The following is a 57,460-nucleotide window of genomic DNA, read 5'->3' as shown; positions in this document are numbered from 1 at the left end:
TTCGACTTGGGACATGAGTGATGCAACGGTGTCTGGCATGCCTGCGTCCAGCACGTCTTGGTTAAACAGAGGTAGAGTGCCCGGATTGGGCAGGGCCACCGCCTGCGCGCCATCCGGCAACAGGCTTGCCGTTGCCCGTGCTGCTGCGCGGGATAGGGATGCACTCCGCAAGGAGCCTTCTAAGATGCCGATTTTCAACATGAAACGTCTCTCCTTTTTAGACCGTAGGTGCCGACCAAGGGAAATGATGCTCACGCCACGGCAGCGGTGCAGGTTCCCCCCAGACATTCATCACACGGACATTTTCGGGTCGCTTGAGAGCGGTGATAATGTTCGGCTCATAGCGGTCGTCATCATTGATCAGAGCCATGTTTCCGGCGAGTTCAACCATCGCACCACAGGTGTCGATGTAATATGCAAACGTATTGTCACCGGGCCGGTGCCGCCCTGGGCCCCAGATGAAATTCTTGCCAATCGTGTCGAGGCGGTCGCCCAAGTGGCAGTAGCTCGAGAATTCGGCCACTTCCCAAGAATAGTGATGAAGACCAATGTCTCCCTTAACAATGCCAAGGATGTGGTGCAGTCGGTTCGCGGCGCGCATCCAGTTCAGGCCATCATCGACCATCCGCTCGGACAGACGCATGCCAAATATCTTCTCCATCTGGCCCCGAGTTTCCGCAGGCTCCGGAGAGAGAATGTTAACATGGTCCAACCGCAAGGGCGCCATGCCCGGGGTCGGGTGGCGGTTGCCATAGATTTCTGTCTCGACAGGACTGTGAAGCTCGAACGTGTGGCCTTGCGGAGTGACGAACTGCATGCCCGCGACACAACAATCCAAGCTTGGCTCGTTAGAGATCAGCTTACAACCGGCCTCCTCGACACGGCTGGCCGCCTCTGCCACAGCGGCCTCCGAGACCGCCTCAAACCCGAGAGACCGCATCGCATTCTCGCCAGACTTATGCAGCACCAACTCTGCCTTGCGCCCATTTGAGGACAACCAGACGCAGTCTGTTTCTTCCCGCGTCACGCGCAATCCGAGAACATCGCACGATTCTCGAACCAAAGCTTCAATATCAACGACGTTCAGTTGAACGTGCCCCATCGAGTTCACCAGATAGCCCATGGCTACACTCCTCCAACACTTGTTAACAAATGGGTAACATACATTTTCGGATATGCAAGATATTTTCGAAACTTTTACAATTGTAGAATAATATCTGACCGCGACGAGGTCTGCTGCGCGTTAGATCACGCCGAGCTTTCGGCCTCGACGGCGTTAGAAAGCACGCCGATTCCCTCAATCTCCACGTCCACCACGTCCCCCGGCGCCAAAAACTCCTTGGGATCGCGGGTGATACCGAAGCCAGTGCAGGTGCCGGTGACGATCACGTCTCCGGCCTGCAACGGCGCGAAAGTCGAGATGTAGGAAATTAAATAAGGGATATCGAAGATCATCCGCGAAGTATCGGTGCGTTGCTTTTCCACGCCATTCACACGGGTCGTGAGGGCCAAGCCCTTTTCAAGGCCTGACAGATCCGCCGGCTGCACCATCCAAGGGCCAAACGCGCCGGTTCCGACAAAGTTCTTGCCGGGTGTGAATTGATGAGAATGCTTTTGCCAATCCCGAACGCTGGCATCGTTGTAAATGGAATAGCCTGCCACGTGACCCATGGCGTGTTCCGGACTGATGTGTCGTCCTCCCTCGCCAATAATCACAGCCAACTCACCTTCGAAATCCAGCTTTTGCGAAGACCTTGGTTGGATCAGGGGCGCGCCGTGGCCGATCTGTGAAGATGGAAGGCGCAAGAACAGCACAGGATAGTCTGGGACCTTGTCCGGATCAGTATTGTCCTCCCAATAGTTGATCGCGGCCAGTACAATCTTGTCGGGATTCGGAATCACCGGTTCCAGCTCTACATCCGCAAGAGCAAAGTCAGCGCCACCAAGATCCGCAAGGTCATCGCGCGGCATGCCGGCTGAAATATAAGATTTAAGATCAGGGAATTGGCCGCCCAAGCGTGCGCCCAGATCATACAGATCCTGTTTTCTAACACACCCCCATGAGGGCGTTCCGTTGTGTGAGAAAGAGACAAACTTCATCGATTACCCTTCTTCAATTCATCACCTACGACTACATTGAAGTTATCTGAAATACACCTATAATTTCGAAAGTTGTGGTCAGTGTCGAATTTTTGGGATATTCGAAAGCTTGTAGTGAAGGTCGGTCGGGGCATAGGATGCACGCTACCTAAATGTTTGATTAAGATAGGAGAGCCATGTGCCGCCAAACAGTTTGGATCCGACAATTAGCCAATCCTTGACCCGAGACAGGGCCGAGAACCGCGATGTCCTGACCCGCTTACGCACAGACATCGTCAGCAGTGAGTTCGCACCCGAAGCACGGCTGAAATTTGCAGAGATGACAAAGCGCTACGACGTTGGCGTCGGGACCCTGCGCGAGGCTCTCTCGCAGTTATCCTCCGAGGGATTCGTAACCGTGGAGGCAGGCAAAGGCTTTAGGGTTGCGCCGGTCTCTGCGGAAGAGCTGCTCGAGATAACCGACCATTTTATCAACTTTGAAAAGCGTGCCGTGCGCGAGGCTATTGAGCATGGCGGTGAAGATTGGGAAACCAACATCGTGGCCGTCCACCATCGTCTCAGCCTGATCGAAGGGCTGCCGTGGGAACGCCGGATGGAACGTCATTCAGAATGGGTAGAGCGCCACCGAGAATTTCATGAAGCTCTCGTTAGTGCCTGCCAAGGACAATGGCTGTTCCGCCTGCGTTCGATCATGTTTGACCAACTCGACCGATACAGATTTGTGACCAAACGCACGCCTGAGGGTATGGGCGGCCGCAAGTTCGAAGAACATCGCGACATTATGACGGCAACGCTCGCGCGGGATGCCGATCTTGCGTCAAGCTTGATCGAACAACATATCCGCGACACCTCTGAGCGTGCGATAAAACTGCTATGACGGATACCTTGGGGCGATTGCCCGCCGCGTTGTCACCAAACTCGGTTTTAATTGGTAAGGATATGGCCCCTACCTGACCGACTGGTTGGGTGAACTTAAAGGCGAAGCACTTGCCGCGCTCTTCTCGGGGAGTCGGGCGGCGATTCTGGATAGATCCATTGTCGGCGCAGCAGGCCTGCAAGCAAGCTGCGTACGTCTGAACGATAGGACATCGTCCCCACCCAGTTCCGTGTGATCGTTACACGCCGCCCAAAGTATGCCTGCCGGCCATGCACGAATGGGGTTGTTCAAGCATCAGCCCTCGCCCAGCTTAAACATACTTACTGTTGGGATTAATGTCGTCCTCAGTCAGTTTAGGTACCTTTGTCGCCAGCAAAGATGGTAAGGCTGGCCGTCTAATTGCGCTCGTTAACGAGACGCGGGTAGAGGCCAGCTGCAGTTTTCACCGTTCTATATTTTAAACTGCAAAAGCACGCGCGATTTGAACAGTATCATATCCCGCACCGAGGCAAGCAGACAGCAAAAGGCGCGCTTTCACTGCGGAAAGATCGCCCGCCAATATAGCCCCCTTGTCCACAAGAGATACTCCGCCGCTATCATTACCATAAACCGCGCGCGTGCGACCTTCAAAGCAACGGGATGCAACCACGACATGTATGCCCATTTGTGTAAGGCGCTCTGTTTCATTTGCAAAACCATCGGGTGCGTTACCGCGGCCAAACGCGGATAAAATGATCCCGCTTGCGCCATGATCACCCGCAAGAGCCATGAGTTTTGGCGTTGCTCCCAGACCAAGCGCGATCAGTTCCACATTCGGATCAAGCGCTTGGGCCGCAACCTGCGGGCGTGTATGTACAGGGCGCTGATAGAGATGCACTTCACCAAAATCGACTTCACCAAGTTTGCCCAACCCTACCGAGCGAAACGTATCAACCCGTGATGTATGCGTTTTGCAGCCATAGCGCGCACCGTGAATATCGCCCTCAAAAAGAATAACAGGCCCGATTCCGAACAGATCATCACTGGCCGCAGCGCTTAGTGCATCGCCAATGTTACGCGGACCGTCCGTATCCGACAGGCCCGCATGACGTTGGGCACCCGTGAACACCACAGGCTTTTCTGAGCGCACCAAAAGCCACGCAACAAAGGCGCTTTCTTCCATCGTATCTGTCCCGTGCGTTACGACGACACCATCTACGTCGGGAGCATCAAGCAAGGTATTAATGCGTGAGCATAAACGAAACACCGTTTCAAGATTTAGGGCATAGCTGCCGCAAGACTCAAAGTTTTCGACCTGCACCTCAAGACCTTTAGGTATTTCAGGAAGGCTTTGTAGTAAGGTTTCAGCATTAATGCCCGCGGTGACGGCGGCGGAGCTCTTGCTTTTAGCAGAGGCAATAGTTCCCCCCGTAGCAAGAAGCGTGATCTGTTTCATAGATAAAAACCTTTAGCTGGCACGTTTTGTTGAGCGATACTTTTGAGCTGCGAAAGCGACCAATTCATTCCAACGTCGCACAACATAATTGTGTTCATCCATTGTTGAATTCCAAATCGCGATGTGTTGTCCCCGCTCGCGCCAGGACCCACCAGTTCGAACTTGCCCTGCCCTTATCGCAACTCGACCCGCGACATCTTCTAGGTCCTGCGTGGCGGGCAACCCTTCATACCAATAATCCCAATAGGCCTTCGGCATATGGTCTTTCACAGGCTCAGGTACGGACATGTAATAACCTTGCTTGGCGACAACAGCGCCAGCATACCCACCAAGATACCAATTCAGCCAAGCGTAAGCGCGATCTAACGCCTCGCCGTCCAGTTGGCGCGACAAGCACATACCGCCATGCCACGCGCGGTAGCCTTCTTTTGGGCGCACTTGACGCGCCTGAATACCTTTACGGCGCATTTCAACAATCGTTGGTGACCACATGGAAGCGAGCTTTAGCTCACCATTTTGAAACCGCTCAACAGGCTCATCAGCGCGCAACCAAAAGGGGCGAAAATGCCCAGACGCGACCAATCTCTTGGCCTCATCAATCAATAGATCAATTTCAGGCACGCTCATGTTGCCCATGTCTTCAAAAGACATGATCCCTGCCGAAGATAGCGCCATCGCTAAATCAAACAGGCCGATCGCAGGCTCATCAACCAAAGCGACCCGTCCTGACCATTGTGGGTCAACCAAAGCCGACCAGCTTTGAGCGTCTTCAGCAAGAGATAGACCTGTCGTTTCAACCCCAAAACTATCGAAATTATAAAAGGTGGGGAGCATAGAAATCTGCGCACTTGGTTTGTCTGAAAGTGTCATATCATCTTGAACGAAAAGCCGTGAGGCAGGCACATCACCAAGCGCTTTTGTACCCTGCGCAGGAGAGACCCGTGCGAGTTCATCGAGTTGATCCCAATGAGTGATGCGCGCCGTATCGATTGCCTGCACAGCACGCCAATACCAAACAATATCAAGGTTGTGGAAACATTGATCATAGATATCAAAGCTTGCAGGTTCGAAAGCCGCCGTGCGCTGTGCGCTGTTGAAATCTTTCTCGATAAATTCCAAGGGAAAGCCTAAATCTGCCTCTGCGCGGTCTTTAAGATAGCGCCAAGGCTGGATTTCAGTCGTGAGAATACGAAGGGGTTTCGTCATCGGGCTGCTGCCTTCACAGTGTCGACATTCATGAATGCGTGAAAGGAACGGCGGATTTTTTCAGGCTCAATGTCTTCCAGAATAAAGATAAGATGCGAGCTTTTTGACCCGCTTTGATCCATCCCTTTAGGCCAATGATCCATATGCGTTGGGGCATGTATTAAATGCTGAACCCCATGAATCGCGATTGGTAATGCCTCGCCTTCGATGGCTAAAATGCCCTTCACCCTGAAAATCCTATCTCCGTACTTATGGAGCAAAAGCGTAAGCCATGTTCCAAACATTGTCCAATCTATACCCCCCTCAATTTCAAGGGAAAAGCTTGTGACACCAAAGGTTTCGTCGTGATGGCGATGTTGATCGGTGAGGCTGTCGCATTTGGTTGGGGCATCATGCCCGCACCCCGGTCCGCAGATGTGGTTCTGAGTGGCGCTCTTGCTTGACGTGAAAAAGGACAATGGGCCAAAGTCAGCTAAAATCGTTTCAACAGACGACATGCTCGTGATAATATTCGCCGCAGGATTGACGCGTAAAAGCCGTTGGCGCAAGGCTTCTTCCTCTTGTGGAGCGGCAAGATCGGTTTTCGTTAAAACGATACGATCAGCCGCTGCAATCTGGCGCACAGCTTCGGCGCGGTGCGTGACTTGGATATCCGCGTTGACCGTATCCACAGTCGTCAACACACCGCCATTGCTGAAATGCGAGCGCAGGACAGGATGCGCAGTGAGCGTTTGCAAAACGGGATAAGGGTCGGCCAATCCTGTCGTTTCGATCACGACGCGCTCAAAACTAATTTCACCCCGCGTGCGCATCGAATGCAAATTGGCCAGCGCGTCGGCAACTTCGCCGCGCACGGTGCAACAAATACACCCCGATTTCAGTAAAACAACATTCTCATCAATCTGATCCAGCAAATGATGATCCAGCCCCACTTCACCAAACTCATTCACAAGCACCGCTGTCCCTTCCATCGAAGGGTGACGCAACAAGCGTTGCAGCAGTGTTGTTTTTCCAGAGCCTAAAAAACCTGTGAGTAAAATAACGGGTGTCATGACAGCGCCTGCCCTTCCATCCATTCAATAAAGGTATCATCTAACGGGTCGAATTCGCGACCTGCAAGAGCTTCGGCTTCGGGCCAAAGATGCGAAAGAGCTTCGAACACGCTTGAGGCCCCCGTTGGCGAGGCGACCACATAAGAGCGCCCTTGCCAGACATCCAACTTAAGGCGACGAAAGGACAAGACAGCATTGGCAGATTTCAATCGACGCGCTGTTTCTGTACGCCGCGCCAAGGTGTCGTGATTACGCGTATAAACGCCCGGGCGGACCACTGCATTTGTCCAGTGATCATCACATCCCAAAATACCACACAGAGAACACATGCTATCGTCCCTTTTACCTTAGCTGTTCAAAGGCGATGCCCCTTTAAAATGGGACCGCCTCAAAAAGAGTGGCGTGGGCAGCGCACCGCCCACGTCTGCCTTGAAAAGCAGTGCTTAACTGCGAGGAAACTTTTTATCGTAGTTATCCGCCATCTCATCCATGGTGACGAATTTGACGCCTTCATGAGATGCGATGTGTTTGAACAACCGCTCAAGCATCAATAAAACCTGTGGACGCCCTGAGACATCGGGGTGAATGGTGATCGGAAACACAGCGTAATCCATGTTTTCGTAGACCCAATCAAACTGGTCTTTCCACATTTGTTCGATGTCACGTGGGTTCACAAAGCCATGGGAGTTTGGCGATTTTTTGATGAACATCATGGGCGGCAGATCGTCGAGATACCAGTTGGCTGGGATTTCAATCAGATCGGTTTCTTCGCCGCGCTCCAGCGGTTTCATCCAATCCTCTGGCTTGCCTGCATAATCGATCTTGGTCCATTTGTCGCCAACCCGCACGCGGTAGGGTTCAAAGTCTTTATGCATCAATGAGTGATCGTATTTGATGCCTTTTTTCAAAAGCAACTCATTGGACACATTTGAAAATTCCCACCAAGGCGCCACATAACCTGTTGGACGTTTGCCAGACAAATCGGTGATCAGATCGATACACTTATCAAGAACAGCTTCTTCTTGCTCAGGTGTCATGGCGATTGGGTTTTCATGGCTGTACCCGTGAATGCCAATTTCATGACCGCGCTTGGCAACTTCGGCCATTTGCTCTGGAAATGTTTCCGCAGAGTGGCCTGGAATGAACCAAGTGGTTTTGATGTCCAGTTTATCGAACAGGTCGAGCAAGCGCATTGACCCAACTTCGCCTGCGAACATGCCGCGCGAAATATCATCCGGGCTATCTTCGCCGCCGTATGAGCCGAGCCAGCCAGCTACAGCATCCACATCAACCCCGAAACCAACGAGAATTTCTTTTGCCATTGTAAAGGCCTCCTTTTAAGTCATTAAGTGTGAATTAGAGTGATAGAAGTCGGGTCGACCCCAAGGGTCACAGGTGCGCCGGGCACAAGCGCGCGCACATCATCACGGTCCGCGCTGATTTCGACGGACACATCATCGCCACCCTGATCAAGGCGCACTTTGAGATGCCCGACTGACCCAATCAATTGACGACTGCTGAGTGTCCCGCTGAGACTGATTTCATCAGGCGTGCCTTGAGGGGAAATCCGAAACGCTTCAGCAGGTACAACGGCCATCGTTTCATCGCCTTTGCCAACCCCTTTGAGAACACCGTAAGGTGTGTCAATCAAACCAAAACCTGCGCTTGACGCGCCTTTGGGCGTGCCTTCGATTAACGTATTCGAGCCAATGAAATCCGCCACAAAAGGTGTATTTGGGCGACGGTATAGGTCTTTTGGCGAAGATACCTGTTCCACCACCCCATTTGACATCACAACCACGCGGTCTGACAATCCAAGCGCTTCGGACTGGGCGTGGGTAACAAAGATAAAGGTGATCCCAAGCTCGCGTTGAAGCAGCTTCAATTCGTTTTGGATGATGCGACGCAGGTTAGCGTCCAGCGCCCCGAGCGGTTCATCCAGCAATAGGATTTCTGGTTCAACAACCAGTCCGCGTGCCAAAGCAATGCGTTGGCGTTGCCCACCAGACAGCATATCGGCCTTGCGGTCGGCAAACTGTTCGAGGTCGAACATATCAAGAATGCGATCGACCTTCCGGTTTTTTTCAACCTTGGGCATACCTTTAACATCAAGACCAAAGGCCACGTTTTCACGCACCGACATATGCGGGAACAACGCGTAGTTTTGGAAAATCATAGACGTCGGGCGTTTCTCAGGCGGCAAGTGGGTTACGTTTTGTCCCATCATCATGACATCACCGTTGGTGATATCCTCAAAGCCTGCGATCATGCGCAGCGTTGTGGATTTCCCACAGCCACTTGGCCCTAAAAAGGCAACGAATTCCCCCTTTTCAACCTGTAGGTCGAAATCGGATACGGCAACAGTGCCATCAGGATATGTTTTGCCGACAGAATTCAGCTCGAGATCATAGACCATAACGATCAGCTTTCATTTAAAAGTGACATGTGAGAGGCGCACGGCGGGGAGGATCATCCGCACGCCCCTCGCTTGCTTTATGCGTTTAGGAATTCATCCCAACGCTGGATCAGGTGATCGTATTCATCTGGCCACTGGTGCCAGTAAGCGACGTTAGAAGAACGCTCAGCAAGTGAGCCACCATCACGCAGATCGCCCGGATTGATGCCACGCTCAGCTGGGCCAGTCCAAGGCGCACCTTCGTACCAAAATGCGTATTTCTCAGGATCCATAACATCTTTGATATTTTTGGACGGTGAGTAATAGCCTTGCTCGGTGACTGCGATGCCAGGTTCACCTGACAACCAGAAATCTGCATAGGCGATCACAGCTTCGCGGTTTGGCGACCCTTTAAGCATCGATGGACCAATCGCCCAGCCACGGTAGCCCTCTTTCGGGTTGGCGTATTTGGCTGGTTTGCCCTGTGCCTTGACCGCCATGACAGCAGGCTGCCACGCGTCACACACAACCATCTCGCCAGAAGCCATCAAGTTTACAAGCTCGCCAAAGTCACCCCAAAGCGCACGGAATTGACCCGCTTTCTTTTTGGAAATCAAGAATTTCGCGGCTTCATCAATTTCAGATTTTGTCGGGTTCCCTGGGTTTTTCGCTTCAAGCAAACCTAAGGAATTCATCGCCAAAACAGCTTGACCGATTGCGATTAGCGGATCGACGTTAAGGCCAGATTTGCCTTTCCATTTCTCGTCGAAAAGCGCTGTCCAAGTGTTGGCTTCTTCTTCGCTCAAAACGTCAGGATTGTAGCCGATAGAGTCGAAGTTATAGACGGCAGGCACCATGTAGAGTTCGCTTTGCGCATCGTCAGCCCAGATTTGACCAGAGATTTGTGCGCTTGGAGCCCATTTAGGATCAACCGTGGTAAAGGTATCGCGGATACTCGACCAATTGCTAATCTCGCTGGCAGGAATGGTTTCGACGTTATCTGTCGCGATCAAGGCAGGCAGACGCTCGGCGATGATTTCCCACACGTCATAGTCTGAAGACCCAGACAAGATTTTGGTTTGCGCATCAGGATAGGTTGACGGCGTCCCTGATGTAGCACTGACACCTGAGGCAGATTTAAACATTTCAAGAATGCGATCTTGAACCGTCGTAGACAGACCCGTCGTGCGCAATTCTTGCTCAGAAAGGTTGGCAGCATAGGCCATGCGCGCCCAAGGATGCATCCCTGTTCCAAGGGCTGCGGCCCCCGCAGCAGCGGCCCCGTATTTCAAAAAGCTTCGACGATTTGAGTTCTGTGTCATGGGTATTTTCCCTGATTGTAAAAGTGTTGAAAAAGATAAAGGGCGTTGGCCGCCTCTTTTTGTTCGAGACCTAGTACCGACCGGGGGTCAGCCCACCATCAACGGTGACGACTTGCCCTGTCAGGTAAGACGCATCTGTTGAGGCAAGAAATTTGATCACATTGGCAATTTCAGAAGGATCCCCAAGGCGCTGCATCGGGATGTAAGGCGAGGCAATATCTGCCGCCTCAGGCCCAAGGCTATGACCGGGGTTCAGCAACTGAGCGGTGCGGATATAGCCGGGTGCAACACCGTTTACGCGAATGCCTTTTGCTGCATATTCAACCGCCAATGCCCGCACGAAACCAATAGCGCCAGCTTTCGCCGTCGAGTAATGCACATGTTCGTCCCAGCCATAATGCGACCCCATAATCGAGCTAAGGCAAACAATCGACGCCCCTTCTTTCATGGTAGGCAAAGCGGGGCGAATAACGCGCATCATGCCGTATAGATCGATGTCGATGGTATTGTGCCATTTCTCATCGGTCATTTCAGACATCGGCACCCGCAAGGCAACGCCCGCGTTTGCGACGATCACATCAAGACCGCCAAAGCGCGCATTCAGATCAGAAACCAGCGCGTCAGCTTGTTCGGTTGAACGCACATCTAGCGGGTGAAATTCAGCACTGCCGCCTTGCGCTTCGATTTCAGCAACGACAGCTTTGCCCTCATCCGCCAAAACATCTGTCACGATAATGTGGTCGCCAAGGCTGGCAAAACACAGAGCGCTTGCGCGGCCAATGCCGATCCCTGCGCCCGTGATCAATACAACTCGTTTATCCATTTTTTCGTCCTCTATTTGGCGCATATTTCACAGCATCACATCGCCAGAATTTGGCCCAAGCGTTTGACCGACAAAAAGCGCGGCATCATCAGAAACAAGAAAGGACACGACCCCGCCCACTTCCGATGGCACCCCAAAGCGTCCCAAGGGCAACTCGGCCTGTTTTGCGGCCTTCCAATCCTCAGAAAGCGCCTCGACCAGTGGTGTGTTGATTGGTCCGGGGGCCACAGCATTGACGCGGACGCCCCGTGCAGAGACTTCGCGGGCCAAGGATTTTGTCATGCCGATCACAGCAGCTTTTGCGCCCGCATAATGGGTCAGTTCAACACCACCGACTTGCCCAAGTTGCGAGGCAATATTGATGATATGGCCGTGCTTTTTTTCAAGCATCGCGGGCAGGAATGCCTGCGTACACAAGAAGTTCCCGCGCACATGCACCGCAAAGATTTTATCGAACATCTCAAGTGAAATATCGCCAAACAGCGCTTGATGACCAAAGCCTGCGTTATTGACCAGAATGTCGGGCATCCCCAACTCTTGCGCAATATTTGCGGCCATCAAAGCCACCGCATCCGCATCGCTCACATCCGCAGCATAGGCACGCGCATCGCCGCCTGCGGCTTTGATCTGTTCGACCGTTGTTTGCGCGCCCTCTACCGTCAAATCGTTGACGGCGACGACATGGCCATCTTGGGCAAGGCGCATCGCGATTGCGGCCCCGATGCCTGATCCCGCACCTGTGATAAGAGCAATCATGCCGCATCCTCCTGCCCGCTAAAGCGCGATGCCTTGGCTGTAAACCGCTTCATCAAGAGGCCGTAGATGACCAAAAGCGTAAAGCTGAACAGCGTTGTCAGTACGCCAAAGGCAAAGAGGTTCGGATAGATTTCGACTGAGAATGTGCCGTAGATCGACAGGGGCAAAGTCAGATCACGCCCCGCCGTAAACAGCGTGCGGGCAAATTCATCGTAGCTCAGCGTAAAGCTAAACAGCATGGCTGACAGAACACCGGGAAAGATGATCGGAAAGGTCACACGACGAAAGGTTTGCGCAGGCGTCACACCCAAGGAAAGTGAGGCTTCCTCGACCGTACGATCGAAGCGGTTGAAGATCGCCAGCATGATGAGAAACGCGAATGGGTAGGTGTAGACCACATGCAGTACGAAAGAAGTGCTCCACCATGCGCGGCCAATGCCTAGCGTATTCGACAAAAGCGCCATCCCAAGGCCGACCAGAACACCCGGCACCATCATGCCAAGAATGATCAGGTAAAAGGCAGGGCCTGACCCTTTAAATTTTGTGCGAAACGCCTCAGCACTCATCACGCCCAATATTGTCGAGACAACAGTCGTCATAAAGGCCAGCATCATAGATCGCACAAGGCTTTCACCAACGGGCAATTGTGACACGCGTGAACTTTCCGCCAGTCCTAAAAGATGCTGATACCAATATGTCGACCAATCACGGATCGGGAATTGTGGCCCCCCATCAATACTTTGAAAGGACAGGATCGCCAGAACGATCATCGGACCATAAAGAAACAACAAGAACAGGGCAGTATAGGTTGCTAGAGCGGGGCGTAAGATACCAGATTGCATGGCTCACATTTCCTTTCGCAAATCGACAAGGCGCAGCGCCAAGGCGATCACAGCGGTGATGATGATGGTCAAGACGACCCCTGCAACAGCGGCAAAGGCCCATTTCAGCGAACCCACTTGGCTCACGATGATATTGCCCAAAAGGTTGACTTTTCTGCCTGACAAAGACGCGGCAGTGGCAAATTCACCCAGCACCATGACAGAGACAAAGATCGAACCGACCATGACGCCTGGCAATGAAAGTGGCAGGATGATGCGGCGGAACACGGTGCCAAAGGAGGCACCAAGATCACGTGCAGCTTCGATGACTGAAATGTCGATCCGTCCCAGCATAAAGGTGATCGGCCCCACCATGAACACGCAGTAAATCTGGGTCATACCAACAAGAACGGAGAACTCAGAGAACAGCAGAAAGGTCAGCGGTTCGGAAATGACGCCAAGCTTAAGCAAGATCGTATTGATCGCGCCCTCTGTGCCCAACATCGGACGCCACGCAATCACGCGGATCAAAAAGGACGTCCAAAACGGGATGACACAGGCCACCAAAAGTGCTGTTTGAATGGTCTTATTCCGGACGAAAAGCCCGATAAACAAAGCTACGGGATAGCCCACCAAAATGGTCAAAACCAAAACGATAAGCCAGATGCGCAGCGTCGTCCAAATCGCACTTAAATAGGTCGGCGAGCTTAAAAAGCGTTCCCAGCTTGCGGTGGTTAGCTCGGAATTTACCGCAAAAGTTGTTTGCGTCCAGAATGATACATAGACAACCATAACCATGGGCAAGACCATGAACAGGGCCATCCAAATCAAACCGGGTGTCAGCAACCCAAGTGCACGGCGGCGATCTTTGCGTTCGCGTATCAACGCAGGCGATTCAGCGGTCTGTGCTGAGGTGGCAAGGGTGTCAGTCGAAAATGCAGACATCAGACAGCTCCATGAAATTGGCGCAAGGCATTGGAAGGAAAGTGCAGATCATAGTGCTGCCCTTCGATGAGATCCGGCAGGCGTGGCTGGCTCAGATGGTCGATAATTTGTAAAAGCGTGCCATCTGCGGCCCGAAAGAATGACAAAGCAGTCGGGCCGTTAAATTCGCCCGTCAAATATTGCGCGTGCACCCTAAGGTGATCTTTCGGCGCCCTACCCTGCGCACTGACATCCATCTGGTCAAAGCGCACAGCGATTTCACCCTTCACAGACATGCCGTCGCATAACGTCCCATCAAAGGTGTTCCATGCATTCATATGGCGCGCGGCTTCGGCCGTGCGCGGCTGGCTGAAAAGTGTATCAGGCGTATCAGACTGCGTGATCCGACCATTGGCCAGAACTGCGACTTCATCGCCCATGGTCAACGCTTCGGTTTCTGATCCAGTCACGTGCAAAAAACTCACGCCAAGACGTTGGCGGATTGCACGCAATTCATCACACATGCGTGCGCGCAAGTTCGCATCAAGCGCCCCGAGCGGTTCATCCAAAAGCACAATACGCGGTTCACAAACCAATGTACGTGCAAGCGCGACCCTTTGACGCTGGCCGCCCGAAATCGCACTGACCCCGCGATGCCCAAAGCCGTCTAGACCCACGAGTACCAAGGCCTCTTGGGTACGATCCTTGATTTCAGTGTCGTTGTTCAGCGCCTTATTCGCGCGATACCGCAAACCAAAGGCGACATTGTCAGCAACACTCAAATGCGGAAACAGCGCAAAATTCTGAAAGACAAATCCAATATCCCGCAGATGTGGCGCTTGCCCATCGATGCGCGTTTGATGGATCGAAATCTCACCGTGATCTGGTTCTTCAAACCCTGCGATCAAACGCAAAAGCGTCGTCTTACCAGACCCAGACGCGCCCAAAAGGGACATATAGGTATCGTCTGGCACGACGAAATCAACACCATCTAAAGCGACAGTGTCGCCGTAAGAGCGACTAATTCGGCTTAACGTCAGCACAATATTTTCCCCGTTGGCAATTATGATTTTTATAATACAAACATCATTTGTGACGGATTCGTAAAGTGAATAATGATTTTTTCTTAGTGAACAACAAATTTATCCCTAAAAATTTGCATCTAAATTACACTTAATGAATTGAAAATAATAAACTAAATAAGGAAGCACAAAAAATAATCATTATTGATTTTTGCATGCAAAAATTAAACACTTTTCAGAAAAGCAACCGTGACGTATGTTCTAAACTGGCATTGAAGAGGCAGAAATGGTCATCTCAGAGACACAGAAAATTGAAAAACACACCCCCGAAAAGCGCATGCCGCTCTTTGAGGTTGCTTCAAATTTCATTCGAAATAACATTGAGCTCGGTCACCTCTACCCTGGTCTGGTCCTTCAAGAGGGAGCGCTGGCGGATCGACTAGACATGTCGCGCGCCACCATCAAACGAGCGCTAGAAATTATCGAAACAGAAACCTTGATCGAACGTTTTGCAGGGCGTGGGTTCTTAGTCTCTGGTGGAGATACATCTCCAAAACGCGCCAACTTACGCGAAATAACTTTGGTACATAGCAACGCGCAGGAAGAGTCAGGCAAACCTAGCTGGCTTAGAGTGTACGATGATGTGGCGTTTCATGTGACGCGCAGTCCAGTGTTTGGCCGCTGCCGCATCTTTGAAACTTTGATGGCCGAGGAATATCATGTTTCACGCACCATCGTTCGCGATGTCTTGGCGCGCCTACAAGAGCGCGGGTTAGTTCAAAAAAACCGCACCTCGCGTTGGGTCGTCGAACCGCTTTCGTCCAAGAAAATCAGAGACAAATACGAACTGCGCAAGATTTTGGAAGTTGCTGCCCTTGCCTCGTCCAAACTGCCTCACCGACATTTGCAAGACCTTGCACAAGAAATCGGAGCATTGCCTCGGGGAGAACCGATAACCTCTGAGAAATGGACCGCAATCGACAAACAATTTTTCGACATGGTGATTTTGTCCACGTCGAATGAAGACCTCGCGACGGTGGCTAGCAACAACAAATTAGCGTTGGAAGCCTGCCAATCCGCCCTGTTTTCTCTTGGCCTACCGCCAGACACGCAGTCCATCATGGAACTCGGTCACGTGATTGAACTCGCGCTTTCAGGCTCAACATCAACGGCCTCCGACATGCTAGCACAACACCTCGAAAAAGCCTGCAATCGCACGATCGCGCAATTGAAAATTACCGCAATAATCGCCCCCCCCACAGACTTCCCTTCTTATTTGCAATTTTCGCAAAGCTAGTCTCAGAACCTATTAACTTCATTGCGTAAACGATGGACCGCTTGGCGAGGTATCCGCGCTGCTCCCTCTAATTCTGCTTGCGCGGGCTCACAAGCAATCCCGACTATGATATCTAGGGCGGCTGCGCATCGCAGTCGTAGCGGAGTAAAAATCCGCCAATTTGTGTCCTTCGTTATCCCATCCCATCGCCGTAAACTTCGCGACCACGGCGCGCTTTGCGTGAGTGCGCCATCAGCTCCCCACGGTCATCCATTTCATAGCCCGCACGTTTCATGCCGCCTTCCCAACTGTGCCGTGCGCCGCCAATCGTGACGCCCTCAGGCAACAAACCATTGCTGCGCAAATACTTGTTCACCGCTGCGCTGTAGTGACGTAAGGGAAGCACGGGTCTAGGGTTAAAAACCTTCCGGACTTTTGACCCTCCCCCCCCTTTGTGGAAATGCAGCTCTATTTTCTTGCGGTCGATGCGCCCTATACGCCGTAGCCCTGCATGCGGTCCAGAGCATCCCGCAGGGCCGCTCGCAGCGCGGCGCTGTTGCGTGAGCTCCGTCCACTCATATTTGCGCAGCACTTCACTCATTGACAGGCCCAGCAAGCACACGGCCCGCACCGCGTCCAAGTCCGAGATCATCTTGCACACGCGCCCTGCCCCGCGTTTTGACGGGCGGACCTTGCGCATCGGCATTGCCACGCCGCGACCGACTTTGCGTTCAAACGCCTCAAACTCTTGACGTGCTGCCAGTCGCAGAACAACGGCATCCACGCCGCTCGAAAAAGACGACATGGGCGAATTTATTGAGACGCAGGCCAAGAACATCATGGATCCGACACCCGCGATCCTTGCCGGCGTACAGGACGACAACAACGACGATTGGGAAAACCGCCTGATTGAAACGGCCTGCAAGATTGAAGGGCGATACGGCCAGCTCACGCAGCTTCTGCAAATGTCCAAACAGTTCCTCGTCAATGAAACCAGTGATCTAAAACTAACCACCAACCGCGATACGGGCGAAGCGGGAATGAAGTTCATCAATGAGCACAAAGGCCTCAATGGTCAGCCGCTGAACCTGCCAAACCTAATCATCATTGCAATCCCGGTGTTTTTGAACGGCCCGCTGTACCGCATGCCCGTGCGCTTTCGCTACCGCAAGTCCGGCGGTCAGGTGAAGTTCATCCTGTCGATCGACAACCCCGAGAAAGCGTTCGAGGCGTCCTTCGATGAGTCCCTCGACCTCGCCGTCGCGCATACAGATCTGACGCTATTCAAAGGCACGCCAGAAGCGTGACGCATTGGTGTGGGCCGTGCTCTGCGGCCTCATCCCATGCGGCATGACCGTCTATAAATCAAAATGAAAGGGGATCGACATGGGGCAAGCTTTACCAATCGCCGTGGCAGAAAAAAATGCAGCAAGGCTGTTGGACATGCCGACATCAGTGTTCCTTGATCTCGTCAACAAAGTGGCCCTGCCAAGGCCTATGCAAACGCAACGGCTGGCTCACCGGACGAACAGGACGTTTTCATGCGGGGAAAGTATCTTGGAACAAAGGTAAGAAAATTGGCGCGCATCCAAACAGTGCAGCCACGCAATTTCAAAAAGGACAAACCCCACCCAACCGCGTCCCGTCGTGGACATCTCAAAATTATCTGGCGGCTCGTATGAAGCATGGCCAGACGTAAAGCTCCTTGCCTTTGAGCGCTCCTGTTTGACCAACGATCTAACAACTGCGCTCACGGCATTTGAGGTGGCTATCGGCACAGGTCAACGCATCGGCGATTGTGCGAAGATGGCTTGGGATGATTTTGACGGCGAATTCATGAATGTTATCCAGGATAAGACGAAGGCCAAGCTACGCGTTTATTGCCCAGAACGCCTGCAACAATATCTTGGATCACTCCCCCGAAAAGGGCGCCATATCTTCCCAAAAAACCTTACGCAGCCCATTGGTAAGCGCCAAATTCAAAAATCAGTGGAAGACGTGCGGGGTGCCATCGGAATCATGGGTGGCAAAGATCGCCTTGTGCCTCATGGCTGGCGCGACACAGCAGCCAAACTACTTGCTGAGGCCGGATGCTCCGACAGCGAAATCCAAGCAGTAACGGGGCACAAAACTCTGACAATGGTTCAAAAATACCGTACTCAAGCCGACCAAGAAACGTCATCTAAACGTGCGCAACAACGCAGAGAACAAAACAAGACTGTCCGTTAAATTTAACCACTACAGGGCCGCGCAATATCAAGTGCAGTTAGCTGCCATTAATCCACGCAGCGAACGGCACTGAGCAGACCTTGGACGTGGTCGCAGCAGACTGCCGTTTCGAGCTAAAACTGACCGATGCTGCGGCACGTGCGAATGGCGGCGAACCGCGGCAAGCGGACGTCGGCTTTGCAATTACATCCCTTTTTGATGACTGCAAAAGTACACGATGAAAGCGTCGCTTGAGAATTAAACCCCTTCGCCCTGCATGATGCCTTGATCCAAGGCGTCGAGGCAGTCGCTATGCCACTGCGGGCCGTAGCCGCAGATACCAGTACCAGACACGATAAACCTCAAGCGCGATCAGGGGGCCAAAGTGGACAAGGGCGGTACCGCGCCATTCCAATTATGCAAAGCGGCCCAGTGCACCAGTGTCAACACAGCTGCGGCATAGGTCCAACGTTGCAACCACTTCCACCACGTGCCCATTTTGCGCACGCAGTAATCCATTGATGTCAGCGCCAGCGGCACGAAGATGATAAACGCAACCCAGCCGGTCCAGATGTAAAGGCTGGCAGTTCATCAACAACTGTGGTCAGTGACGCCTTAATCGTTCCATGTCATCCCACCTGTGATCACCATACCAATCATCGTGCCGTAAAGCGACCAGTGTACAATTGTGGCAATCTTGTCCTGCATCGGGAATGTGCCTGGGGCGTGACCAGGCGCACCGTAGTGGTAGCGCAGATAAAGCCGTGCCATCACAGCAAGAAAGACCGTCGATCAAAAGCCCACATAAATCCAGGCCATTGTCATATCGTTGCCAGCAGGAGTGTTGCCTGTTTGCATGGCCTCAATGGTGCGTTTCATAGGCTTGTTGAAGAGCCATTGCACCCAGATTGCCGCGAAGACGACCCAGTGCAAAATAATCTGTGCGGGGCGGTAGACTGTGGGGAAGAGGTCATCGTGATCTCTTATTTGCTTGGTCGAAGTGTGACTTGAACGCCTGTGGGGTCGGTTCCGCGCAAGGCATCGCCGTCTTGGCGCAGATGTGGTGAGGCGAGAACCTCTCCATGTGTGAATAACTCGTAGCGCACCAACCCAGCCATATCTTGCGGCATAGGCGGGTTATTGGGACCGGCCCAGATATTCATGGCCAAACGGTGCGTGTTGGGAGCGCCCGCGCCCATATCGGCAAAACCCCAATTGTCCAACGTCAGGTGACGCTTAAAACCAAGGGTCTCGAACCAATCCAAAGCAGGCTCAAGTGCTGCCACTTTGAAGTGCAAATGTGCGAGGTAGCTGTCATCGGCCAAAGGGGCCATCGGGTCTACGCCTGCAGCATGGGCGAGCTCGGATTTGACATCCAGCGGTCCTCGGCCAGAATGCGTGTTGCCGTCAACATCGTATAACGTCAGCCCTTGGTTCATGTCGCCAAAATGGGAAAACCGTTCGGGCGTCTCATAAGTGATTTCGATTTCCAGACCATCTGGATCATGGAGGTACAGCGATTTTGCCAGCAAGTGATCCGTCGGCCCGACTTGCACCTTCAGGTGAATCAGGCGTGCGAGCGTACGCGAAAACTCAACCTGACTGCTTACGCCAATCGCGACGTGATACATGCCCGTATAGGGCGCTGCGACAGGAGTTTTTGCGCCAGCATGCAGGATGAAGAGAGTTTTGTCTTGCGTGCCAAGTGCTGCGCCTGACACCTGATTGTCACGCACAATCAGCCCCAATGCATTTGTCCAAAATGCAATCGCACGATCAAGGTTGGTTACCTGAAGTTCGACAACGCCCCAAGACAGGCGGTCAATCTGCGTGGAGTGGCCAGTGTTGGCAGAGAGAGGGGTATGTAGCATCGAAAGCAACCTTTTGAGTAAAGGTGCGCCCCAGCCGGAGAAACCGGAGCGCGAGATGTGATGGATTAACCGCGTGGTGCGATTGGTGCCTTGTTTGTGCGTCCCCAAACAACCAAAGCGGCGAGTGCGAACAAAATGGCATTGACTGGAACCACTTCGAATTCACCGCGAGAAATGTGGACGCCAGAGGCCAAAACCATAACAACACACAGACCACCTGCAGCCCATTTTGTCAGATGCGGCATAATGCGGGTGGCAGCCGGAAGGATAAGACCAAGCGCGCCCGCAACTTCGGCAAGACCAATAAACTTGATCAATAAGAAGGGCGCGTTTTCGGCCCAGCCCATGCCCATGGCGACCAATTCGGCCGATCCGGACATCAACTTTGTCGCGCCTGCCATCAGGAACATTGCAGCCAGTAGGCCTTGGGCGACCCAGAGGCCAATATGCCAGCGTTTACTGGTTTGTACGGGGTTTGTGTCAATCGTTTTCATGTCGTTCTCTTTCTAAAAATCGCTTCTGCAGCGAGTTATGATGAGAACAGTAATAAACCATTCCCCTCGCGACATCATTAGGTTATTTATTGATCCACCGTTTACTGAGAGTTGATAATGGACACACTTCTAAGCCTGCGTGTTTTTGCCGAAGTTGCAGAACACAAAAACTTTTCCGCCGTGGCGCAACGACTTGGCCTCTCGCCTGCAATGACGAGTAAACACGTCAAACATGTCGAGGCGCGCGTCGGTGCGCGCCTGCTCAATCGCAACAGCCGGAACGTGAGCCTGACCGAGGCCGGCGCGCAGTATTTACAAACAATCCGCCCTTTGCTTGACGGGCTTACCGAAGCCGAAGCGCAATTGACGACAGACAGCCTTTCGCCGCGCGGTACGCTCAAAATGTCGATGCCTGCTTGGATGTCCAATCCGGCCTTTGCGAAAATACTGACCGCCTATCATCAGAAAAACCCGCATGTGACTTTTGATATCGACCTGAGTGGCCGCAAGATTAATATGGTAGAAGAAGGTGTTGATCTGGCACTGCGCGTTGCGTTCAAATTGGACGATGGGCTGATCGCACGAAAACTGGCGGAGGTCACGTTTCAGCTGGTGGCAGCCCCTTCATTTTTAGACAACTTTGGCCGCCCCAAAACTTCAGAAGATCTGAACAACGCCCCAATGCTTGCCTATTCTCAAGTTGCAGCGGACGGACGTATCAAATTTGGTGGCGAAGAGGGGATGGATATTAAACTCCGACCAATTTTGACAAGCTCTAACGAAAGCATTCTTCATCAAGCGGCTGTTGCTGGCATGGGCTTTGCCATGCTTCCGAACTGGTCAGCCCAGAACGATGTAAAAGACGGCCGACTTGAAGCAGTATTACCAACGATTGCATGGCCGAAATTGCATATTCAAGCTATTTACGCTGATCGTAGCTATCTACCTACAAAGGTAAGAAGTTTTCTGGATTTCTTGGCTGGGCCGGATGGGTTCTCTGGCAGTTTGAAGTAACGTATCGACGACCAAATGTATGACCTAGGCGGTCAAGTCTTATGGTTATAGTACCGCGCATGGCAGACCATAGCGATGATCCTATTCTCGTCGTTAATGTTTTTGCGGCAGCCGAAAGGCGCGGATGTTCGAGTAAGAAACTCTGCCTCTGGCACTACGCTGGACCAGCCTTTTGCGAAAGAAATGTCATTTGAATTGGAAAGCTTATCTTTAGGAAGTGACAGAATTTTAACCCTAGCGGGCAATGCTGCTTCGCCGAAAAGCATTCCATGTCAGATGATTTCAGCAAGCGCTTCGATCGTGTCTGCAATGTTGTTGAAGACCTCGCCTCGGCTTTAGAAGAGAGCCCGTTTGCACTAAGTGCATTGCATATCGAACGTGCAGATGGGCCGGATTACTCCCTGATCAATCGCGCAATGTTTGAGTTACTCCAAGCGAAAGCCGCTGTTTGGGACGAAGCTCAACGCAATCCAGATCAGGAAGCCGATGCGATAAAAGCTGAGCTGACTCGTCAAATGGCAAACCGACAAACAACTCGACGCGTTGTTGGCCCGCATCGCTGAAACCAGCAACCCCACCGTCATCTGCCTATGAGACGAAGATCACCAAGCTAGAGCAAGAAAAATTAGTTTTGATTGAAAAGCGGGAGAAAAAATCCACATCAAAGCGCACATCCGAGCAAATTTTCGAACTCGCGGTACAATTCCTGTCAAACCCTTGGAATATCTGGGAAAATGTAGACCTGACACTCAAGAAAACAGTGCTCGGATTGGCATTTAAAGCCCCATTGACCTATGATCGCCAAAATGGATTTCTAACCCCGCAAATGTCTGTAATCTTTAGGTTTTTGGATGATTTTTACTGAAAAGCAAAATGGTGCACCCGAGAGGATTCGAACCTGCGGCCTCTGCCTTCGGCGGGCACTGGGATGACACAAAACCTCTTATTTTACTGAGTAAATACACTCAAACTTCGCGCCAGTTTCATTAGGGTTAGGGAGTTTCATTGCAATTCATTGCACAACCTGCCTCCTTCCACGATCTGCCATGACGGCAACGGCTTGCTATTGATGGTATCGGCTATGATGCCAATACCGTTACCCGACAACCCAGACGGTAACGGGTAATTTCTATCTTGAGCCTAAGGGCCGTTCACGTACTTGGCAGTCATGAAATGTGATCACGCGGTCTACAGGATTCCTGTGCCTACATAGTTTCATGTAGCCAATCTAAAATACCCAGCCTTGCGCACCTGCCACAGTGTCAGGGCGCTGTCGGCAACGATGCCGCCTCCGAACAGCAACGCAATCTTTTGCAGATCCGGAACGAAAATACCTGTCCAATAAGCAAGGAGGGCTGCGCCATAATAGACGACGCTGACGAAAAGTGACTGGTAGAGCATCAAATCCGTTCGTCCCATACCATATAGGTAACTGTCGAGGATATGGTTCAAGGCGAAGACCACGTAAAACCCAAGCATGAGCAGCACGAGCGACACAATGCGCTCCGGCTCGGGTGAGGCCATGATAGTGCTGATAAACCAAGACCATGCTAGGATCGACAGGACCCAGAGGCAAACTACCCCACCAACTATCCAAAGGTAGCCCGCAAGGCGCCCCTCAAGTCGCCCAGCATGATTACCCGCATCCTGGCGAAGAAGGATTCCGAGGGTAAGCACCGGCAATAGAAGCCAGCCCCAAATAAAGCTGTTAGCCACCCAGAAAACACCCGCCTCATCCACTTCATTCATCAAGCGCAGGATCATCAATGAAAATGCGAGATTACGAACGGCGGATTCCAGTCCAGATTTTGCGGACACGCGAAGCCAATCAGCAACCTTTGCCGCGAAAGCGCGACAATGACAATAATGCAAATGTCGTTGAGCGCGCCGACCATGTATCCAATGGCTTCAAGACTGATGTAGTGAGAGGTAGTAACCTGCAGGTCTACTTGCTGGGCCATCGCCTTGGTCAACCAGTCCGCGCCAAACAGTATCCCGAGCGTTAGCACCGCATAAGCTGCTAATGTTACAAGAAGAGAAGTGCTTACCCTATCGCGCAGCTCAACTCGACTCCCGATTGCTTGGCCAAATAGGTAATAGAGCGGCAATAAAAGAGCTTCTTGCACGACCTCGTACGTAAGGCCCAGCCATGCTGCCTGTGCTGCGATCGAAAGACTCCAAGTATCGGGAAGGCTATTGAGAAAATATATCCTAACGGTGGAGTATAGGGTTGGAATAAATGCTGTCAGAAAAATGGCTGACCATAGTCATAATTGATAAGGCGGACTGACGAAAACAAAAATTACTTCCTTAAATAACAAGGTATTGAAAAGTTCTTGGCGCAGTTATCTGGCCGTGTCGTCTAAGTTAAAATGCAATGTAGACGGACGTATCTTGAGTGTACTTCGCACAACAGCGGAAGTTCAATGCCTCTTGTTTCGGAGAAGTGGCAATGGCTGTGACCTGCTCCCCGAAACTTCCCTCAGTTTGATGTAGAGTTTGCTCAACCTTCGAAGGAGCAAACAAATGCGACAGAGTCGTTTTACTGAAGCCCAAATAATCAGGATGATCAAAGAACAGGAAGCTGGGATGCCGACGGCAGAGGTGTGTCGCAGACATGGCCTGAGCCCTGCTTCGTTCTACAAATTCAAGGCCAAATATGGCGGCATGAACGTTTCTGACACCCATCGCCTTAAGTCGCTGGAGGACGAGAACGCCAAGCTGAAGCGCCTTCTGGCGGACACGATGCTCGACAATGTTGTGTTGAAAGATTTGCTGGGAAAGAACTGACGACACCGAGTTTGCGACGGGCTGTAGCACGCAAGGCAATGCGGGATCATGATATCTCGCAACGTCGAGCGTGCAGGCTTGTTGGTGTCGATCCCAAGACCGTCCGGCGTGACAAGCCGCCGGATAAACCTGAAGTTCGCGAAGAGATGAAGGCGATTGCCAGCAAACGGCGTCGGTTCGGCTATCGCCGGATTGGTGTTTTGTTGGAACGCAAAGGCATGATTATGAACCACAAGAAACTGTATCGTCTCTACACCGAGGAAAAGCTGGGTGTCCGGCGGCGCAGAGGCCGTAAACGTGCGCGTGGATCGCGGACACCTATGCCCGTGGCTTTGCGCCCAGGCGAGCGCCCCCTCTCGGTGGTTGGTTGCAACCACCTGCCGGTCAACGGGATCGTTGGATTTTGTGTCTGATACGTTCGGCGCATCTCGTAAGTTTCGCATGCTGGCAGTGAATGACGACTGCTGCCGTGAGAACCTGTGCCTGATGGCCGATACCAGCATCTCTGGCGCGCGGGTTGCCCGTGAATTGGACGCACTGGTGCGCGTCTACGGAAAGCCTGCTTGTATTGTCAGTGACAACGGGACGGAGTTTACCAGTCGCGCGATCCTGAAGTGGGCTGGCGATAACGACGTGGATTGGCATTACATCGATCCGGGCAAACCGCAGCAGAATGGCTTCATCGAAAGCTTTAATGGCAGCCTGCGAGACGAGCTGCTGAATGAGGAAATCTTCGACACTTTAGATGACGCCCGCAGAAAACTGGCGCTTTGGCGATACGACTACAATCAGGTCAGACCGCACTCGTCTCTCGGGAACAAAACGCCCACTTAAGCGCGCCGGGCGCTTGAGCAACTTGAGGGCTCCGCGCACGACGCGCTTGCCCAAAAAGACGATCACGAATATGAAATCCAAACCCGCAAACTCTCATTATGAATGAGGGAGCCTTGGGGGGCAGGTCAGATGGTTCAATCTTCGGCAGGTGATCGCCTATCTAGGGATAGCCAGCGATACATAACTGGAAGCAGGGCAAATCTCGGTGACAATACCGGGTTAGTTCTCAGTGACATTCAACAAGCGGATAAGGAGTTCTATTTAAGCAGACATTTGACACTGTCGCATGGTCACGGTTGTCTTAGCAAAGGCTCGTCCTTGCTTTTAGAGTATCTCGTGCGAGCAAAGAATCTCTATGTTTCAGAGGGATTCACATACTGATGGCACTACAAGGTGCGTCCCTGTAAACTGGGCGCCTAAGTTTAAACGTAAACTTTCACTGTCAGATCGATCTTAAAACGTTGGCGGTGTATTCACCCATAAAATACGTGTAGTGCCATCAAATGTATTGCGGTAGCGGTGTGGGAGGGGCGATGAAAAGTAAAATGAATCGCCCTGAACCAATGAAATAAGCTCGCCATTTACAAAAAGATCAGCTGAACCTTCTAGGACATATCCAATCTCTTCGCCTTCATGCGTAATATCTCCGCCGCTGTCGGCTTTGGGTTCTAGCGTATGAATGTTGGCATCGAGTTTGGTGCCAGGGTAACTGGGCGACAGTCGCTCGATCACGATGGCAGGCTGATCACTTTGACGTCTCACGATGACAGAGGGCCGATCTCCGGGGCGGTAATGGCGAACATCTTGACCCGCGGCCTCTGCAAAGAGCTGCAAAATAGATGTATCCAAAGCAGACGTGATTTGGTGCAGGGTTTTAAGAGATGGGGACGCTTGCTCTGTTTCTATTTTGGACAACATTGATAGAGAGCAGCCGGCAAGGTCGGCGAGTTTTTTGAGTGTGAGGCCTTTGTTTTGTCGTTCGTTCCGTAAGCGCGCGCCGAGATCTTGAATCGGCGTTTGTCCTTGATTTGGGTGTTCCATTGTTGGCCTTCGATCTTCAGCGGGTTCTTGGTTTTATGTATGAACGATATTGAAGGTTTTGCAAACCAGCAGGTGATAGCCCTCTGTTGTTGAGTGTTTGAGTATCAAACGGGCATTTTATTGCTTATTTTTTCACCACAATCGAAATATTTCTATAAATAAGGGAATTTTTGAAATTGATTTGAACGTGGTTCAAATTCTTCATGCATACAAAAACATGAAGCCGAGCAGCCTATATCTTTCGTCAGCTGCAATTTTATGGAATTAAAAGTAGGAAAACTGTCATGGCATACGCCGGAAATCGACGCACAATCATCTCCGCTGCACTTGCAGCATCACTTTCCCTGAGTTTCGCAAGTGCGGCAATGGCAAAAGACACCGTAAAGGTTGGCTTTATCGGCCCATTGACTGGCGGTGTGTCTAGCATTGGCCTTGGCGGCCGTAACTCTGCCGAGCTCGCTGTTGCTCTGCGCAATCAAAATCCAGACTCCAAATACGAGTATGAGTTGGAAGTGTTGGACGATGAGTGCAAACCAAACGTCGGCGTACAGGTCGCAACCAAGCTTGCTGCAAGCCGCGATGTTGTTGGCGCTGTGACGCATTACTGTTCGTCCGTGGCGATGGGCGCTGTTGATATCTATCACAAATTCAACTTGCCTGTGATCGTATGGGGCGCTGTATTGCCTGACATCACTTATGGAAATGATTACACCGAGGTCCACCGTATCAATGGTACGATGATCAACCAAAATGATGCTGCGGCAGAGTTTATGACAGACCAAGGGTACAAAACTTGGGCGATCATTCATGATACGACTGACTATGGCAAAGGCCACAATACTTACTTTTCTAAATACCTGACCGAAGACGGTGGTGAGATTATTGGAACCTTTGGCGTCACGTCAGATCAACAGGATTTCACAGCTGAATTGACCAAAATCAAACAGTTGAACCCTGAGGTTGTGTACTTTGGCGGCTTGACGCCGCTTGCTGTGCGTATCCGCCAACAAATGGACAAACTTGGTATTGAGGCCCAATTCCAAGGGGCATCTGGTTTGAAATCTGAAGCCTACTTTAAAGGGTTGAGCGGCGACTTGGCTGAAGGCACTGTGACATTTTTAGAAGGTGCGCCTGCTGAAAAATTGCCAGGTGGCGAATACTTCATGGCTGAGTATGAAAAAGCTGACTTTGGCGAAGCGTTTGAGGCATACGGACCGTTTTCTTTCTCGGCAATGAACTTGTTGATGGATGCAGTCGAAGAAGTTGGTCCTGATCGCAAAGATGTGACGGCTTATCTTGCAGATGTACAAGACCACGAATCCATCACAGGAGCGGTGACATTCGATGCCAACGGTCAAAATACCGTGGCTTTGATTACTGAATATGTTGCTCAAGATGGTGAATGGGTCGTCTGGGCAGATAGTGAATATGCTGATGGCACACGCACGCTAACTGGCAAGTAATTCGTCTGATCTTATTGGGGCTGGGTGTATTTTACATCCCGCCCCCTTTTTAATTTTTGGAGGCTCTCCGATGGATATCGGTCTTTTTGGTCAGTACTTGGCCAATGGCGTCATGTTGGGAACGATGTATGCTCTAGTAGCTGTCGGTTTTACACTTTTTTTTGGTGTGCTCGACGTGATTAAATTCTCACATGGCGATGTGCTTATGCTGGGGTCATTCACAGGTTTTACAGTTTATATTGGCCTGCTGTCCCTAGGCATTGAAAACCCGTGGGTGATGATTGCGGCGATCTTAATCGTGTCAATTGTGACCACCGCAATGCTCGGCGCGGTGATTGCGCGCTATCTGGTGTTGCCTTTGAAATCGGCACCGCCACTGAATATTCTTTTGATCACGCTCATGCTAGGAACCGCTATTCGCGAAGCTGTGCGTTTGTTTTATCCAGATGGATCAAATCCAAAAGCCTTTCCGGCCTTGTTGCCGACAGCGTCTGTTGATTTGGGCGGGTTCTCGTTGCGTGCAGATAGTGTGATTCTTGTTGCTGCGGGGGTCGCAGTGATTATTGGTTTGAATTTGGTGATCAATCGCACGCGACTGGGCTTGGCAATTCGCGCCGTGGCTCAAGATGAAGAAACCGCAAAAATCATGGGCATCAACTATACAATGATTGTGTTGGTTACCTTTGCGATTGGCTCAGGGGCGGCTGCTTTTGCTGGGATCATGAACGGCCTTTACTACAATGAGGTCAATTTTGGCATGGGTTTGCTGTTAGGGCTCATTGGGTTTTGTGCAGCTATTATTGGTGGGCTGGGCAATATCTATGGCGCAATTTTGGGCGGATTTTTGTTTGCTGCATTGCAGACCATTGGGGCCGTCGCGCTGCCTTTTGCTAGTGCATATAAAGACGTGTTCGCTTTTGGTGTTGTGATCGCATTGATGGCTTGGAAGCCGACTGGATTGATTGCTGAACGCAGCAGTGATCGTGTGTGAGGGACATCAAAATGCAAAATAAAACAAACTCTGATGTACGCTGGATGGGGATGCCGGCTTTGGCGGTCGGTCTTATCGTGATCGTTGCGATCGCACTCTTTGGATGGCAGTTCTTATTGGCTGAATCTGAACTTGCGGTGCTTGGCATGGTCGCACTTGCGGCTATGGCGGGCGTGACGTTAGGGAAAACTGGACTTCAAGCCAGCATGTCTGCCGCGATGCGCGGCCATGCGCGTAGTATGAATATTGCTATTCTTTTGGCACTGGTATCCGTGATCTTTTTGTTGGGACAAGAACATTTCCCACTGCTCATGCTGACAACGACATTGCTCTACATGACTGTGGCCTTTGGGCTGAACGTACAGTTTGGCTTGACTGGCATGGTGAATTTCGCAGGCGCGTCCTTTTTCGGTGTCGGGGCTTATACGGCAGCCGTTTTGACCAATCACGGCGCGGTTCCTCCGCTTCTTATTTTGGTTGCTGGTGGCGTACTCTCAGCATTGATTGGGTGCTTGTTGATCGTGCCCGTGGTGCGGACTGCTGGACATTATTCTGCTGTTGTCACCATCGCTTTTAGCGTCATGTTCAAGACCTTTTTGGAGGTCAATGATGTGTTGGGCGGACCGCAGGGGTTGATGGTTGGCCCGATGAAAACCTTTGGCTGGGATTTCAATTCTAGCCCAGTGTTTTTGGGGCTCGAGATGTCCTTTTATGTCAACTACGCGCTGCTTGGCGCTGGACTGGCAGCTCTTGCCTTTATGTTTGTGCAACGCCTTGAACGCTCGTGGATTGGTTTGACGCTAGATAGTGTCCGACTTGATGAAACGGCATCTGCATGTTTCGGGTTGAATGTTGTTCGTGCAAAAGTACTGGCATTTACATTCGGTAACGTTCTGGTCGGGGTCGCCGGCGCGCTGTATGGCATGATGATCAGCTTTATCGCACCAAACAGTTTCAGTTTTTCCGATAGTCTTTTGATGGTCGCAATCGTTCTTTTGGGCGGAATGGGAAGCCTCTGGGGGACTGCTTTGGCAGCCGTCATCGTGGTGATTTTGCCTGAGAAACTACAAATCATCCAAGAATACCGCTTTTTGCTCTTTTCTGTCGTCGTGATCCTTGTGCTGCTGTTCCGGCCAGAAGGCTTAATACCGCGCAAAGTGCGCAGTTACTTTCCCAATTGGAGACCGGAATAATGACCGACGTGCTTCTTGAATTTAAGGACCTTGGCAAAAACTTCGGCGGCGTTCGCGCGCTGGACGGGTTTGATATGCAGGTCAAACGAGGAGAAATTATTGGTCTTATCGGGCCCAATGGTTCAGGCAAAACCACTAGTTTTAACCTTATGACGGGCATCTACGCGCCAAGTCAGGGGGAAGTGCACTTTGACGGGGCTGATATTACCGGAATGAGTGCGCGCAAGGTGTATGAAGCAGGTATCGCGCGCACATTTCAACGCTCGCGTTTGTGCCTGCCTTTGTCGATTTATGACAACATCATGATTGGCAATCACGCACGATTGAACACAGGGCTTTGGTTTAATTTATTCCAACGCCGTGCGCTGCGTGAGCAAATCGAAGAGTTCTACACACAAGCTCGCGACCTCGTGGCGGGGTTTTCCACAGACTTGGCTGATCGGATGTTCGAGCCAGTTGGGTCCCTGCCCATGATCGAACGCCGTCGGATTGAGATTTGCCGTGCGTTGATTTCTGAGCCTAAGCTATTGTTGCTCGATGAGCCATCCGCAGGGATGACACATGATGAAACGGCTCAGATGATGGATGATATTTTGGCTGTGCGCGAGCGTATGGGCGATCTATCGATCATTATTATTGAGCACGAAATGGGCGTGATCGAACGTCTGTGCGATCAATGTGTCGTGCTCAGTTATGGCCGAAAAATTTGCGAAGGCAGCTATGCGCACATTGCGGCTGATTCCGAAGTTCAAAGCGCATATTTGGGGATGGATTGATACAATGAGCTCTATCAAAATTGAAAATCTCTTTGCGGCCTACGATAAGGCCGATGTCTTGATGGATGTTTCGCTAGAGGTGTTTTCGGGCAAGATCACATGTTTGTTGGGCTCGAATGGCGCCGGAAAGTCGACATTGATCCGATCAATCCTTGGCTTGACGCCGCCACGCTCGGGCCGCATTTTGGTCGATAACAAAGACATCACGAACATTGCCACCCACAAAGTTGTCGCTGAAGGGATCGCATGTATTCCTGAAGGTCGGAAAATGTTTCCGAAGCTCACCGTGACTGAAAACCTTCGACTTGGTGCCTTTCAGGTATCAAATGAGGCACTCATCCGCGAACGCTTGGACAAAGTGTTCACTTCATTCCCTCGATTGGCAGAGCGCCGCGATCAGCTGGCGGGCACGATGTCTGGTGGCGAACAGGCGATGGTGTCCATTGGTAGAGGGTTGATGGGCGGGCCGCGTATTTTGTTAATTGATGAGCCGTCTTTGGGTCTGTCGCCTCTTTATGTCAAAGAGAATTTCAAGATTATCGAGGGTATTCGCAACAGCGGCATCACGGTGTTCTTGGTCGAACAAAACGTACGTCAAACGCTTGCGATTGCCGATTATGGCTACGTTTTGTCAGGTGGTCATGTGGTGGCTCAAGGCACAGCCGATGAATTAAAAGAAAACGAGGACGTCTATGCTGCCTACTTTGGATAAGGTCGATGGCCAGAGCGATGTGATTGATGTCGTTGATTTAACGCGCCATTTGGTTCAGTTTGATACGATCAATCCGCCGGGCAACGAGCGCGCGTGTGCACAAGAGCTACAAAAGCTTCTTGCTGACGCTGGATTTGAAACCGACCTGACGGATATGGGCGAGGGGCGTGCCAATTTGACCGCCTATCTAGGAAATGGTTCTGGTGCGCCATTGGGATTTACTGGTCACCTTGATACGGTGCCTTTGGGCGCGCAGACTTGGAAACACGATCCATTTGCGTGCACCATTGAAAATGGTCGGCTGTATGGTCGTGGGACCACAGATATGAAGGGAGGCGTCGCGGCTTTTGTCGTTGCTTGTCTTAAGCATGCAGACATTTTGCGCAATGGCCCTGGGGTTGTGTTGTTGATTACCGCTGGCGAAGAAACCGGTTCTGATGGCGCCATAGCTATGGTCGCACAAGGTGTTTCACATATTCCAGGCGCGCTGGTTGTGGCTGAACCCACGTTAAATCGCCCGCTCGCAGGGCACAAAGGTGCGCTGTGGTTGCGGGTGGTGACCGAAGGCAAAACGGCACATGGGTCAATGCCTGAAAAAGGTGTGAATGCTGTGGTTAAGGCTGCAGATGTAATCCAAAAACTCGTCGACTTTGATTTCAAAGTGCCGCCGCATCCTGACATGGGCGCGCCGACCTTGAATATTGGGACTATATCTGGCGGATTAAATCTAAACTCTGTGCCTGATCACGCCGAGATTGGGGTGGATATTCGCAGTGTGGCAGGACTGAAACACGAAAATGTACGTGCAGATTTAGCGCATCTTTTAGGGGACAGTGCGCGCATTGAACCGATCATCGATTTGCCGTCTGTCTGGACTGACACCGATAATGCTTGGCTTGGGCAGGTTTGTGACGCTGTGGCCGATGTGACAGGAGATAGGCCTCGTTTGGGCTGCGTGAGTTATTTCACTGATGCTTCAATTTTCACACCTGCCTTTGGAAACTTACCAACAGTCGTTTTAGGACCTGGAGATCCGGCTGTTGCGCATATGACTGATGAATATTGTGAAATCAAAAAGCTGCAAGAATCGGTCATAATTTATGCCGAAATTATGCGACGTTGGAGCATTAAAGGCCTATCGGTATGATCGATGAACCACAAACGGCGCTTGAGGTTCTCGCAGCATTCGATGCGGGTACTTTGACGCCAGAGATGTATTTGGACGCCTTGTTGGAGCGTTGCGCTCAGATCGAGCCGGATGTTCACGCATGGACTTATCTCGATCCACAACATGCAAAAGCCGAACTCGCAGGGGCAAACCGGACAGGCATTTTGCGCGGATTGCCATTGGGTGTGAAAGATCTATTCCACGTCCGCTCCATGCCGCGTGGGTGTGGGTCGCCGATCTATGCGGGTGAAATCTCTGCTGTTGATGCGTCTGTTGTTACTCTGGCGCGTTTGGCTGGCGGCTATGCTATGGGTAAGACGCAGACCACAGAGTTTGCCACGTATACGCCCGCGCCCACGCGCAATCCTATGTCATTGGCTCACACGTCTGGTGGCTCATCTAGTGGGTCGGCTGCCGCAGTTGCAGCAGGTATGGTGCCTTTGGCGTTTGGTACTCAAACGGCGGGGTCCGTGATCCGGCCTGCCGCGTATTGTGGTATTGTGGGATACAAACCGAGTTTTAATCTCATCGATACATCTGGCGTGAAAGAGTTATCCCGAAGCTTTGATACAATCGGTGTCTTTGCCCGCAGCGTGTCTGATGCAGCTCTTTTGGTCGACGCTGTGACTGGTCAGTCTTTTCTGAATGCAACAAAAGGTGCCGATGCGCCCTCTGTGCTGGGTCTGTGCAGGTCTCCGGTTTGGGGTATGGTTGAACCAGATATGCAGAACGCATGGGATGCTTTGTGCGCCATGCTTCAGACCAAGACAGTCGTCCGCGATATTGTCTTGGACGACCGTTATGAGCGTGCAATCGAGGCGCACCCAAAGATTATGGCGCAGGAGGCCTCTCAGGCGTTGGCCTATGAACGGGAAAACCATCCTGAGCTGTTGAGCCCAGCTTTGAAGAGCATGCTGGATGAAGGGCGTGCGCGTTCAGATGTTGAGCAACACGCAGATCTACAAAATATGTCTCAGCTGCGACATTGCTTTGAAACCGATTTAGGCGACACCCCTATTTTCATCACGCCATCTGCACCGGGGGCAGCACCACTTTATGAAACGGGGACCGGTTCACCCGCGTTTAACCGCCTGTGGTCCCTTTTAGGTGGGCCTTGTGTCACGGTTCCGGGCCTCAAGGTATCTGACGGACGGCCTTTGGGGGTGCAGGTCGTCGGCCCAATTGGTTGGGATGCAAAGGTTTTGAATGTGGCCACTTGGCTTGCAGATATTCTTGCTGGTTTTGACTAAACGTATTGAAAACAGATGATTGCCGAGAAAAATCGGATATCATCATTAGGCTTTAATCTGAAAGTTTATCTGTCGCAAGAATACAGCCATTCATTATTTGGTGGTATAGGTCTGGTTTCTACAGTGCTGACCTTTGTGCAATGCGCAGCGCATGTCGGGTTTCCACCCGTTGTGTCGATCGACGTGAACGGCTGATTGTGTTGAAAAACGCCTATTTGGTGAGTTTGGACCAAATTTGGCAGAACAATATTCCAGTCATTTCTGTATTTTCCGCCCCCCCCTGCCGGTCGCTTTTCTGTCAACGCAGAACAGTTTCCTAAGTTTTGAAAATTAGCAGTTGCAGCAAAGAGTTCTCTGCCAACCCCTCTCACCTTAATAAAGCCAGTGAAATCGGAATGGTTTAGAACTTTGTTCTGCCAAATTTGACGTCACAGCGCAGTAAGGGGGGGGTCAACAGAATTCGCCTCGAGTGTCGATCGACACGAACGGCCATAAGCAAAAACTCATCGACCAGTTCTTACCGTGGAACTTTAGAGCCTGAAGCAACGCTTACCTTTATCCCGCCATCAAGCCTGTTACTCCGCGCCGCCAGTAGGCTGCGGCAAGTGTCTGGTCACGAGTGAGGCCTAGATTCTGACGCCAATGCGTTCTCAAACGGCGGGCAGCGACATCTTCGGCGGCGAACCAGCCAAAACAATCCAGATCATTTCGCCATGGCTCTGCTATCAGCCGATCCGCCAAGGCCAAGCTGGTGCCCGCAGGGGCGTCGCGGCGAAACAGCCACTCCACATTGATCTTCGTACGATTCTCTATCGGCTGGACATCAGCTTGCGTGGCAACCTCGATACAAGCCAGTCCCGTCGCAGTCTCAGGCAGTATTTCCAATAGTCTGGCAAGCGCGGGCAAACCCGTTTCGTCCGCCCCTATAATGTAGTGTTGAGCATTCCGGTTTATTGGCCGCCCAAGTGGGCCAAACATTCCAACCTGATCGCCAGGTTTCGCAGACAAAGCCCAGGCTGATCCTGCTCCAGAGTCTCCATGCGTGACCACATCGATATCAACCCAAGAGGCGTCAGTATCAATGGCACGGACCGTATAGACCCGCGACACGGGTTTTCGCGCTGGATCAGGCCAATCTGTCAACCCATCGGGTCCTGCCACGGGCCAAATAGGGTCTGGCACAGAGGAGCAAGGCAGCAACAGTCGTACATGCATATTTCCAAACTCTTCGAATCTGTTCAGGTCTGAACCATGTAATCGCACACGTTTTATTCGGGCACTCAAATCGCTAACCTTTTCAACTTCCATCAACCGAAATGGTGCGAGTTCTTGATCGTGCGCATGATCTCCAGTCCAAATAATTTGAGGTTCATCAATCTTGGCGTAGAGCTTAAAGGCCGTCGCGAGCAGATCCTTGATGCGGGCCAAACCCGTCGCATCTGTGGCCCCACCCTCAACCGTAATTTGATCATCACATCTCGATATAGACAGCCAACCGAAAGTCCAAGACAAGCGGAACTCTGTCTCGTTTTGTAACTCGACCGTAGCCCGAAAGCTTTCTAATCGGCTGCGTATTTTTTCCATATAGGTTGCATGTTGCGGCAATGTCAGGCGACAAGAACAGTGTAATGGATATGTCATTTCAACCTTCGAATTTCTTGGTGACTGCAACATGTTGGAATAGCCGCGTCAGAACATGCGGCGCAGCGCTTGAAAAACATAAATGGGATGGGTGATATTTAGCCATGGCGTGCCCTTCTGCCTGACGACCGTCAGGAGTGATCTTGAACATTTCGGGAATAGCGGGCTTTGTTGAAGGCTGGCTTTGACCTTAATCTCAAGTCCTATCAAAAGAGTCAATTTAATGTGCTGGATTTGCTGTGACGCTCTGCTCCCTGAAAATTGGACCAGTTTGAAATAGAGTTTTCTGCTTTACCCTTTCGGCAGAAAAAAGGAGTGGATGCGATGAAAACATCCAAATTTACGAACCTGCAGAAGGCGTTTATTTTAAACCCCGGACTGTAGATATGTACGGACTCTCTGGAGACTTCCTGTAAATTCCCTAATTTGGGATGGAGGAAGTATTCATGACGAACGAAGAACGCGACATTCAACGCAAACTTAAAGTGCTCCAGCACGCCGAGAAGATCGGCAATGCCCGCAAAGCCTGTCGATATTTTGGGATCGGCAGGTCCAGTTTTTATCGTTGGCGTGATGCTTACCAAAAGCATGGTGAAGCAAACGGACATCCCTCCGAGCCAAAGGTCAAGTACCTGCATTTTTTTAAACTTTTTCTTTGCCATTGCATCGCGGGAACTTCACGCAGCTCATAAACTTTCCATACCGTCCTCTGCGCTTGACCAACCAGCCATCAGAACAGCTTGGACAGGGCCGATAAATCTCACCGCAGGAACATATTGCATCACCTTTGTCAGACTTTCTGGCTGGAAGCCCTGTGTCGCATGCTTCGCAAGCGGGAAGCGTGTTGCCGCAGAGCCCCGCTTAAGCCCCCATTTGTTCGAGGTGACTGGCTTATCCAGCCCAGTTCTGAGTTTCGGTGACGCGGATTGACCAAGCCAATTTCCTTATGCTTTTCAGTCATTCGTGGAGGGCAATAGCTGTCCAAGCTGGGACAAGTTGGTTCTGTGATGTGTGCTAAGACGACCAAATCTGGTCGTTGCCTGCAGCTAGAAGAGCGATTGCAGTACACACATAAACCGCTCAAATTAATCCCGACAGTCCGACAAAAATGCAGATTGAAAAGTTATTCTCATGTTCTTAAACTAAGATAAACCTCGTGGCTTTGGGCCCGAAAAGAATAAGTACGCCCCCCGCTTGAAATTCTGTATAAACTCGTCGCTCACGAGAACCGAACGGTGCAAGCTTATGCTCCATTGATACCTAGCTTTCCTTAAATGCACGCTGCATTGAATCCAAAACAGGTTTAATCAGGTATTGTGCGAATGAACGTTCAGCCGTTTGGATCATCACCTGCGCAGGCATTCCAGGAACGGGGATAAAACCTGACACGCGTTCAAGCTCGGAAACGGGTAGAGAAATACGAACCACGTAGACTTCACGCGCGACTTGTCCATTTTCATCAAGGATGGCATCGGCGGAAATGTAGAATACCTTCCCCTCCAGTATAGGGGTTGTTCGCTGGTTGAGTGCCGTGAGTCTCACCGAAGCTGACTGGCCCGACTTGACGCTATCGATGTCCGTTCTCGCGATCATTGCTTCAATGATCAGCGGGACATCCGTGGGTAGTATTTCGGCTATGATCGCGCCGGCTTCCACCACTGACCCGGGGCCGGAATAATTTAAACTGACCACCGTTCCCGATACCGGCGCTTCGATCACGATGCGCTTTAAGATCGACTGTGCATCCCGCTCGCGCTCGCGCACGGTGTCGAGTTCAATTTGAACTGACTGCAATTCGTCGAGGGCCGCCTGTCGGTAAGTATCGATGGTTTGCGATTTTTGCGCTTCATATCGCGCTTTCATTTCAAGGGACTCTTCGATCTCAGCTTCAATTTGGCCGAGTTCCCCTTCGGCATCCGCAACTGCGCGCTCGACCGCATTCAATTCACTGCCAATGATAAGACCTCGGTCCAATAGCAAAATCTTCCTTTGACGCTCTTCATCAAGAAGCGCTATTTGACGCTCATAGGAGTGTTTTTGTGCGCCATACCCTTTGGCGCGCGCGTCTAAAACGGCGATATTTTGTGTGATGAGAGCGAGATCATTTTCCAATCTGGATCGAGCAACTTCAAAGGACAACAATTGACTGTCCATCAATGTGGCGACCTCGGGGTCAATGCGCGCGTCCAGTAATAAGCGTGGAAAGCGAACCTTTGTTTGCGCCTCGTATTCGGCGAGCAGTCTCGCCTCAATGGCTTCAAGTCTTAAACGGCGCAAAAACAAAGCGCGTTGATTTGACTGGGCCGTGGTTTCATCCAGCCGCAGCATTGGGCTGCCCTTCATCACTTCGTCGCCCTCGGCGATATTGATCTCGGAAATGATCCCGCCTTCTAGATGTTGCACCATTTTGTTGCGCCCTGTTGCAACGAATGATCCTGGCGCGACAACGGCCGCGGCAAGCGGAGCGGTAAAGGCCCAATATCCAAATCCACCGATGGCAACAATTAAAATTGTCAGCCCTGTGATAACTTGTACGCGTATCGAGCGGGGAACCTCATGATCCCATGGCTCACTTGCGTCGATTGTGGCGGGCAACATGGTCATGCCAAAGCTCCTTCTCCAGATAGTTCTTGAGCAGCCGCAAATTTTTCAGCCGCAGCTTTTCGACGTTTTTCAAGTTCTCCAAGAACTTGATTGCGCCAGCCAAACATCGAGATATTGCCATCAGCGAGCATCATGATTTTATCGACAGCAGTAAGGATCGACGGCTTTTGAGTGATAACCACTGTGGTAATGCCGTTGTCATGTGCATGGCCCAGCGCGTTGATCAATGCTGTGTCGCCAGCGGCATCAAGGTTGGAATTTGGCTCATCAAGAACGAGAAGTTTGGGGTTGCCAAAGAACGCACGTGCCAACCCGATGCGTTGTTTTTGGCCGCCTGATAACGGCGATCCGTCAGCTGCGACAACAGTTTCGTACCCTTGTGGCAAGCTCGCAATCATATCGTGCACATCCGCCAATGTCGCCGCGCGATGGATCGCCTCGTCACTGGCATTCACACGCATACGCGCGATGTTCGCTTTGATCGTTCCGGGGAAAAGCTGGACGTCTTGAGGTAAGTACCCAAGCGTTTCGCCCAGTTGCCGTGGCTCCCAATTGCGCAAATCCATCAGATCAAGACGCACGGCGCCAGAGGTGGGGCGTACAGATCCGACCAACATTTTACCCAATGTCGTTTTTCCGGCACCAGAATTTCCAATAACGGCAAGCGTTTCTCCTGCGTCCAAGCTGAATGTGAGAGCATTAAGAACCACACTTTTGGTGCCAGGAGGAACAAACAAGAGCCGTTCGATATCCAGACGCCCTTCTGGTTTGGGCAATCTCAGCTTGTCATTGAGTTTTGATGTACGGTTGAGCAATGACGCGACGCGCTGATACGCGCCCTGCGCCAGCAAGAACCCATTCCATCCTTCGATAGCCCCTTCGATTGGGGCCAATGCACGGCCAGCCACAATGGAGGCAGCGATCACCATGCCCCCAGTGATTTGCCCATCGAGGGCAAGGAACGCGCCCCAACCGAGCATCCCGATCTGCGCAATCATGCGCAGCATTCGCGAAATGGACGCCGTTAGAATATTGCGGTCTTGCGCCTGCACTTGGGACTTCAACGACTGCGCCGTGTCTGCCCCCCAGATCCGCACCGCTTCTGGGATCATTGACATAGCGTTAATGATTTGGCTGTTGCGCGACATACTGTCGAGATGGACGTTGGCACGCACTTGCGCTTGATTGGCGGCTTGAAACCCCTTTGATGTTAGCTTTTGATTGATCCACGCCATAATGGCCAATGCAATTGCAGTGACGATAACGATGAGCCCAAGGTGCGGATGGATCAGGAAAATCACAAAGATGAAAAACGGCGCGAAGGGAACGTCGAGGAACGACAACAGCGTGCCAGATACAATGAACTGGCGCAGTGTTTGCAAATCGCCGAGCACCTGATATTCGCGTCCGTTGGAGTGCAGCGATGCTTGCGCCGCTGCCGACAAAACAGGTGCCCCCAGTCGTGACGCCACATCAACAGCAGTGCGCATCAACGCCAGACGGCGGATGGCATCAAGCAAGGATTGTAAAATAACCGCCCCTAAAATGACGGCCGACAACATGACCAACGTATCCACAGACCGAGATGTCAAAACGCGATCAGAGATTTGGAATAGATATATAGGCACCGCCAATACAAGCATGTTTGTCGCTGCGGTCATCAGAGCGACAAAAACGAGATTGGTCGTGACGCGGCTATAAATCGAACGAAGCGTTTTGGTGTGATCTTCTGGTGTGATACGGCGGTGAAAATCTGCGGTGGCTTCGTTGGCCCCACCCATTCCACTCACATCGGCCAGTTTTGTTCCTTGTTTGTCAGTCACGGCAATTCTCCCATAAAAATCGCTAATTAAATCTTTTTCGCTCAAGAAATCATTGTGTTGAGCGTATCAAAACATCCAGATTGGCACCCTTCAACGCCATAGGCATCGGTGCCTGTCGCCTCATCGAACGTGGGTGTGCCATCAATCATTCCGTCAACAAGAAATGCGACAGCCTCAGAGGCCAGCCCGCTGATGTCCGTGTCACCAAAATCTAGCGAGCCAGCGTCAGTGTCGTACATGCCAGCCTGAAAAATCACGACGTCGGAATATGCGCCGCCACTGGCCATGATGTCGCTGTCCAACCCCATAACGTTGAGCGAGGCGCTATTGGCGAGAATGTTGTCACCTGTGCGCAGGTCAAACTGTGAGAATTCTGCGTCTTCATGTGCAAAGAGCTGGATGAGGTCGGCGTCTGCAAGGATATTGATCTGTGAGAGCGTCGTGGACATGACGTAATCACCCTCGACCGCCAGAACTCGCGCGATTTGCGTCCCGTTGAGGCCATCCAATCCGTCTAAACGGAAAGGGTTAAATTCGCCCGCGTTCAGGCTGCCCAGCGCACGCGATGCATCGCCTGTCATATCGACAACAGAGTCAATGCCCGTGATCGAAATCGCCGCTTCGTTCCAAAGCAGATTGCCTCCGGTTAAGATCGACCCCAGCGTGCCATTTGCAGCCACCACAAAATCATTATCAAGCAAAACGTTTGTTTGGCTGATTGAAGTGGTTTGGATCATGTTTCCACCGACCATGATGACGTCATAACCATGCTGAAAGCCGTTCAGCACCGCACTATTAACGGCCGTGTTCTCACCCATCGAAATATCCACGGTGTGGAATACCTGTTCGTATGTGATGACGTCATTGTCGGAGACCAAATTGATCTGAACGATCTGTGAGGTGAACACTAAATCACCGTCAAGCGTGGCAAGCGCATAGCCCACCGGCCCGCCGGTATGGACGATGCCGTTTACGTCAACAGCAGAGGTCGGGGCGTTCGACGTATATGAAATATCGGCGAAATTCTCGACTGTGCTTGGCGCAGCATCTGCTACCTCAGCGACGTCGCTTATCACAAGATCCCTGTTGCTTTCGACATTGATCTGCGAAATTTTGACCGTAGAGGTGTAATCCCCCCCAACGATGAAAACTCCTGCATCCGGTGCGATACCGCCCAAGACGGCTTCGTTCACCAGCAAATTATCTCCGGTGGAGATCTCCTGTGGTACGGGTGTAAACGGCTGATCGCTAGAGATTACAATGTGATCAATGATAGTATCACCGGTGACGGAACGGCCTTCATTGACCTCAGTCTCTGGGTCTAGAACTTCGTCATCCGTCAACCGTTCCAATCGTGCATCAAGAGCGTTTGGAAGTGTTTCAGGTGCATCAACGATTTCGGCACCATCAAGAACCAAAATTCCGCCATCTTCGGCGACAGCATCAAAAACATCATCTTCGTCAGTTATGCGTGACATGTGGACATCGGATAGTGCCTCAATGGGCTGATCTGATGGCGTGCCGGACGCGAAATTGTCTAGCGCATCTGCAACTTTAGCCAGCTGCACCAACAGCGTATCGAGCGCTTGGGGAGAGGCGTTTCGTACCACGGCCTCGGGCAAATCAAGCGGACGAACCAAAAGTGTATCGTCATCTAAGAGCGTATTGGTTTGGGATACGATGGCAGCCCAGCTGTTCGCAGGGGGCAAAGTAAAAAGCATCTGGCCTTGCCCGGAATGCACCACCGTCGAAGCGCTAGAATAGAAAATGTTGATATTGTCGTACCCAAACCCACGGAAGATATCACTGTGGGGAATATCGAGGCTCATGGCATATGGATACGGTACGCTATGCCAGATCGGCACATTTATTTGCGGGTACATATCGATGAGTGAAAGAGGAGAAGAGACGCGGACGTTAACATCCAGCAGGTCTGCAGGCTCATACTGTGCCGCTTGTTGCGCGGTAAATTTATCATAGTCCATCCGAGTGAGGAGCGCATCGATTGCTTGATCGAACTGACCAATGAAATGGGCAATTGCCTCAGAATTGCGATCCAGCATAGTCTCCTCCTTTCTATGGATGTGGGTTTTTGGGGAACCTCTTTGGTGACCTCCTATGAGAGGTCTTGCTGTCAGGCGTGGACTAAACCCAAGATGGGTTGTGCAGCACAGGGACAGAAAAGTGGCGCGCCCGCTCACTTATGGGATGGTGCGGGCGCGCCGAGCTAAGGTCGATTTGACCTTATGCTTCGTCGTCACCGATGGAGTAGGTGGAAGTCATGCCGCCACCAACAACCGTCGTATCGACTGTGTTGCCAAGAACGTTGGCACCCATGACGATAGACTGGTTAAACGCAGTGACATCCATGGATGCTCCGGCATCAGAGTAGGCAGTACCGCTAACATAGCCGTCGTCACCATTTCCTGAACCCCAGTCGCCAATACCACCACTGGTGGCGCTATCGTCGTCTTGACCGTGGCCTTGGCCATGGCCGCCGAAGCTAGAGAAACCACCGCTCCAGCCTGCGTCCACATCATCAGCAGCGCCGCCAGCCGATGAGATCCCGTCACCAGTCTCACTCCCGCCACCAGACGTGGTGCCGTTGACTGTGAAACCACCATTATTTGCGACGCTCGGGCCATTCAACGTGTCGCTATCAACGAGGTTGTTGGACTGTGCGAAGATTTGACCAGAGTCGTTGCCTGCACCAGTGAGTGCGTGATCAAGCAAGTCGCTCATGTTCATCTCGTTGCCGGGATCGAATGAGCCATTGATGTAGTCGCCCATCGAAGCATGATCGAGGTCGATGACATCATTGTCGTTTGCGAGCAAACCATCAATGTCGAGATCAACATCAACTGTCACCGTCGTTTCGGATGTGTTGGTGTTGGAATTGACGTTTGCGTTTGCATTGGCGTTGGCATTCGAGTTGGCGTTATCGTTGGCATTGCCATTGTAGTTACCGCTGAGATTGGCGTTGCCATTCATGTTGCCGTTCAGATTACCGTTCATGCTGGTTGAGCTTTGGGACTGTTCTTGACCCTGACCCTGACCTTGATCCTGGCCTTGATCTTGTCCCTGAGCTTGGCCTTGAAGTTGGGCCTGAAGTTCAGCTTGAAGTTGGGCTTGCGTTTCAGTTTGCCCCTGATCTGAGCTCTGATTTGGGTTACCCTGTGGTTGATTATGACCGTGGTTACGACCTCTAGACATTGTAGTTCTCCATGTTGGTTATAGATCTGGAGCCCGTCATTCATTTTCAAAACGGATATACCAGATCAATTTTACTGGGGAAAATTCCCCGACTGGTTTGCCCGTAATCCCTATTGGCCTCCCCAATGCAAAACCTGTGCATTTAAAGGGACGCATTTGGATCATTGATGGCCAAACAAGCCATCGACGATAATGTGTCGATAGGTGAACTGTGCGATGCGTTCAGCGAATGGCCTAGTCGCCCATAGGGTGTAGGTGTCTTGAATAAATCGTTTATGAACTTGATATTAAATAATAATTTAAAAATATCTATCTGAAGGGGGATGCTCGAAAGGTATAGTTCAATGCCAGAAAATACAAAAAGGCCTACATCTTGCGATGGGGTGTTTATATTAGATATGCCAAGGCGCAAACTCAGATTTAAGCCTAAATATAAAGGCCTTTGCTCGCAATTTTGGAGCGCAATGGAGCTTTGAACCCAACCGACACGTACACCTTTTGGCTGATGGAAAGCAGATCATTGGTGATTGATAGGTTTTAATATAGATTAACTTTTAGGCAGAGTTCCTGCAGTCTTTGAGACATTGATTGATATTTCCGTCCCCTTCTTTGAGAGGGCGGGTTCGTTTTTAGTACTAATGTCTACTTAGTATTATTGCAGCGTGTTTGAGTATTTCAGATAAAATATACGTATTTTCGTATTGGTGGAATGCTGCTTTTTAAATGGGGGGAACTATGGAAAGTCTTTCACTTTCTGAAGTCTCGAACGGTGAAACCGTAGAGGCACTAAGCCGGTTGATGTTGTTTATTGGATCTTCAAATGTATTTTCACCCGTCACGTTGCGGACGGTTGACACAGAGATTGATCGGGCGCAAGCACTTCACTTACCTGATTTTCAAGCTCTAAATCTGGTCATGTCTGCGGCGCGCAGTGTGTCTTTTGGACCTGAATTATTCATGGTGGTGTGCGACATGCACAACGCCAAGGATTTGCTGGAACGTACGAGGCTCGCAGATCCAATGTTGGCGGGGTGCAAGCTTGTAATAGGGTTTGAGGGCACACAGGATGCGCAATCATTCTTTGAGATGTACGCGCAAGACATCTTTGCGCGCAACATCAGCTTTCTCCCCATGAACCTCAACGTCTGTGCTTTTCTCGGTCTGTTGACGGTGATCGGCTCGGGGGCGCACTATATCCCACCAGAAATAGCAGCCAAAGTGGCGCGCAAGCATACCCAAGCGCCAGAGAAGGTGAGCCAAAGCGTGCCCAAACCCACGCATACCCTCGCTCAATCTGCATCAGCGCAGTCAGAGGCCATTCAAACGGCGCTCACACCACGAGAGTTTGAGGTGCTATCCTTAGCCGCTGAAGGGTGCCCAAACAAAGTCATCGCACGCGATCTGAATATTTCAGAGCACACTGTGAAACTGCATATGCATCGTGTGATTTCCAAACTAGATGTTTCCAATCGAACAGAAGCGGCGGCGCGTTTGCACCACAGCTACGATGAATAATCCAACCGCACAAAAGCCGCCAAAAGCCTTCGATGCGTTCTTGATGCGCATTGGGCAGATCAATTACGCTTGGACCAACACCGAGAGCACGCTCATCCACTTGATGGCAGGATTGATCCCGACAGACACGTCCACGGCAACGGTTATTCACCTAACATTGAACACAACACGCGCACGCCTCGATCTCGTTGAGCGGCTCGCCAAGCGCCAGGATTGCCCAGTATCTAAGGAAGCGGTCAGTCGAATTATTGCCATCTGCAAACAAATGAAAAAGCTCTCGGGGCTGCGTAACCGGCTTAATCACTGCCTGTATGCTTTCGATAGTGATGGCGGGCCGGTCCGCTCAATTCAGATGCGCATCGCTGATCGCAAGAACAGTTTGGCTTTTGGTGCTGAAACAATTTTGGACAAGGCTGAGCTTGCTGAAATCGATCGGGCATTGGGCGCAATTCAGACCCTCAATGAAGATGTTTGGTCAGTCGTGTTTGATTACGCCATGCCCCAATGATGTAGATGGCATTTGTTAGAAATGGGCATGAGCGATACATTTGGGGGCATTTTCTGTTAATAAGTTTAAAATTGTGGGGACGATGCGCATGGCAATAACCTTAAAGCAATTGGAAATCTTCCACGGCATTGTCGTGGCTGGCTCGATATCCAAGGCCACGAAACTCCTTGGTGTGTCGCAGCCAACAGTATCTCAACAGCTCTCAAAGCTCGAAGATTGCCTCGGATCACAGTTGATCAAACGTGGCCCGTCGCGATCGGATGAATTAACCCCAAGTGGGGAACATTGGTTCCGCGTTGCAAGCGAGGTAAGTCATACCCTGTCATGCGCTTGGGAGCGCCATCACTCAGAATTTGGCGGTGAACAATTGGTTTTGCAGCTCGGGTCCATCCCCAGCCTGCGCCGTCGCTTTATCGCTTTAGCAGCACAAGCGGCACTTGATGTAGGGGAGTTTAAACACTTCGGATTCAAATCAGGGGAGAATTCCGAGCAAGTGGTTAACATGATCTCCATGCACCGCGTGAATTGTGCGATTGTGAATGCCGTGAGCACCGAAGCTCACAATTCAACTCTTCAGTGTGAGATCCTTTTTAGTGATCAAATCTTGTGGGCCGTCCCGCGTGATATTCCGATTGAATGTATCGAACACGTTTTGGCGACACGGCGAATGCCGACCGGCGCGCCAGCCTCGTTGTCATGTTTCGTCGCGATGACGGATTCGGTGTCGTGGTTGAAAAAGAGTGAAGGATGGTACGCCTCAAAGCTCCCTTTCGCAGAACCGTTTTTCTCGTGCCCTGTTCATCGTGCCGGAATGGAAATTGTCGCTCAAGGCTTAGCGACAGCGCATTTGCCCAGCTCTCTATTGCCCCATCTTCCGACTTCGTTGCGCGAGCAAATTCGGTTCATTGAAACAGGGGAACACGCGCGCGATATTGCGCTTGTTATGCCAAAGCATCTCATGAGCCTAAAGCCATTCGCACACTTTTTTACGCTTCTCGCTGAACGAGTGAAAGAAGCACATACCTCAGCAATGGATCAGTTTTTAACAAGTGACGTCGGTCACATGAACGGCAAAGAAAAACGAACCGCACATCAGGCCAACGTATCGCTTTAGCTGTCAGAACATTATCCGTGATCACCGAGATGAGGTGCCCCTTATGGTGCAATCAGGACTTTGAACGTCACTGCCCCTGCTCCACCAGAAAGAAGGTTGCCCGTACCCCCCCACCGCAACGAACCAGAATATCCCGCTACATTTGAGCTTGGAGTAACGATACGGCAAACTAATCCCCCTCCTAAATTCACGGGGCTAGGGATTGCCGAAGCCAGCTCGGTATAGGGTGGGGTACGGTCGTGAATTACTATTCCTGTTGCTGGTAGGTCGCTGGGGTTGTTTAGGTAAATACGATATTCTAGCACATCGCCAAGCTCTGCACCATTGCTGACACCTTCCGCTGCGACTTGGTCCCTTATTTACTCTGCGATTGACACCAAAATGAATCTTCGCCACCAATCATGCCAAACTGGGCGGCAACCGTCACAAAGGACGGAGAACGGCCGGGTAAATGGACAGAATCCCTCGACTATTTGGACCCATAGGCGCTAACGTCAGACACTGGTAGGAAATTGGTGGTGCGGGTGAAGGGACTCGAACCCCCACGCCATAGGCGCCAGAACCTAAATCAAGCGAATATTTTTTAGTTTCAACAATATATCCATAAAATTTAGCAAAACATAAAGGAAACAAAACAAGAAACTGCCAAACAGAAGATTGAGTGCGACCCAGATACGAGAACCCTTCATAGTTGCCGCCAGCTATGAGGCCAAGGCACAAGGCGTCAAAACAATTGTGCGCGTTGCCGAGGCGCGTCAAATCTGCCCTGACATCGTGTTTCTGCAAGCCCGTCACAAGCTCTATGCGCGAGCCAATCAGGCGATTTCAAAAGCCATAGATACCATCGCCGAAGTGGAGCGTGTGCGTTCGATTGATGAATTTCAAATAGCCCTCGGCGGCAGAACCAGTGCGCTCCCTGCTGCGCTGGATTTGGCCCGCGATATTAAAAAGATCATCCGCGATGACGTTGGCAGTCAGCTGCGCTGTTCAATTGGAATTGGACCAAACCAATTGCTGGCAAAGATCGCTGGCAAATTGGAAAAGCCCGATGGCCTGCAATGGCTCGCACCTGAGAATATGCCAGACGCTATTGCACACCTCAAATTGGACGATTTGCCGGGGATCTCACGCGGCATGAGCGCCCGTTTGGGCAAGGCACACGTCTGGGGCATTCATGAGCTGTATGCGCTCGATCCACGGCACGCGCGGATGATTTGGCGCTCCGTTGAGGGCGAGCGTTTCGTGCGCGGGTTGCAAGGCGAAGACATCCCGTTGATCGAAACCCAGCGCAACACCTACGGGCAATCCAAAGTGCTGGCCCCAAAGTATCGCCCTGCCCCAATGGCCACACGTGTTGGCCGCTGGCTGGTCGAACGGGCAGCGGCACGCATGCGGCGTGACGGTTATTGTGCAGGACGGATTTCCATTCATATCGGACTATGGAAACGACACGGGCATCATTGGCAACAAACACTCAATCCAAGCCAAGACACGCGTGATTTTCTCGACATCTTCGACGCCCTCACGGAACAGTTTGCCAGCAGTCGCACTCAAGCCACATCGATCGGCATCAACCTCACGAACTTGGTGCTGTTAACGGAACGCAACGGTGAACTTTTCCTGCCGCTTGCCCCAGGGCAAAACAGCAAACGCGAAACGCTCTCCGCCACCATCGACCGCATCAATCTGCGCTATGGCGAGACCCTCATTAAATACGGTCAGCAGCAAGAGCATTTGGGGTTCTTTGATAGGGGGTGAGGGCGGAAACCGGAAATTCGCTAAAGGGAAACAGATACTCTTGCCTCACGTTGCGTTTGCCTGACGGGCCATAAAGATGTGATGTGTCTGACGTCAGCACTTATGGGTCCAATTAGCGTTATTTGATAAGAGAGAGTTCTAGGCTCATCGTAACCACTGAGGAGTGGAAGATGAGACAGACAACTGGAACACGCAAAAGCCACGGCGAGAAGATCGTCAAAAATATCAAACGGGCCACGCGTAAGCATTATTCATCTGAAGAGAAGATCCAAAATGACGAAACGAAAGAACCATTAATTTCGCTGGCTTGCGGCCACCTTAGGGTGGCGCACATTTTAATTTAAGCTGCTGATATAATTGGCAACAGTTGCACGTAATGGACTTCATTTTGGGGCCACATTCCATACGAGAATTGTGACCGTTCTGCGTTGTAATAAGCTAAGGAGCAAACCTCTCACCACTTCAGGTGGACAAAAAAAGGACCCACACTCTCATGCAGGTCCCTCTTAAATTTCAAAATATGCGGCAATCGAGTTATTGCGCGGCGATTGCATCCGTCATGATCTGCGTCGCTTCAGCAACCCAAGCTTCGCCACCGATATCGGCTGCGAATTCAGGCCACAAAGCTTTCGCAGCTTCTTGCCACTTTTCTTCATCCACAGGCGCGCCAGAGAGTGTCATCCCCAACTCAACCAATTTTTCTTTGGCTGCTGCAGTTTCTTCGGCAGACACTTCACGTTCATACATAGCAGCTTCTTCGCCAGCTTTGTTCAAAGCCTCTTGAAGGTCTGCGGGAAGCCCCTGATAGTAACGCTCAGACACAATGATCGGACCAGACCAGATCAGATAATGAACCTCTGTGATGTACTTTTGAACCTCATAAAACTTTGATGAAATTGCAGTTGTATATGGGTTCTCTTGGCCGTCGATAACACCCTGTTGCAATGCTGGGAAAACTTCGGCCCATGCCATTGGGATTGGATCAAGACCCCAAGATTTAAATGTCTCGATGGCAATGTTGTTTTTCGACACACGGATTTTCAACCCTTGCAGGTCATCCAAAGACTTCACTTCACGCTCGCCGTTGGTCAGAACACGAAAGCCTTTCTCGAAGTATCCCAACACACGCACGCCCGCCTCTTTCGGCAGTCGTTCATTGAGTGGACCTTTGAGTGCATCCATAGCCGCATGCGCTTCCTCGTTGGATGTAAACGCATAAGGCAACATCATCACCCCAGCAGAGGGTGCGAGCGGAACAAGGTTCCCCGTATAAAGGATCTCAGATTCAATGGACCCCATACGCAAGGCCTGTGCCACTTCTTGCTCTGAGCCAAGCTGGTTCGACGGAAAGATTTGTACGTCGATACGGCCATCCGAATATTTTTCGACCAGCTCTTCAAATTTCAACGCACCCTTATGGGTCGGGTTGTTTTCATTGTCGCCATGGCTCAGGCGCATGGTGTAGTCAGCTGCCACCGCGGGCAACGCCATGGACAGGGCAAGTGCCGCCGTCGTCAGTGTTTTTACGATAAGTTTCATAGTTTTCTCCTCCAGTTAAAAAATCAATGTATGAAGCCCATAAATTGGGGCAGCCACAGCGTGAGTTGCGGGACAAAGGCAACAAGTACCATCACCGCGATTTCAGCGCATAGGAATGGGATCGAGGCCTTTGAGACCTTTTCGACAGTGGTGTCGCCTATCTCCGCGGCGACAAATAAGTTCACCCCAAGCGGCGGTGTCGAATAGCCAATTTCACAAGCGATCACAAAGATGATGCCGAATTGGATTGGGTCGATCCCGACATTCGCAACCACAGGCAAAAGCAGTGGTGTAAGAATGATAATTTGCGTCAGTGTTTCCATCCACATACCGATAAAAACCAACATCAACAGCACCAACAAGATCAGCATCGTTGGGTCAGTGACTGCGTCAATAAGGTAGCCAGAAACCAGCTGCGGAACTTGGAACATGGACAACATGCGCCCGATGATCCGGCCGGTCACGAGAACCAGCATCACTGTACCTGTGATGCGAACAGAATAGACCACAGCATCAATGAACAAGGGAACACGGATTTCACGGTAGATAAAAATACCCACAAGAAGCGCGTAGAGCACGGCCACAACAGAGGCTTCGGTGACGGTAAAAATACCCGTATAGATACCACCAAGGATAATGATCGGCGCCAAGAGTGCCCACTTGGCCTCCCACGCTGCCTGTCCGATGTTGGCAAGGTTGCGTTCTTTAACATCACCAGAACTATATCCACGTTTGACCGAAATAAAGCGGCTGGTGAGCCAAAGGGCGATGGCCAACAAAAGGCCCGGGATCACGCCCGCCACGAATAATGCGCTGATCGAAGTTTCCGATGTAATACCATAGATAATCATTGGGATCGAAGGCGGGATCACCACACCGATGCCGCCGGCAGATGAAGTAATAGCCGCGCCAAAGCCTTTGCCATATCCATCTTTGATCATCGCCGGGATCATGATGGACCCGATCGCAGCCGTGGTTGCAGGGCCTGATCCAGAAATGGCCGCGAAAAATGTACAAGCCACAATTGTGACTGTCGCAAGTCCACCGGGCGCAGGCCCGACTAAGGCCCGACTAAAGCCAATGAGCCTTTGAGTTAAGCCGCCTTTCTCCATCAGCGTTCCAGCCAAGATGAACATCGGTACAGCAATGATGGTGAATTCATCGACTGCAGAATAGGCCGTTTGGACAAGGTAAGACATGGGCATATTGGTAGAGGTCATCACCAGTACTGCGGCGAGACCAATTGAGATACCTACAGGCACCCCCACCAACAAAAGCACGATAAAGGACAGTGCCATCAAAAGGGTTGGATCCATGATGTTATTCTCCCATCCGAGCATCAGCAGGGCCTTCGCCAGTCTGCCAACGACGGATCATGACTTGAATGATGCGAATTGACATAAAGGCAAAACCCAGAGGAACGATCATCTGAACCCAAACAAGGTTGATGCCCGTGGTTTGTGAAATGTAGGGAAATTCGAACATAGACATTGTAAAGTGGTATCCATGCCAAATCACGACAGCGTTAAAAGCAAGCCAAAGTACATCTGCTAGCGTCAACATCATCAAACGTGCCTTTGGTGGCAGCAATTCAAGATGCAATGAAACGCGGATGTGTCTATCGCCCGCAGCGGCAATAACAAAGCCGAAATAGACCGCCCAAACAAAGGCAAATCGGCTAACTTCTTCAAGCCAACTGAACGAACGCCCCATGCCAAAACGTGCGACCACCTGAAAGCCCAAAAGGGCAACCACTGTGGTCATAAAAAACGCGCCGAGCCATTCTTCCGGCGACCGGCCTCCGAAATACTTACGCATTGATCATCTCCCTTGAAAACGCGCCGATTTTTGCACGACAGGCCTCAGCAGGCTCGCCTGCGAAAGCCTTAATCCAGTCCGCTACGCAAGTTGCAAAATCAGCATCCTCTCGCAACCTCTCTGGCCAAATCGATAAAGCGAGAATGGCCTGAGCTAAATCTGTGGCTGAGCCCGCGTGACGATTGCGTAGAGCCGCAATTGTAGCCCCCAACGGATCCATGGTGATCACGCCACCTGAATCGGGGTGCGTTTCTCCTGCCTGAAACGCCCATCCAGCCAACACCATCGCCTGCGGTTCGGCTGACATCCCCTGTGCGATACGTTCGGCCGCCGGAGCGCCGATACGCTGGGGCAGTTTAAAACTGGCATCACTGGCGATTTGGTTGAGCGGGTGGTGAATGGTTGGGTTTTGCAGACGTTTGAGACTGGTTTGCCCGTAATCTGAAAGGTTCTCGCCCTGAGGGCAGTCCAGTGTTGCAGCCTGTGAAGCCAAAAACACCCCAGCCCAGCTTTCTAGATCGGGATCGGTTGCTGCCCCATGAGATCCCTCATGTCCACACAAGCGCCCAAGCTCAGCATAAGAGGATTGCAGACCATTCAAAAGGCGGTGCTTCATATGTTCATATGGCGCAAGTGTATCCACAATCTGAACGCCCACTTTTTCAAACGCGGGCCGCGCAGAGGCAAACCGATCTTCGATCACCCATTGGCGGAACGGTTCAGCCACCACACCCAACCCATCATGATATCCACAGGCTGCTTCAAGTCGAGCTTGGCTTGCAGAAGACATCGCGGGTACGATCCGATCGACCATCGACGTTGGAAAAGTGACATTTGCATCAAGCCAGCCAGACAAAGCCGGAAAGGCACGTGCAACGTAGTCGCGCAAAACAGATGCAAGCAACAGCCCGTTGTCTGCAACATTATCGCAGCTTGCCAACGTGATTGGACCACCCGCGGCCTGACGCCGGCGCTCTAACATCCATGCAAGATACCCTATAGCGGTCTGCGGAGTTTGTGGTGAGGCGAGATCCTGCGCCACCTTGTCAACATCCAGATCCATACTGCCCGAATGATGGCAGTACCCTTTTTCCGTGATGGTAAGCGTGACGAATTCAATGTCATCCCATGATACAGAGGCGGCGGATGTCGCATCGTGTAACTTCAAAAGCGTGCCAATGCGACGGCAGTCAGCGCCATCACCGTCTTCGGTCAACACAGAATAGAAACCGTTTTGCGCAGTATGCGTCGCACTGAGATCAGGGGGCGTTAGATTGATTCCCACCACGCCCCAATCGTTGTTCTGGCTTTGATTCAAACGTGCGAGATCATCGTAATACCCCTGTTGGTGCGCACGGTGAAACGCCCCGACCCCAAGATGCACCGCTCGAGGGCGCAAATGTGAACGATCATAAGAAAGGTTATGCTCCATTAGAAATGCACCATAACTTTCAACGTGTCGGTTTTATCCAATGCACGGGCAAAAACCGCGTCTGGCGCATCAAGCGACATGTCAGCCGAAATCATAGGGCGCAGATCCACTTCACCAGATACGATCTGACGCACAGCTTCGGCAAACTCGTCGATAAAACGATAGGTCCCAACCAAAGATATTTCCCGTGTCAGCAATTTGGCCAAATCCACAGGCGCTTTTGGTGGTAAAAATCCAACTTGAACCACTGTTCCACGCGGCTTCGTCGCGGCAATTGCGGTGTTAAGCGCAGGCGCTGCGCCAGAGGCCTCAAAAACAACGTCACAAAATGGTTGTTCTGTCAGCGCATTCATGGCCTTTGAGTCGCGGGCATCAAACACCTCATCTACACCAAGTGCCTTTGCGCGCTCCAATGCAGCAGGTGCGATATCACTCATCAAGATGCGGGTGGCACCTGCTGCACGTGCAGCGCTCGCACACATTTGACCGATGACTCCGGCGCCAGTGACCAGCACTGTCGCGCCGCTCACATCGCCTGCCATCGCCACGGCATGCAGCGCAACCGCATAGGGCTCCGCCATGGCCACATGTCGCAGATCGGCATCTTCTGGAAGCTTGATACATTGACGTGCATCGACCACCAACTCGCTGGCAAAGCCACCATTGCAATGAGGGACCCGTGCGGCACTGCCCATAAATAACATGTCGGTACAAAGGTTTGACAGATCGCGCTTGCAATAATCACATTTCAAACATGGCAAAGCTGGCGTCACAGCCACTTTATCGCCAGCGGAAAAACCGTCGACACCTGCACCAGATTCGATAACGACGGCCGAAAACTCATGCCCCATGACCATCGGCTCAAGCAGGATAGAATCGCCTACGCGCCCATGCTGGTAATAATGGATATCGGAACCGCAAATACCTCCGAAAGCAAAGGAAAGTAGCAATTGGCCTGCCTTCGGCACCGGGCTTGGTGCAACCTCGATCACAACCCTCTCGGCCTCGTGAATCACACACGCTTTCATGTTTTTCCCTCCCTAACTCTCAAAGTTTAACCTTGATGTGAGGCGTTTTAGAACATAAAGTCCATCGGAACGTCAATATGGAATTTTAATTCTAAAAATATACTTGGACGGAGGCGATGACAGTCAGTGCAAAATGAAACAAAGACTAAACTTGATAAACCAGCTCGTGATTTTGATACATTGCGAGAGCAGATTGCGTCCTCCTATGACGGATTAAGCAATCGACTAAAACTCATTGCTGATTACGCGCTCCGCGAGCCGTCCGCACTTGCGTTGCATACAGGCGCAATGTTGGGCGACGAAATCGGCGTTGCCCCTTCAGCAATCATACGCTTTGCACAACACTTTGGTTACTCTGGGTTTTCCGAGATGCAATCTGTCTTTCGTGCCGAACTTCAGGCAAGTTCAACCCCCTATCAGGACAGAATTAAAAACCTCGAACACAGCGGCGCTGCTCGCGACACGGCCGAAATGACTGACCGCTTTGTCGAGGCAGGTATTGCGTCGCTGCACGAACTTCAACGCACCACACCTGTCGAAAAAATCGAAGCTGCAGCACGCCTCTTGGCGGATGCTCGAATAGTGCATGTTCTTGCTCAAAAACGCACATTCACAGCTGCCACCTATCTTGCTTACAACCTAGCCCGCCTAGAAGTGCCTGCAAATCTACTTGATGGAATTGGCGGCACGCTCGAGCAACAAATGGCTATGGTTGGTCCAGATGATGTTGTTATCGCGATTTCGTTCCATCCCTGTGCAGAAGAAACAGTACGCGCTTTTGAGCGCGCCTGCGCAACTGGCGCACGCACTATCGCAATCACTGATTTGGCCCATACCCCATTCACCAATGCCGATATTTGGTTTCAAATCACAGAAGCCAGCGTTGATGGCTTTCGATCCCTCAACGCAACAATTTCTCTCGCGCTCATCTTGGCCATTCGTGCCGGGACGCTCAGTGCGGAACAAAACTCCACAAAAACCTAAGGAAAAACCATGGCCAGCCAGCCTACTGCAAAATATGACATTATCACCATCGGTCGAACATGTGCTGATCTCTATGCCGATCAAATCGGGTGCCGCATGGAAGACGCCCGCAGCTTTTCAAAATATGTCGGTGGCTGCCCGACCAATATCGCTGTTGGCGGTGCACGACTTGGGTTAAAGACAGCGCTTTTGAGCCGCGTTGGCAACGATCAGATCGGACGATTTGTGCGTGAAACACTTGAGGCGGAAGGTGTCGAAACCAGCGGTTTAAAGACCGATCCTGAGCGCCTGACGGCAATGGCGTTTCTTGGCATTGAAGATGACCGCAATTTCCCCCTGCTCTTTGTGCGCACAGATTGTGCCGATGCGGCCCTGTCCGAAGATGATATAGATCCAGATTTCATCCGTTCGGCAAAAGCCATCGTGGTCACAGGCACCCATTTTTCTAAGCCACACCTAGAGGCCGCAAGCTTCAAGGCGATGAAGATTGCAAAAGACGCCGGCCGCAAAATTGTCTTCGATATCGATTACCGTCCCAATCTTTGGGGACTTCTGGGCGCTGGTGAAGGCGATGTGCGTTTCATCGAAAACGCGGCAGTGACCGAGCGCGTGCAGACCATTTTACCGGATTGCGATGTGATTGTTGGCACCGATGAAGAGGTGCACATCGCGGGCGGCGCAACCGACACACGCACCGCGTTGGTCAACATCCGTAAAGTTTCTGACGCTTTGATTGTTCTTAAAACCGGCCCTAAGGGCTGTCTGGTATTTGATGGTGCCATTCCACAAGACCTAGAGAACGGAATTTCATCCCAAGGATTCCCTGTTGAGGTATTCAACGTGCTTGGCGCTGGTGACGGTTTTATGGCTGGATTCCTGCGCGGGTACGTTCGGGATTTGCCTCTTGAAGAATGCTGTCGTATCGCCAATGCTTGCGGGGCTTTTGCTGTGTCACGCCACGGCTGTGCCCCTGCCTACCCAAGTTGGGAAGAGTTGGAATTCTTCTTAAAGCGCGGCGTTGTTAATCCGCGCTTGCGAGAGGATGCAGACCTAGAGCATATCCATTGGGCAACCAACCGTCGCGGTCATTGGGACAACATCTGTGCTTTTGCGATTGATCATCGTATGCAGCTTGAGGACATGGCAAAAGAAGCGGGCACAGACCCCGCACGCATTGCCGAGTTCAAAGACTTGGCAGTCAACGCGATGCTTGGCGCACGCCGCTCGGGGATCATGCTGGGCACGTTGCTCGATAGCAATCATGGCCGTCAGGCGCTGTTTCGCGCGGAAAAAGAAGGCCTTTGGATTGGTCGCCCTGTTGAATTGCCTGGCTCACTTCCACTTCAGTTCGAAGGTGCTGCTTCACTCGGCGCAGAGGTCGCGTCTTGGCCAGACGATCATGTCATAAAATGTCTGGTCTTCTACAACCCTGATGATCCTGAACCTTTACGTCGCCAGCAGATGGACCAATTACATCGCCTCGCTTCTGCCGCGCGGATGTCTCGGCATGAATATCTTATTGAGGTAATAGGCACTGCGGATGGTAAAGCAGGAGAAACAGCGACAGCTCAGGCAATGCAACAAATCTACGATGAAGGCATTCGCCCTGATTGGTGGAAACTTGCGGATCAAACCGAGGCTGGCTGGTCTGCAATCGACAAGACAATTGAGAGCAACGACCAGTGGTGCCGTGGGGTGCTTATGCTTGGACTGGATGCGCCGTTTGACGTATTGATGGACAGCATTGCGCGCTCAAAGCATAGCTCTTTCGTGCGTGGCTTTGCCGTCGGTCGTACTATTTTTGGCGAAGCTGCCCGTGCTTGGCTTGCTGGCGACATTAGTGACGCCGTTGCAGAGGACATGATGCAGGCTCGCTTTGTCCAGTTGATTGATTGCTGGGTGCAAGCACAGGCGCAAAAAGCCGCCTAAAATCCACATATATCAGCAGAATAAGTATTTCCTGCCTGATGTAAGATTCAACGTAAAATATACTAAAACACTCCGACGCACCGAGCGTCGGAGTGTACTTCTACGATTATTGAGGCGGAAAAGAGACTTGAGTAAACGCGCAGAAAATAATATGGCCGCCTCCAAGGCAACAGACGATGCCATGTGCTAGCATTGGATCGATAGAGAAAACCATACGGCACATCCGCCAACTATCGCGCAACCAGCATATCTCCCCCATCAGAACGCACACTTGCCCGCCGGATCTAAAAGGGCGTTTCAAACTTGGTGCCGCGATCGGTTTGCCTGTGCGCGGTTCCAAAATGGCGGCGACATTCCAATCACCGCCCAGCCAAAACCCTCATAACATACTGTATTTGTTACACTTCACCACACCCGATCTAGAACACCAACGCCCGCCCCCATGCTACGGATCACAAACCGCCTCACCAAACAGCCCACACCCCACACTCTCGGCTGAATTTTTCTTCGCTCGCAGAAAAAAATCTCCGCGTAAGGGAAGCACGGGTCTAGGGTCAAAAGCCTTCCGGACTTTTGACCCTCCCCCCCCTGTTTGTGGAAATGCAGCTCTATTTGCTTGCTGTGGTCGATGCGCCGTAGCCCTGCATGCGGTCCAGCGCGTCCCGCAGCGCTGCTCTCAGCGCGGCGCTGTTGCGCGAGCTGACCGTCCAATCATATTTGCGCAGCACTTCACTCATCGA

57 protein-coding genes and 3 pseudogenes (1 of these 60 cut by a window edge) are annotated in these 57,460 nt (G+C 51.5%); 25 read left to right on the top strand and 35 right to left on the bottom strand.

Going from position 1 to position 57,460, the window contains the following annotated elements; translation table 11 throughout:
• The 3 genes from BM025_RS03460 to BM025_RS03450 all read right to left on the bottom strand — a co-directional run.
• Positions 1–201 carry the start of an NADPH-dependent FMN reductase gene (locus BM025_RS03460; protein WP_170842105.1) on the bottom strand. It extends 357 nt beyond the left edge of the window, so only the first 201 of its 558 coding nucleotides appear in the window; its start codon is at positions 199–201; its stop codon lies beyond the left edge, outside the window.
• Positions 202–217: 16 nt separating this feature from the next.
• Positions 218–1,102: a VOC family protein gene (locus BM025_RS03455; protein ID WP_211753555.1), complete on the bottom strand. Its 885-nt coding sequence runs from the start codon at positions 1,100–1,102 to the stop codon at positions 218–220.
• Between the two features lie 146 nt (positions 1,103–1,248).
• Positions 1,249–2,100: a fumarylacetoacetate hydrolase family protein gene (locus BM025_RS03450; protein WP_085847910.1), complete on the bottom strand. Its 852-nt coding sequence runs from the start codon at positions 2,098–2,100 to the stop codon at positions 1,249–1,251.
• A gap of 178 nt (positions 2,101–2,278) precedes the next feature.
• Between BM025_RS03450 and BM025_RS03445 the strand changes: the two genes are divergently transcribed.
• Together BM025_RS03445 and BM025_RS19090 are read left to right on the top strand one after the other, a co-directional pair.
• Positions 2,279–2,977 (top strand): FCD domain-containing protein, encoded by a 699-nt coding sequence (locus BM025_RS03445; RefSeq protein WP_085847911.1) that lies wholly within the window; start codon positions 2,279–2,281, stop codon positions 2,975–2,977.
• 207 nt (positions 2,978–3,184) lie between these two features.
• Positions 3,185–3,289: pseudogene (locus BM025_RS19090) on the top strand (IS66 family transposase zinc-finger binding domain-containing protein); the annotation flags it as partial.
• A 145-nt stretch (positions 3,290–3,434) separates the two neighbouring features.
• Here the strand turns inward: BM025_RS19090 and BM025_RS03440 are convergent.
• From BM025_RS03440 to BM025_RS03385, 12 genes are all read right to left on the bottom strand, one after another.
• Positions 3,435–4,412: an asparaginase gene (locus BM025_RS03440; RefSeq protein WP_085847912.1), complete on the bottom strand. Its 978-nt coding sequence runs from the start codon at positions 4,410–4,412 to the stop codon at positions 3,435–3,437.
• 12 nt (positions 4,413–4,424) lie between these two features.
• The gene (locus BM025_RS03435; protein ID WP_085847913.1) at positions 4,425–5,618 is read right to left on the bottom strand and encodes an ABC transporter substrate-binding protein; all 1,194 of its coding nucleotides are present in this window, start codon (positions 5,616–5,618) and stop codon (positions 4,425–4,427) included.
• Entirely contained in the window at positions 5,615–6,670 is a 1,056-nt protein-coding gene (locus BM025_RS03430; RefSeq protein ID WP_085847914.1) for a CobW family GTP-binding protein, read from the bottom strand. Before BM025_RS03430 ends, BM025_RS03435 begins: the two co-directional genes overlap by 4 nt.
• On the bottom strand, positions 6,667–6,999 hold the full coding sequence (locus BM025_RS03425) for a hypothetical protein (RefSeq protein ID WP_085847915.1): 333 nt from the start codon (positions 6,997–6,999) through the stop codon (positions 6,667–6,669). Before BM025_RS03425 ends, BM025_RS03430 begins: the two co-directional genes overlap by 4 nt.
• Before the next feature lie 114 nt (positions 7,000–7,113).
• Positions 7,114–7,992, bottom strand: a complete 879-nt coding sequence (locus tag BM025_RS03420) for a polysaccharide deacetylase family protein (RefSeq protein ID WP_085847916.1) — start codon at positions 7,990–7,992, stop codon at positions 7,114–7,116.
• 23 nt (positions 7,993–8,015) lie between these two features.
• On the bottom strand, positions 8,016–9,086 hold the full coding sequence (locus BM025_RS03415; RefSeq protein WP_085847917.1) for an ABC transporter ATP-binding protein: 1,071 nt from the start codon (positions 9,084–9,086) through the stop codon (positions 8,016–8,018).
• 77 nt (positions 9,087–9,163) lie between these two features.
• Complete coding sequence (locus tag BM025_RS03410) at positions 9,164–10,387, bottom strand: ABC transporter substrate-binding protein (RefSeq protein ID WP_085847918.1); 1,224 nt, start codon at positions 10,385–10,387, stop codon at positions 9,164–9,166.
• A 70-nt stretch (positions 10,388–10,457) separates the two neighbouring features.
• Positions 10,458–11,210 carry an SDR family NAD(P)-dependent oxidoreductase gene (locus BM025_RS03405; RefSeq protein ID WP_085847919.1) on the bottom strand — a complete coding sequence of 251 codons (753 nt, stop codon included), beginning with the start codon at positions 11,208–11,210 and terminating at the stop codon, positions 10,458–10,460.
• A 27-nt stretch (positions 11,211–11,237) separates the two neighbouring features.
• Complete coding sequence (locus tag BM025_RS03400; RefSeq protein WP_085847920.1) at positions 11,238–11,966, bottom strand: SDR family NAD(P)-dependent oxidoreductase; 729 nt, start codon at positions 11,964–11,966, stop codon at positions 11,238–11,240.
• On the bottom strand, positions 11,963–12,808 hold the full coding sequence (locus tag BM025_RS03395; RefSeq protein ID WP_085847921.1) for an ABC transporter permease: 846 nt from the start codon (positions 12,806–12,808) through the stop codon (positions 11,963–11,965). The genes BM025_RS03400 and BM025_RS03395 overlap by 4 nt, the downstream gene beginning before the upstream one ends.
• A 3-nt stretch (positions 12,809–12,811) precedes the next feature.
• Complete coding sequence (locus BM025_RS03390; RefSeq protein WP_085847922.1) at positions 12,812–13,732, bottom strand: ABC transporter permease; 921 nt, start codon at positions 13,730–13,732, stop codon at positions 12,812–12,814.
• The gene (locus BM025_RS03385) at positions 13,732–14,754 is read right to left on the bottom strand and encodes an ABC transporter ATP-binding protein (RefSeq protein ID WP_085847923.1); all 1,023 of its coding nucleotides are present in this window, start codon (positions 14,752–14,754) and stop codon (positions 13,732–13,734) included. The genes BM025_RS03390 and BM025_RS03385 overlap by 1 nt, the downstream gene beginning before the upstream one ends.
• Positions 14,755–15,019: 265 nt before the next feature.
• Between BM025_RS03385 and BM025_RS03380 the strand changes: the two genes are divergently transcribed.
• Positions 15,020–16,030, top strand: a complete 1,011-nt coding sequence (locus tag BM025_RS03380; protein ID WP_085847924.1) for a GntR family transcriptional regulator — start codon at positions 15,020–15,022, stop codon at positions 16,028–16,030.
• Between the two features lie 172 nt (positions 16,031–16,202).
• Here the strand turns inward: BM025_RS03380 and BM025_RS03375 are convergent, their stop codons facing one another.
• On the bottom strand, positions 16,203–16,814 hold the full coding sequence (locus BM025_RS03375; RefSeq protein WP_085847925.1) for a hypothetical protein: 612 nt from the start codon (positions 16,812–16,814) through the stop codon (positions 16,203–16,205).
• On the opposite strand from BM025_RS03375, the gene BM025_RS03370 reads away from it, so the two are divergent.
• Both BM025_RS03370 and BM025_RS03360 read left to right on the top strand, forming a co-directional pair.
• On the top strand, positions 16,813–17,316 hold the full coding sequence (locus tag BM025_RS03370; protein WP_085847926.1) for a DUF2303 family protein: 504 nt from the start codon (positions 16,813–16,815) through the stop codon (positions 17,314–17,316). The two genes, BM025_RS03375 and BM025_RS03370, sit on opposite strands and share 2 nt — an antisense overlap.
• A gap of 340 nt (positions 17,317–17,656) precedes the next feature.
• A complete protein-coding gene (locus tag BM025_RS03360; protein WP_280139320.1) occupies positions 17,657–18,238 on the top strand; it encodes a tyrosine-type recombinase/integrase in 582 nt (193 codons plus the stop codon).
• A gap of 351 nt (positions 18,239–18,589) precedes the next feature.
• On the opposite strand, the gene BM025_RS19415 is transcribed toward BM025_RS03360, so the two are convergent.
• From BM025_RS19415 to BM025_RS03345, 4 genes are all read right to left on the bottom strand, one after another.
• A complete protein-coding gene (locus BM025_RS19415; protein WP_306455976.1) occupies positions 18,590–18,757 on the bottom strand; it encodes a hypothetical protein in 168 nt (55 codons plus the stop codon).
• Positions 18,758–18,832: 75 nt separating this feature from the next.
• Positions 18,833–18,988, bottom strand: coding sequence for a hypothetical protein (locus tag BM025_RS19325; protein ID WP_211753554.1), 156 nt, complete (start codon positions 18,986–18,988; stop codon positions 18,833–18,835).
• 212 nt (positions 18,989–19,200) lie between these two features.
• Positions 19,201–20,088, bottom strand: a complete 888-nt coding sequence (locus BM025_RS03350) for a VOC family protein (protein WP_085847929.1) — start codon at positions 20,086–20,088, stop codon at positions 19,201–19,203.
• Positions 20,089–20,153: 65 nt separating this feature from the next.
• Positions 20,154–20,582, bottom strand: coding sequence for a DoxX family protein (locus BM025_RS03345; RefSeq protein WP_085847930.1), 429 nt, complete (start codon positions 20,580–20,582; stop codon positions 20,154–20,156).
• Between the two features lie 117 nt (positions 20,583–20,699).
• On the opposite strand from BM025_RS03345, the gene BM025_RS03340 reads away from it, so the two are divergent.
• From BM025_RS03340 to BM025_RS03330, 3 genes are all read left to right on the top strand, one after another.
• Positions 20,700–21,596: a LysR family transcriptional regulator gene (locus tag BM025_RS03340; RefSeq protein WP_085847931.1), complete on the top strand. Its 897-nt coding sequence runs from the start codon at positions 20,700–20,702 to the stop codon at positions 21,594–21,596.
• Between the two features lie 269 nt (positions 21,597–21,865).
• The gene (locus tag BM025_RS03335) at positions 21,866–22,159 is read left to right on the top strand and encodes a hypothetical protein (protein WP_085847932.1); all 294 of its coding nucleotides are present in this window, start codon (positions 21,866–21,868) and stop codon (positions 22,157–22,159) included.
• Between the two features lie 68 nt (positions 22,160–22,227).
• Complete coding sequence (locus tag BM025_RS03330) at positions 22,228–22,461, top strand: hypothetical protein (RefSeq protein WP_085847933.1); 234 nt, start codon at positions 22,228–22,230, stop codon at positions 22,459–22,461.
• A 350-nt stretch (positions 22,462–22,811) separates the two neighbouring features.
• Here the strand turns inward: BM025_RS03330 and BM025_RS19320 are convergent, their stop codons facing one another.
• Positions 22,812–23,360, bottom strand: coding sequence for a hypothetical protein (locus BM025_RS19320; RefSeq protein ID WP_211753553.1), 549 nt, complete (start codon positions 23,358–23,360; stop codon positions 22,812–22,814).
• A complete protein-coding gene (locus BM025_RS19315) occupies positions 23,360–23,722 on the bottom strand; it encodes a hypothetical protein (protein ID WP_211753552.1) in 363 nt (120 codons plus the stop codon). The genes BM025_RS19320 and BM025_RS19315 overlap by 1 nt, the downstream gene beginning before the upstream one ends.
• 400 nt (positions 23,723–24,122) lie before the next feature.
• Between BM025_RS19315 and BM025_RS03320 the strand changes: the two are divergent.
• A pseudogene (locus BM025_RS03320) lies at positions 24,123–25,322 on the top strand (IS3 family transposase).
• A 351-nt stretch (positions 25,323–25,673) separates the two neighbouring features.
• On the opposite strand, the gene BM025_RS03315 reads toward BM025_RS03320, so the two are convergent.
• The gene (locus BM025_RS03315) at positions 25,674–26,261 is read right to left on the bottom strand and encodes a cupin domain-containing protein (protein WP_085847934.1); all 588 of its coding nucleotides are present in this window, start codon (positions 26,259–26,261) and stop codon (positions 25,674–25,676) included.
• A gap of 284 nt (positions 26,262–26,545) precedes the next feature.
• Here BM025_RS03315 and BM025_RS03310 point away from each other — a divergent pair, with 284 nt between their 5' ends.
• The 7 genes from BM025_RS03310 to BM025_RS03280 all read left to right on the top strand — a co-directional run bounded on the left by BM025_RS03310 (position 26,546) and on the right by BM025_RS03280 (position 33,814).
• Positions 26,546–27,724, top strand: coding sequence for a branched-chain amino acid ABC transporter substrate-binding protein (locus tag BM025_RS03310; protein ID WP_085847935.1), 1,179 nt, complete (start codon positions 26,546–26,548; stop codon positions 27,722–27,724).
• Positions 27,725–27,794: 70 nt separating this feature from the next.
• Positions 27,795–28,715 carry a branched-chain amino acid ABC transporter permease gene (locus BM025_RS03305; RefSeq protein WP_085847936.1) on the top strand — a complete coding sequence of 307 codons (921 nt, stop codon included), beginning with the start codon at positions 27,795–27,797 and terminating at the stop codon, positions 28,713–28,715.
• 11 nt (positions 28,716–28,726) lie between these two features.
• Positions 28,727–29,908, top strand: coding sequence for a branched-chain amino acid ABC transporter permease (locus tag BM025_RS03300; protein ID WP_211753551.1), 1,182 nt, complete (start codon positions 28,727–28,729; stop codon positions 29,906–29,908).
• Positions 29,908–30,684, top strand: coding sequence for an ABC transporter ATP-binding protein (locus BM025_RS03295; RefSeq protein WP_085847937.1), 777 nt, complete (start codon positions 29,908–29,910; stop codon positions 30,682–30,684). Before BM025_RS03300 ends, BM025_RS03295 begins: the two co-directional genes overlap by 1 nt.
• Before the next feature lie 4 nt (positions 30,685–30,688).
• Positions 30,689–31,396: an ABC transporter ATP-binding protein gene (locus tag BM025_RS03290; protein ID WP_085847938.1), complete on the top strand. Its 708-nt coding sequence runs from the start codon at positions 30,689–30,691 to the stop codon at positions 31,394–31,396.
• Positions 31,377–32,543 (top strand): M20 family metallopeptidase, encoded by a 1,167-nt coding sequence (locus BM025_RS03285; RefSeq protein WP_085847939.1) that lies wholly within the window; start codon positions 31,377–31,379, stop codon positions 32,541–32,543. Before BM025_RS03290 ends, BM025_RS03285 begins: the two co-directional genes overlap by 20 nt.
• Positions 32,540–33,814: an amidase gene (locus BM025_RS03280; protein WP_085847940.1), complete on the top strand. Its 1,275-nt coding sequence runs from the start codon at positions 32,540–32,542 to the stop codon at positions 33,812–33,814. Before BM025_RS03285 ends, BM025_RS03280 begins: the two co-directional genes overlap by 4 nt.
• 555 nt (positions 33,815–34,369) lie before the next feature.
• On the opposite strand, the gene BM025_RS03270 is transcribed toward BM025_RS03280, so the two are convergent.
• Complete coding sequence (locus BM025_RS03270; RefSeq protein ID WP_090875180.1) at positions 34,370–35,398, bottom strand: siderophore-interacting protein; 1,029 nt, start codon at positions 35,396–35,398, stop codon at positions 34,370–34,372.
• Between the two features lie 488 nt (positions 35,399–35,886).
• Here BM025_RS03270 and BM025_RS03265 point away from each other — a divergent pair.
• Positions 35,887–36,054, top strand: a pseudogene (locus BM025_RS03265) (helix-turn-helix domain-containing protein); the annotation flags it as partial.
• Between the two features lie 43 nt (positions 36,055–36,097).
• Here the strand turns inward: BM025_RS03265 and BM025_RS19705 are convergent.
• The 5 genes from BM025_RS19705 to BM025_RS03240 all read right to left on the bottom strand — a co-directional run bounded on the left by BM025_RS19705 (position 36,098) and on the right by BM025_RS03240 (position 42,897).
• Positions 36,098–36,178 carry a topoisomerase DNA-binding C4 zinc finger domain-containing protein gene (locus tag BM025_RS19705; RefSeq protein WP_425287520.1) on the bottom strand — a complete coding sequence of 27 codons (81 nt, stop codon included), beginning with the start codon at positions 36,176–36,178 and terminating at the stop codon, positions 36,098–36,100.
• A gap of 537 nt (positions 36,179–36,715) precedes the next feature.
• Positions 36,716–38,059: an HlyD family type I secretion periplasmic adaptor subunit gene (locus BM025_RS03255; RefSeq protein WP_085847944.1), complete on the bottom strand. Its 1,344-nt coding sequence runs from the start codon at positions 38,057–38,059 to the stop codon at positions 36,716–36,718.
• Positions 38,056–39,840, bottom strand: a complete 1,785-nt coding sequence (locus BM025_RS03250) for a type I secretion system permease/ATPase (protein ID WP_085847995.1) — start codon at positions 39,838–39,840, stop codon at positions 38,056–38,058. The genes BM025_RS03255 and BM025_RS03250 overlap by 4 nt, the downstream gene beginning before the upstream one ends.
• 83 nt (positions 39,841–39,923) lie before the next feature.
• Positions 39,924–41,945: a hypothetical protein gene (locus tag BM025_RS03245; protein ID WP_085847945.1), complete on the bottom strand. Its 2,022-nt coding sequence runs from the start codon at positions 41,943–41,945 to the stop codon at positions 39,924–39,926.
• A 181-nt stretch (positions 41,946–42,126) separates the two neighbouring features.
• Positions 42,127–42,897 (bottom strand): hypothetical protein, encoded by a 771-nt coding sequence (locus BM025_RS03240; RefSeq protein ID WP_085847946.1) that lies wholly within the window; start codon positions 42,895–42,897, stop codon positions 42,127–42,129.
• A gap of 5 nt (positions 42,898–42,902) precedes the next feature.
• Here BM025_RS03240 and BM025_RS18860 point away from each other — a divergent pair, with 5 nt between their 5' ends.
• The 4 genes from BM025_RS18860 to BM025_RS03220 all read left to right on the top strand — a co-directional run bounded on the left by BM025_RS18860 (position 42,903) and on the right by BM025_RS03220 (position 46,232).
• A complete protein-coding gene (locus BM025_RS18860) occupies positions 42,903–43,091 on the top strand; it encodes a hypothetical protein (RefSeq protein WP_139204527.1) in 189 nt (62 codons plus the stop codon).
• Between the two features lie 739 nt (positions 43,092–43,830).
• Positions 43,831–44,610 carry a response regulator transcription factor gene (locus BM025_RS03230; RefSeq protein WP_170842104.1) on the top strand — a complete coding sequence of 260 codons (780 nt, stop codon included), beginning with the start codon at positions 43,831–43,833 and terminating at the stop codon, positions 44,608–44,610.
• Entirely contained in the window at positions 44,603–45,118 is a 516-nt protein-coding gene (locus BM025_RS03225) for a hypothetical protein (protein WP_085847949.1), read from the top strand. Before BM025_RS03230 ends, BM025_RS03225 begins: the two co-directional genes overlap by 8 nt.
• A gap of 40 nt (positions 45,119–45,158) precedes the next feature.
• Complete coding sequence (locus tag BM025_RS03220) at positions 45,159–46,232, top strand: LysR family transcriptional regulator (RefSeq protein WP_085847950.1); 1,074 nt, start codon at positions 45,159–45,161, stop codon at positions 46,230–46,232.
• 41 nt (positions 46,233–46,273) lie between these two features.
• Here BM025_RS03220 and BM025_RS03215 read toward each other — a convergent pair whose 3' ends face one another.
• Entirely contained in the window at positions 46,274–46,591 is a 318-nt protein-coding gene (locus BM025_RS03215; protein ID WP_085847951.1) for a hypothetical protein, read from the bottom strand.
• A 298-nt stretch (positions 46,592–46,889) separates the two neighbouring features.
• Here BM025_RS03215 and BM025_RS03210 point away from each other — a divergent pair, with 298 nt between their 5' ends.
• Positions 46,890–47,990 (top strand): Y-family DNA polymerase, encoded by a 1,101-nt coding sequence (locus BM025_RS03210; RefSeq protein WP_085847952.1) that lies wholly within the window; start codon positions 46,890–46,892, stop codon positions 47,988–47,990.
• A 170-nt stretch (positions 47,991–48,160) separates the two neighbouring features.
• Positions 48,161–48,334, top strand: coding sequence for a hypothetical protein (locus BM025_RS19080; protein ID WP_170842103.1), 174 nt, complete (start codon positions 48,161–48,163; stop codon positions 48,332–48,334).
• Positions 48,335–48,524: 190 nt separating this feature from the next.
• Here BM025_RS19080 and BM025_RS03205 read toward each other — a convergent pair whose 3' ends face one another.
• The 5 genes from BM025_RS03205 to BM025_RS03185 are packed head-to-tail and all read right to left on the bottom strand — an operon-like array spanning position 48,525 to position 53,807.
• Complete coding sequence (locus BM025_RS03205; protein WP_085847953.1) at positions 48,525–49,529, bottom strand: TRAP transporter substrate-binding protein; 1,005 nt, start codon at positions 49,527–49,529, stop codon at positions 48,525–48,527.
• Positions 49,530–49,552: 23 nt separating this feature from the next.
• Positions 49,553–50,845 carry a TRAP transporter large permease gene (locus BM025_RS03200; protein ID WP_085847954.1) on the bottom strand — a complete coding sequence of 431 codons (1,293 nt, stop codon included), beginning with the start codon at positions 50,843–50,845 and terminating at the stop codon, positions 49,553–49,555.
• A gap of 4 nt (positions 50,846–50,849) precedes the next feature.
• Positions 50,850–51,347 carry a TRAP transporter small permease gene (locus BM025_RS03195; RefSeq protein ID WP_244515429.1) on the bottom strand — a complete coding sequence of 166 codons (498 nt, stop codon included), beginning with the start codon at positions 51,345–51,347 and terminating at the stop codon, positions 50,850–50,852.
• Positions 51,340–52,779 (bottom strand): mannitol dehydrogenase family protein, encoded by a 1,440-nt coding sequence (locus tag BM025_RS03190; RefSeq protein ID WP_085847955.1) that lies wholly within the window; start codon positions 52,777–52,779, stop codon positions 51,340–51,342. Before BM025_RS03190 ends, BM025_RS03195 begins: the two co-directional genes overlap by 8 nt.
• Positions 52,779–53,807, bottom strand: a complete 1,029-nt coding sequence (locus BM025_RS03185; RefSeq protein WP_085847956.1) for an L-idonate 5-dehydrogenase — start codon at positions 53,805–53,807, stop codon at positions 52,779–52,781. Before BM025_RS03185 ends, BM025_RS03190 begins: the two co-directional genes overlap by 1 nt.
• 126 nt (positions 53,808–53,933) lie before the next feature.
• Between BM025_RS03185 and BM025_RS03180 the strand changes: the two genes are divergently transcribed.
• Together BM025_RS03180 and BM025_RS03175 are read left to right on the top strand one after the other, a co-directional pair.
• Positions 53,934–54,791, top strand: a complete 858-nt coding sequence (locus BM025_RS03180; protein ID WP_085847957.1) for a MurR/RpiR family transcriptional regulator — start codon at positions 53,934–53,936, stop codon at positions 54,789–54,791.
• Between the two features lie 9 nt (positions 54,792–54,800).
• On the top strand, positions 54,801–56,720 hold the full coding sequence (locus BM025_RS03175) for a bifunctional 5-dehydro-2-deoxygluconokinase/5-dehydro-2-deoxyphosphogluconate aldolase (RefSeq protein ID WP_085847958.1): 1,920 nt from the start codon (positions 54,801–54,803) through the stop codon (positions 56,718–56,720).
• The last annotated feature ends 740 nt before the right edge of the window (positions 56,721–57,460 follow it).

Source organism: Pacificibacter marinus (assembly GCF_900109555.1).
GTDB lineage: Bacteria > Pseudomonadota > Alphaproteobacteria > Rhodobacterales > Rhodobacteraceae > Celeribacter > Celeribacter marinus_C.
The sequence above is the reverse complement of the archived record's forward strand: the minus strand, read 5'-3'. Positions and strand labels throughout refer to the sequence as shown.

Excerpts from the sequence above, each read along its gene's own strand:
- BM025_RS03405 (WP_085847919.1), bottom strand. The coding sequence starts at position 11,210 with ATGGATAAACGAGTTGTATTGATCACGGGCGCAGGGATCGGCATTGGC.
- BM025_RS03400 (WP_085847920.1), bottom strand. The coding sequence starts at position 11,966 with ATGATTGCTCTTATCACAGGTGCGGGATCAGGCATCGGGGCCGCAATC.
- BM025_RS03410 (WP_085847918.1), bottom strand. The coding sequence starts at position 10,387 with ATGACACAGAACTCAAATCGTCGAAGCTTTTTGAAATACGGGGCCGCT.
- BM025_RS03300 (WP_211753551.1), top strand. The coding sequence starts at position 28,727 with ATGCAAAATAAAACAAACTCTGATGTACGCTGGATGGGGATGCCGGCT.
- BM025_RS03185 (WP_085847956.1), bottom strand. The coding sequence starts at position 53,807 with ATGAAAGCGTGTGTGATTCACGAGGCCGAGAGGGTTGTGATCGAGGTT.
- BM025_RS03375 (WP_085847925.1), bottom strand. The coding sequence starts at position 16,814 with ATGTCGTCTTTTTCGAGCGGCGTGGATGCCGTTGTTCTGCGACTGGCA.
- BM025_RS03190 (WP_085847955.1), bottom strand. The coding sequence starts at position 52,779 with ATGGAGCATAACCTTTCTTATGATCGTTCACATTTGCGCCCTCGAGCG.
- BM025_RS03270 (WP_090875180.1), bottom strand. The coding sequence starts at position 35,398 with ATGGAAAAAATACGCAGCCGATTAGAAAGCTTTCGGGCTACGGTCGAG.
- BM025_RS03315 (WP_085847934.1), bottom strand. The coding sequence starts at position 26,261 with ATGGAACACCCAAATCAAGGACAAACGCCGATTCAAGATCTCGGCGCG.
- BM025_RS19080 (WP_170842103.1), top strand. The coding sequence starts at position 48,161 with ATGAGACAGACAACTGGAACACGCAAAAGCCACGGCGAGAAGATCGTC.
- BM025_RS03255 (WP_085847944.1), bottom strand. The coding sequence starts at position 38,059 with ATGACCATGTTGCCCGCCACAATCGACGCAAGTGAGCCATGGGATCAT.
- BM025_RS03175 (WP_085847958.1), top strand. The coding sequence starts at position 54,801 with ATGGCCAGCCAGCCTACTGCAAAATATGACATTATCACCATCGGTCGA.
- BM025_RS03290 (WP_085847938.1), top strand. The coding sequence starts at position 30,689 with ATGAGCTCTATCAAAATTGAAAATCTCTTTGCGGCCTACGATAAGGCC.
- BM025_RS03205 (WP_085847953.1), bottom strand. The coding sequence starts at position 49,529 with ATGAAACTTATCGTAAAAACACTGACGACGGCGGCACTTGCCCTGTCC.
- BM025_RS03345 (WP_085847930.1), bottom strand. The coding sequence starts at position 20,582 with ATGAAAACGATTGACACAAACCCCGTACAAACCAGTAAACGCTGGCAT.
- BM025_RS03245 (WP_085847945.1), bottom strand. The coding sequence starts at position 41,945 with ATGCTGGATCGCAATTCTGAGGCAATTGCCCATTTCATTGGTCAGTTC.
- BM025_RS03350 (WP_085847929.1), bottom strand. The coding sequence starts at position 20,088 with ATGCTACATACCCCTCTCTCTGCCAACACTGGCCACTCCACGCAGATT.
- BM025_RS03450 (WP_085847910.1), bottom strand. The coding sequence starts at position 2,100 with ATGAAGTTTGTCTCTTTCTCACACAACGGAACGCCCTCATGGGGGTGT.
- BM025_RS03280 (WP_085847940.1), top strand. The coding sequence starts at position 32,540 with ATGATCGATGAACCACAAACGGCGCTTGAGGTTCTCGCAGCATTCGAT.
- BM025_RS03335 (WP_085847932.1), top strand. The coding sequence starts at position 21,866 with ATGTCAGATGATTTCAGCAAGCGCTTCGATCGTGTCTGCAATGTTGTT.
- BM025_RS03200 (WP_085847954.1), bottom strand. The coding sequence starts at position 50,845 with ATGGATCCAACCCTTTTGATGGCACTGTCCTTTATCGTGCTTTTGTTG.
- BM025_RS03395 (WP_085847921.1), bottom strand. The coding sequence starts at position 12,808 with ATGCAATCTGGTATCTTACGCCCCGCTCTAGCAACCTATACTGCCCTG.
- BM025_RS03380 (WP_085847924.1), top strand. The coding sequence starts at position 15,020 with ATGGTCATCTCAGAGACACAGAAAATTGAAAAACACACCCCCGAAAAG.
- BM025_RS03440 (WP_085847912.1), bottom strand. The coding sequence starts at position 4,412 with ATGAAACAGATCACGCTTCTTGCTACGGGGGGAACTATTGCCTCTGCT.
- BM025_RS03435 (WP_085847913.1), bottom strand. The coding sequence starts at position 5,618 with ATGACGAAACCCCTTCGTATTCTCACGACTGAAATCCAGCCTTGGCGC.
- BM025_RS03430 (WP_085847914.1), bottom strand. The coding sequence starts at position 6,670 with ATGACACCCGTTATTTTACTCACAGGTTTTTTAGGCTCTGGAAAAACA.
- BM025_RS03370 (WP_085847926.1), top strand. The coding sequence starts at position 16,813 with ATGGGCGAATTTATTGAGACGCAGGCCAAGAACATCATGGATCCGACA.
- BM025_RS03295 (WP_085847937.1), top strand. The coding sequence starts at position 29,908 with ATGACCGACGTGCTTCTTGAATTTAAGGACCTTGGCAAAAACTTCGGC.
- BM025_RS03250 (WP_085847995.1), bottom strand. The coding sequence starts at position 39,840 with ATGGGTGGGGCCAACGAAGCCACCGCAGATTTTCACCGCCGTATCACA.
- BM025_RS03310 (WP_085847935.1), top strand. The coding sequence starts at position 26,546 with ATGGCATACGCCGGAAATCGACGCACAATCATCTCCGCTGCACTTGCA.
- BM025_RS03225 (WP_085847949.1), top strand. The coding sequence starts at position 44,603 with ATGAATAATCCAACCGCACAAAAGCCGCCAAAAGCCTTCGATGCGTTC.
- BM025_RS03455 (WP_211753555.1), bottom strand. The coding sequence starts at position 1,102 with ATGGGGCACGTTCAACTGAACGTCGTTGATATTGAAGCTTTGGTTCGA.
- BM025_RS19325 (WP_211753554.1), bottom strand. The coding sequence starts at position 18,988 with ATGGCACGGCTTTATCTGCGCTACCACTACGGTGCGCCTGGTCACGCC.
- BM025_RS03230 (WP_170842104.1), top strand. The coding sequence starts at position 43,831 with ATGGAAAGTCTTTCACTTTCTGAAGTCTCGAACGGTGAAACCGTAGAG.
- BM025_RS03340 (WP_085847931.1), top strand. The coding sequence starts at position 20,700 with ATGGACACACTTCTAAGCCTGCGTGTTTTTGCCGAAGTTGCAGAACAC.
- BM025_RS03390 (WP_085847922.1), bottom strand. The coding sequence starts at position 13,732 with ATGTCTGCATTTTCGACTGACACCCTTGCCACCTCAGCACAGACCGCT.
- BM025_RS03415 (WP_085847917.1), bottom strand. The coding sequence starts at position 9,086 with ATGGTCTATGATCTCGAGCTGAATTCTGTCGGCAAAACATATCCTGAT.
- BM025_RS03305 (WP_085847936.1), top strand. The coding sequence starts at position 27,795 with ATGGATATCGGTCTTTTTGGTCAGTACTTGGCCAATGGCGTCATGTTG.
- BM025_RS03285 (WP_085847939.1), top strand. The coding sequence starts at position 31,377 with ATGCTGCCTACTTTGGATAAGGTCGATGGCCAGAGCGATGTGATTGAT.
- BM025_RS03425 (WP_085847915.1), bottom strand. The coding sequence starts at position 6,999 with ATGTGTTCTCTGTGTGGTATTTTGGGATGTGATGATCACTGGACAAAT.
- BM025_RS03240 (WP_085847946.1), bottom strand. The coding sequence starts at position 42,897 with ATGAACGGTAATCTGAACGGCAACATGAATGGCAACGCCAATCTCAGC.
- BM025_RS19320 (WP_211753553.1), bottom strand. The coding sequence starts at position 23,360 with ATGATCCTGCGCTTGATGAATGAAGTGGATGAGGCGGGTGTTTTCTGG.
- BM025_RS03420 (WP_085847916.1), bottom strand. The coding sequence starts at position 7,992 with ATGGCAAAAGAAATTCTCGTTGGTTTCGGGGTTGATGTGGATGCTGTA.
- BM025_RS03195 (WP_244515429.1), bottom strand. The coding sequence starts at position 51,347 with ATGCGTAAGTATTTCGGAGGCCGGTCGCCGGAAGAATGGCTCGGCGCG.